Here is a 57,671-nt window from a genome sequence, read left to right as displayed (position 1 = left end):
CCTGCGCGCCTCGGCCTCGTTGCCGTTGACCGGGAAGGTGTCGTAGCTGCGGCCGCCGGGATGGGCGACATGGTAGACGCAGCCGCCCAGCGGCTTGCCAGACCAGGTGTCGAAGATGTCGAAGGTCAGCGGCGCATTGACCGGCAGCACCGGATGCAGGGCCAAGGCGGGCTGCCAGGCCTTGTAACGCACGGCACCCACGGACGCGCCGGCCTGTCCCGCGGCCGCCATCGGTACCGGGCGGCCGTTGCAGGCCACCATGTAGCGCGTCGGGTCTGCGCTCTCGAGCTTGACCTGCAGGCGCTCGACGGAACTGTCGGTGTAGCGGACGGTGCCGCCGATGGCGCCGGTCTCGCCCAGCACATGCCAGGGCTCGAGCGCCTGCCTGAGTTCGAGCCGGACGCCCTCATAGGTGACCTCGCCGCAGAACGGAAAGCGGAACTCGGCCTGGGCCTCGTACCATTCCGAGCGCAGGTCGAAGCCGTGGTCGCGCAGGTCGCGCAGCACGTCGAGAAAGTCCTGCCAGATGAAATGCGGCAGCATGAAGCGGTCGTTGAGCGTCGTTCCCCAGCGGGTGAAGCGCCCGGTGGCGGGGCTTTGCCAGAAGCGGGCGATGAGCGCGCGGATCAGCACCTGCTGGGCGAGGCTCATGCGCGGCTCGGGCGGCATCTCGAAGCCGCGGAACTCGACCAGGCCGAGGCGGCCGGTCGGGCCGTCGGGCGAATAGAGCTTGTCGATGCAGATTTCGGCGCGGTGGGTGTTGCCGGTCACGTCGGTCAAGAGGTTGCGCAGCAGCCGGTCGACCAGCCACGGCAGGGGCGGCGTGCCCGCATTGGGATGCGGGATCTGTTCGAGCGCCATCTCGAGCTCATAGAGGCTGTCGTGGCGGGCCTCGTCGATGCGCGGCGCCTGGCTGGTCGGGCCGATGAACAGGCCCGAGAACAGGTAGGAGAGGCTCGGGTGCCGCTGCCAGTGCAGGATCAGGCTCGCCAGCAGGTCCGGGCGCCTGAGGAACGGGCTGTCGAGCGGCGTGGCGCCGCCGACCACCACATGGTTGCCGCCGCCGGTGCCGGTGTGGCGGCCGTCGATCATGAACTTGTCGGCGCCGAGCCGTGTCTGGCGGGCCTCCTCGTAGACGCCTTCGGTGATCGCCTTGCAGTCTTCCCAATCGGTCGCCGGATGGACGTTGACCTCGATCACGCCCGGATCGGGCGCCACGCGGATGACATTGAGGCGCGGGTCATGCGGCGGGCCGTAGCCCTCGATATGCACTTTCAGGCCGAGCCTGCCCGCCGCGGTTTCGGCGGCGGAGACGAGTTCGAGGTAATCCTCGACCTTCTCGACCGGCGGCATGAACACGCAGAGCCTGCCGTCGCGCGGCTCGACCGAGATCGCGGTGCGCACGGCGCCGTCGAGATCTCCGACCGTCTGTTCGACGCGGTTCTGGGTCGGCTCGGCGGCGGTGAACTGCGCCACGGGCTGGGACGCGGCTTCTGCGGCGCGCGAATCGGCCAAGGCCTCGTCAAAGGCACGCCGCGCGACATCCGGCAGGTCGCCGGAAATATGGGTGGGGTCAGCCGGATTGACATAGGGATAGGCCGCGGCCGGCACATGCGGCAGTGATCCCAGCGGCAGACGGTAGCCGACCGGGCTGTCGCCGGGCACCAGGAAGATATGGCCGCGCCGGGTCTTCCATTTTTCCGAGCGCCAGCCATGGTCGGCGGCCTTCGACTGCCAGCGCTGCACCGGCAGCACGAAGCCCGAGGGCTTGGCCAGTCCGCGCGAGAACACGGTGGCGATGCGGTGGCGTTCCTCGGGATCCTCGAGCTTGGAGTTTTCCGGCGTCACATTGTCGGGCAGGTTGCCTTCCTTGATGATCCATTCGGCCGGATCCTCATAGGCCGCGGCGACATGATCGTCGCTGATGCCGAGATTGTCGGCGATGGTGGCGAGCAGTTGCCTGGCGGTCTCGGCGGTGGCCTGGCCGGTGTCCCTGCCCTCGTCGGCGATGAGCTCGGGATCGTGCCAGATCGGCTTGCCGTCGCGCCGCCAGTAGAGCGAAAAGGTCCAGCGCGGCAGGGTCTCGCCGGGATACCACTTGCCCTGGCCGTAATGCAGGAAGCCTCCGGGCGCGAAGCGGGTGCGCAGGCGGCGGATCAGCCTGTCGGCGGCCTCGCGCTTCTGCGGGCCGACGGCCTCGGTGTTCCATTGCGGGCTTTCGAAATCGTCGATCGACACGAAGGTGGGTTCGCCGCCCATGGTCAGGCGGACATCGCCGGCCTTAAGCTTGGCGTCGATATCCCGGCCCAGCGCATCGAGCGCCGCCCAGGACTCCTCGTTGAACGGCTTGGTGATGCGCGGGTGCTCGGCCATGCGATCGACGCGCATGTCGAAGGCGAAATCGACTTCGGCATAGCTCGCCAGGCCCGAGATCGGCGCGGCGTTGCGATAATGCGGCGTGGCGGCCAGCGGGATGTGGCTCTCACCTGTGAGAAGCCCCGAGGTCGGGTCGAGCCCGATCCATCCGGCGCCCGGCAGATAGACCTCGGCCCAGGCATGCAGGTCGGTGAAATCATGATCGGTGCCGGCCGGCCCGTCGAGGGCGACCAGATCCGGCTTGAGCTGGATCAGGTAGCCCGAGACGAAGCGCGCGGCAAAACCCAGGTGCCTGAGCGCCTGGACCAGCAGCCAGCTTGTATCGCGGCACGAGCCCTTGCCGGTATGAAACGTTTCTTCCGGCGTCTGCACGCCCGGCTCCATGCGGATGACGTAACCGATCTCGTTGGCGAGCCGGGCATTGAGCCCGACGACGAAATCCACCGTTCCGGTCGTCTCCCGCGGCACGCTGTCGAGAAACGCCGCCAGCCGCGGCCCGGCGGGCTCGGGCGTGCGGTAGATCACCAGGTCCGGCTCGATGTCCTCGGGATAGGTGAACGGCCATTTCTCCGCCGATTCCTCGACGAAGAAGTCGAACGGATTGTAGACCGTCATGTCGGCGACCAGATCGACCTCGATCTTCAGCTCCATCACCGGATCGGGGAAGACATAACGCGCCATCCAGTTCCCGTAGGGATCCTGCTGGTAATTGACGAAATGCTGCTTGGGAGAGATCTTGAGCGAGTGCGACACCACCCGTGTCCGGCTGTGCGGCGCCGGCCGGAGACGTATGATCTGCGGGCCGAGCGTGACCGGGCGATCATACTTGTAATGGGTCAGGTGGTGAATGTTTGCCAGAATCGACATGAGGTGCATCCGTTGATCGGGCTGCCTTGCGGCAGCGCACACCATGCATTGCCCGCCCGGACATGTCCACAGCCGTTGGTGCGCCGCGCAGGCAATCGTCCCGGCAGCGGCGCGCTTGCGTTTGCCCCGCGCGATGATGAGCGGCCGGCTGGGCCATGGCCCTGAATGCGGAAAGGGCGGGCGCAGCCGGATGACCCGGCGCGCCCGCCCCTTCCCTCAGGACGGCCTGCGGAGAGACGATCAGGCGGCGAGTTCGCCTTCCTCGTCGAGCAGGGATTCCAGGTCGAGGTGGGAGATCATCGACTTGTCCTTGGCGATGATCGCCGTGGTCAGTCTCTGAACTTCGGTGGCGCCGACTTCCGGCACGTTCTGGATCTCGTCTTCAGTCACGGTGACCATGTCGGAGACATTGTCGACCAGGAGGCCGACAAGCTGTCCGCGGATGCTGGCGACGATGATGGCGGACCGTTCCGTCGGGCTGATGGCTTCGAGGCCGAGCCGTAGCGCCATGTCGATCACCGGGATGACGGTGCCGCGCAGGTTGATGACGCCGAGCACGTGGCGCGGTGCGTGGGCGAGCGGCGTGGCCGGCGCCCAGCCGCGAATTTCACGGACCGCCATGATGTTCACGCTGAACACCTGTTCGCCGAGGAAAAACGAAATGATTTCAAGACCTGAGGTCTTATTGCCGGTCTGCGTGTCGCTCATCGTGTCCTCGCTTCAATTTGACCGTACCCCGCGCCGAAACAATTTCGGCATCCGGTCCGGCTCGTCCGGTGATAAATCTGGAAAGAGGTGGCACGCCCAAACGCGTTCATGTGCCAAGGCCCGGACCCGGTCCGCGCATGGAAAGAGCCCCATGCCTCAAGCAAGCGCCACTTCCCATGCTTCGATCTAACCATGGGTTCGTTAAGAATGCGAAAACGGGCGACAACAGGAATCCATCACTCATCGCGGCCAAGCCCGCCCTTGTCAAATCCCTGCAGGGCGGACGGCAGGATCCGGGGCCTTTGCCGGCGCGGATCCCCGCCCTCCATATTGAACGACGCCCCAATGCAAATCGCGCCCGAGCGGGTTGCACTCGGGCGCGACAGGATCGGGGTCGAAAGCCGTGGCTTGGCGGGTCTACGCCTTCGGCTTGCGCTTCAGTCCGCCCTTGCCGCCATCGGGGCCGGTGACGCGCTTGGTCACGTCGGCGAGCGGATTCTTCGCCCCCTTGCGGTGCGGCTTGGCGGGTTTCGCGTCAGGCTTGAAATCCGCCTTGAAGGCCGGCTTGTCGCGCTTGGGCTTGTCCTTGGAGAAGGGCTTCTTGTCCTTGTCGTACGGCTTCTTGTCCTTGGCATAGGGCTTGCCGGCGTCGGCCGGAGCGGCGGCCTTGTCCTGGCGGACGGGCATTGCCGAAGCGGGGGCCGATGCGGCGGCCGGAGCGGCCCTGGCAGGCTTGGCGGCCGGCGGAGTATCATCATAGGGCCAGCCGCCCGCCTTCGCGGGCGCGTCGTCCCGCGCCGACGGCTTGCGGTCGGCATAGGCATCGGGCCGCGGCGGACGGTCGTCGCGTCGCTTGCCGCCGGTGAAGGGCCGCTTCTTGGCGTAGTCGGGCTTGGCCTTTTCCCGCGGGCGATAGTCGTCGGAGCGCTCTTCGCGCGGCGCCGGGGCGTCATCCGCATCCGCGGACCGCAGCGGCCGCTGCGTGCGCGCCGGGGCCTCCGGCACGCCGGCAAGACGGGTCACGGTGACATTCTTCTCGATCTTGCGCGTCGGACCGATGGCGGCCTCGAACTTGTCGGCCGCAGCTCCTGCGATCTCGACATGGGTTTCGAGATCATGGATGCGGATCGAGCCGATTTCGGTCTTGGTGATGTGTCCGGCGCGGCAGATCATCGGCAGCAGCCAGCGCGGCTCGGTCGATTGCTTGCGGCCCAGCGACATGGAGAACCAGACAGCGTCCTTGATCGGCACATGGTCGCGCGGGGCGCGCTCGACATAAGCGCCCGAGGGGGCGCCTGCGAAGGCCCCTTCCCTGCCGCCGCCGGGAGCCGAGACCGGACCGTCGTCGATCAGTTCCTCGGGCGAGGAGCGGCCGGCGCGATGCAGCCTGATGAGGGCGGCCGCGACCTTCTCCGGCCCGTGCTGCTCCAGCAGCGCCGCGACCATGGCAGCTTCGTCCTCGGCCACGTCGGCCACGAAGGAGGCGTCCGCCATCAGGCGTTCGTCGTCACGGGCGAGGATTTCGCTGGAGGACGGCGGCCGCGCCCAGGTGGCGGCGATGCGGGCGTCGGCCAGCAGCCGCTCGGTGCGGCGGCGGGCATTGTAGGGAACGATCAGCGCCGAGACGCCCTTGCGCCCGGCGCGGCCGGTGCGGCCCGAGCGGTGCAAGAGGCTTTCGGGATTCTTCGGCAGATCGGCGTGGATGACCAGTTCGAGATCGGGCAGATCGAGGCCGCGGGCGGCCACGTCGGTGGCGACGCAGACCTTGGCCCGGCCGTCGCGCAGCGCCTGCAGCGCATGCGTCCGCTCGGTCTGGCTCAACTCGCCCGACAGCGCCACGACCGAGAAGCCGCGGTTGGAGAACCGTGCGGTCAGATGGTTGACGGTGGCGCGGGTGCCGCAGAAGACGATGGCGTTCTTGGCGTCGTAGTAGCGCAGCACGTTGATGACGGCGTTCTCGCGGTCGTTGGGCGCGACCGAGAGCGCGCGGTATTCGATGTCGAGATGCTGCTTCTGATCGCCGGCGGTGGTGACGCGGACCGCCTTGTTCTGGTAGCGCTTGGCCAGATTGGCGATGCCCGCGGGCACGGTCGCCGAGAACATCAGCGTGCGGCGTCCGTCGGGGGCGGCATCGAGGATGAACTGCAGATCGTCGCGGAAGCCCAGATCGAGCATCTCGTCGGCCTCGTCGAGGACCACGGCGCGGATGGCCGAGAGATCGAGCGAACCGCGCTCGATATGGTCGCGCAGGCGGCCGGGGGTGCCCACGACGATATGCGCGCCGCGCTCGAGCGTGCGGCGCTCGGTCATCATGTTCATGCCGCCCACGCAGGTGGCGATGCGGGCGCCCGCCTCGTCATAGAGCCAGGCCAGTTCGCGCTCGACCTGCATGGCGAGTTCGCGTGTGGGCGCGATGCAGATGGCGAGCGGCGCGGCGGCGCGCGGCAAGGTCTCTTCCTCGCCCATCAGGGTCGGCGCCAGCGATATGCCGAAGGCCACCGTCTTGCCCGAGCCGGTCTGCGCCGACACCAGCAGGTCGGCGTCACGAAGCGCGGGCGCCAGCACGGCCTCCTGAACCGGGGTGAGGTTTTCATAGCCGCGTTTTGCCAGCGCCCGGGCTATCGCCGGCTGGATGGTCGCAAGGTCTGTCATGTCGGATCTTTCGGACTTCGTGTTTGGCCCGCTCATTCGGGCGCCGTGCGCGGCGAATGTCCGGCCACGGCTTTTGCCGCTTCATAAAGCAGATTGGAGCAAGAAGAAACGGGGCCAAGCAAGAAAGTTGCTTGGCAGCACATCGTGCCAAATCCGCACGGTTGCTAGCGGGCCTTCTCAGCAACGCCAGGCGGCTGCAGAAAGAAAACCGCCAAGGCCGTCAATCCATAGGCAAAAATGCCGTAGTACAGCGCAGTGTCGAGCGCCGCGATGTAACCGGTTTTGCCGAGCGCCGCGCCGCTTGCGCCCATCAGGCTTGTGAAAAACAAATGACCGGTGATGGCCACGCCCAGGGCGCCGCCCACCTGCTGGAACGATTGCACCCCGCCCGACGCCGATCCGGCGTCGCGGTCGGGCACCTTGGCGAGCGCCAGTTGAAACAGCGGCGAGACCGCGGCGCCGAGCCCGAGCCCGGCAATCAGCAACGGCGGCAGGAACAGCATCGTGTCCAGCGCGTCGCCAAGCCCGGCGACCAGCATCTGCAGCCAGAGCATGGCGCCCGAGAGCATCACCGAGCCGATGAAGATCCGCTGGCGCTGCCAGCGCTGGCCGAGCTTGCCCGACACCATCGACGAGATGAACACGCCGAGCGAGAACGGCACCGTGGTCAGGCCCGATTGCAGCGGCGTCAGCCCGTAGCCGGTCTGGAGAAACACCGCCAGCACCAGGAAGAAGCCGGGAACGGCGGAAAAGAACAGGCTGGTGACCAGCGTGCCGCCCATGAAGCCGACATTGGTCATCAGCGAGACCGGCAGCAGTTGCGGCGCGCCCGAAGAGGCCTGGCGAAACTGCCAGCGGGCGAACAGCAGGGCGGCCGGCACGGAAGCGACCATCATCGCGAAGCTCCAGGCCGGCCAGCCCAGCTCGCGGCCCTCGATCAGCGGAAAGACCACCAGCAGCAGGGCCAGCGCCGCCAGCACGATGCCGCCGAGATCGATGCCGACATCGCGGTTGCCGTCCATGACGGGAATGAATTTGAGGCCGGCCAGGATGGCGAACAGGCCGACGGGAATATTGACCAGGAAGATCGGCCGCCAGGTGAGCCCCATCAGATCGGCATTGATCAGCAGCCCGCCAATCAGCGGTCCGGTGACGGCGGCCAGGCCAGCCGTGACGCCGAACAGGGCGAAGGCCGCGGCGCGTTCCTTTGGCGGAAAGATCACCTGGGCGATGGCCAGCGTCTGCGGCGTCATCATCGCCCCGCCGATGCCCTGCAGCAACCTTGCGGCGATCAGCGTGTTGATGTCGGGCGCCAGACCGCACAGGGTGGAGGCGAGCGTGAAGGCGCCGACGCCCAGCAGGAAGATCCGGCGGCGGCCCATCATGTCGCCCAGGCGACCGAGCGGCAGCAGGCCGATGGCGAAGGCCAGGATATAGGCCGCAACCACCCATTCGATCTGTGAACTGGTGGCGCCCAGGCCCGACTGCAGGCTCGGCAGCGCCACATTGACGATGGTGACGTCGATCAGGTTCATGAAGCCCGCGATCAACAGCACCGCCATGGCGATCCAGCGCCGTTCGTGCTGCTGGTGGTGGCCATCGGCCCTCGTGATCGTGGCTTTCATGCGGGGTCCGGCTCCGGTGTGGCTGGATCGAGACCTAGTCTCTCCGCATCGCGGCGGCAAGGCCGGGACGAACAATCTTTGATCGCCCCTTCGGCCGCGCGCGGCCGCTTCCTTCAGGGTGCCGCGCCGGAGCAAAGAGTGTCGGCGGGGTGCCGGAAACGCCTTTCTTTAAGTTCAGCTAATAAAGCGCACGAAGATGGGAACCAAGGCGAAAGTGCGGCGTTGAGGAGGCATGAAAAAGATCGCTCTCATATCCTTCGCTTCTGTCCTCGCTTTGGGTGCGGCCGCCATCGCCGCCGACGAGGACGTAAGCCTCCGCTTCGCGTCGCTGAACGAGTTCGTCTCGACGCCGGCGGCTTCCTCCGTGGTCGTCTCCAAGGGCGACCGCCTTCGCAGCCAGACCGCAGGGATGAGCCGGATCCGGATCATCTCGCCCACCGTGGTGATCGCGGACACATGCCGGGCGGCCAACTGGCCCTATTACCCGCAGGAATGTCTCGAGACGGCGGAAACCGCCGAACTCTAGCGCCCTCGTGCGGCGGGCGGGAAAACCGGCGCGCCCGATTGTCAACCGCGGGGAATGCTGCTTGGTTGCGGCATGGCTTTCACGCTCCGCCAATTGCAGTATTTCGTGGCTGTCGCCGCCCAGGGCACCGTCTCGGGGGCGGCGCAGAACCTGTCGATCTCGCAATCGGCGGTGACCGAGGCGATCAAGGAGCTCGAGGGCGATCTCGGCGTCGAACTGTTCGAGCGCCATTCCCGCGGCCTGGCGATCACCCACAAGGGCCACCAGTTCCTGCGCCACGCCACCAAGATCCTGTCCGATGTCTCCGACGCCCGCCGCACCTTTTCGGGCGACAAGGAAAACCTCACCGGAACCCTCAATCTCGGCGTGACCTCGCTGGTGGCGGGCTATGTGCTGTCGGACCTGCTCGCGCGCTACCGCCGCGCCTTTCCCGGCGTCACCGTGTCGGCCATCGAGGACAATGGCGACTATCTCGAACATCTGCTGATCGGCGGCGAACTCGACGTCGCCGTCATCGTGATCTCGAACCTGCGCAACCGCATGGCGCTGCAGACCGAGATTCTCGAAGTCTCGCCCTACCGGCTGTGGCTGCCGCTCGGCCACCGGCTGGCGTCGGCGGAAATCATCACCGTCGCCGACGTGGCGGAGGAGCCGGTGATCATGCTCACCATCGACGAAATCGAGGAAAGCACCGCCAAGCTCCTGAGCGCCATCGGCTCGCGGCCGAAGATCGCCTTCCGGACCCGCTCGGTCGAGGCGGTGCGCAGCCTGGTCGCCACCGGCGCCGGCGTGGCGCTGCTGCCCGATCTCGTCTACCGGCCCTGGTCGCTCGAAGGCGACCGGATCGAAAGCCGGGACGTGTCGGGCAGCCTGCCGATGGTCCAGGTCGGCGTCGCCTGGCGGCGGGGCAGCGAACTCACGCAGGCCGCACGCGACTTCATCGGCCTGTCGCAGGCGCAGCGGGCGATCCGGCAGCGCTGAAGTCCCTTCGCGAGCGCGCGTCTTGCGCTGTCACATAATTCGAATATTCTTGATATATTGATGCAAAAGCGGGCGCAGGCCGAACGGCGACGCCATGGCGCGATATCGAGGACAAGCGAGACACTCATGACCGACAAGATCTACAACGTGCTGTTCCTGTGCACGGGCAATTCGGCCCGATCGATCCTGGCGGAAGCCATCATGAACCGGGTCGGCCAGGGCCGGTTCAAGGCCTATTCGGCCGGATCCCAGCCGAAGGGCGAGGTCCATCCCTACACGCTCGACCTGCTGCGGCAGTTGAATTTCGACACCGGCTTCGCCCGCTCGAAGGATTGGGACGAGTTCGCCCAGCCCGGCGCGCCCGAGCTCGATTTCGTCTTCACCGTCTGCGACAACGCCGCCAACGAAAGCTGCCCGGTGTGGCCGGGCCAGCCGATGACCGCCCATTGGGGCGTGCCCGACCCGGCCGCCGCAGAAGGCACAGAGGCGGAACGGCGGCTTGCGTTTTCGGACGCCTACCGGATGCTCAATTCGCGGATCTCGATCTTCACCAGCCTGCCGCTTTCGAGCATCGACCGGCTGGCGCTGCAAAAGCGGCTCGACGCCATCGGCCGGACCTCCGACATGGACGGCGCTGCCTAAGCGCAGGCAGCGCGCGCCTGAGCCCGCCTCCCCGTCGGGCGGCGGCTCCTGCATCGGTGCGGTCGCGACCGGGGATTTGCTATCGGATATTCCGATAATGCCAATCTGATAAAAGTATTTGTGTCCTCAAAGGGTCCGTATCACTCTTGGCTTCCGACGCTGTCCGCTATTTCGGCGGCCGCCTACAGGGGAGCTCAATCACATGAAAAAAATATTGAACACATGCACGGCGATGGCATTGGCGCTTTCGGTGATGGCGCCTGGACTGGCATCGGCGGAGATGATGACGGAAGTCGGGCCCGGCGAGGGCCAAGTCAACATCGTTGCCTGGGCCGGCTATATCGAGCGCGGCGAAACCGACAAGACCTTCGACTGGGTCACCAAGTTCGAGGAAGCCTCGGGCTGCAAGGTCAACGTCAAGACCGCCAACACGTCGGACGAGATGGTGGCGCTGATGAACGAAGGCGGCTTCGACCTGGTCACCGCATCGGGTGACGCCTCGCTCCGGCTGATCGCCGGCAAGCGCGTGCAGCCGATCAACATCGATCTCATCCCCTCCTGGTCGACGGTCGACGACCGGCTCAAGGACGCCCCCTGGCACACGGTCGACGGCGTGCATTACGGCACGCCCTACATGTGGGGCCCGAACGTGCTGATGTACAACACGGAAGTGTTCAAGGAAGCGCCCACCTCCTGGAACGTGGTGTTCGAGGAAATGGACCTGCCCGACGGCAAGACCAACAAGGGCCGCGTCCAGGCCTATGACGGCCCGATCCACATCGCCGACGCCGCCCAGTACCTGATGTTCCACAAGCCCGAACTCGGCATCAAGAGCCCCTACGAGCTCAACGAGGCGCAGTACAAGGAAGCGCTCGACCTGCTGCGCGTCCAGCGCACACTGGTGGGCCGCTACTGGCACGACGCCTTCATCCAGATCGACGACTTCAAGAACGAAGGCGTGGTGGCCTCCGGTTCCTGGCCGTTCCAGGTCAACCTGTTGAAAGCCGACAAGCAGCCCATCGCGTCGACCATCCCGCAGGAAGGCGCCACCGGCTGGGCCGACACCACCATGATGCATGTCGACGCCGCCAATCCGAACTGCGCCTATCTGTGGATGGAGCATTCGCTGGCCTCGAACCTGCAGTCCGACCTCTCGGTCTGGTTCGGCGCCAACCCGTCCGTCCCCGCCGCCTGCACCGATGGCCGCGGCATGCAGACCGCCGAGGGCTGCACCGCAAACGGCCTTGATGATTTCGACAAGATCCGGTTCTGGACCACGCCGGTCACCCAGTGCGAAAGCCAGGGCGAGTGCGTGCCCTACTACCGCTGGGTCTCGGACTATATCGGCGTCATCGGCGGCCGCTGATTCCGCTGGTACCCGCCATCACCTCCCTCCCCTGCCCGGGGAGGGAGACAGGCGCTCCGCACGACGATTGCCCCATGCTCTGCGCTCCCGCGGACCGGTTCCCTTTGCGGGACCCTCAGGACTGATCTGGATTTCCCATGCCGCACGCTGTCACATTCCAGAAGGTTTCCCGCCATTTCGGCAGCGTTCGCGCCGTCGACGCGGTCGATCTTGAGGTCGAGGCGGGCGAGTTCTTCGCCATGCTCGGCCCGTCGGGCTCGGGCAAGACCACCTGCCTGCGGCTGATCGCCGGCTTCGAGCAGCCGACCTCCGGACATATCGAGATTTTCGGCGAGACCGCGGAAGGCGTGCCGCCCTACCGCCGCAACGTCAACACCGTGTTCCAGGACTACGCGCTGTTTCCGCATTTGAATGTCGCCGACAACGTGGCCTACGGGCAGATGATCCGCGGCGTGGGCAAGGCCGAGCGCCTGCGCGACGCCGAGGCCGCGCTCGAAATGGTCAAGCTGCCGGGCTACGGCGCGCGCAAGCCGGGCGAACTCTCGGGCGGACAGCGGCAGCGCGTCGCGCTGGCGCGCGCGCTGGTCAACAAGCCCAAGGTGCTGCTGCTCGACGAGCCGCTCGGCGCGCTCGATCTCAAGCTGCGCGAACAGATGCAGGAAGAACTGAAAACGTTGCAGAAGGCGCTCGGCATCACCTTTGTCTTCGTCACCCATGACCAGGGCGAGGCCCTGTCGATGGCCGACCGGATCGCGGTGTTCAATCACGGCAAGATCATGCAGACCGGCACGCCCGAGGAGATCTACCGCCGCCCGAAGACGCGCTTCGTGGCCGATTTCGTCGGCTCCTCCAATGTGCTCTCGCCCGCCTTCACCCGGCGCCTGGGCGGCCCGGCCGAATGGGCGAGCCTGAGGCCCGAGGACATCCGGATCGGCGCCGAAGGTGGCCACGAGGCCCGGGTGACGGGCTCGAGCTTTCTCGGCAACGCCACGCGGCTGACGCTCGACATGGCAGGCGAGAAACTGACCGTGCTGCTGCCCGCGGGCTCCGCGGTGCCCGCCCCGGGAGCGAGCGTCCGCTTCTCCTGGGAGCCCTCGGCGCTGCACCTGATGGGAACGGAGACATGACCGCGGCCGCCGCACCCGGCGCGATCCTGCCCGGACGCGGCGGGCTGGGCGGCGCGCTGTCGGATGCGTTCTGGCGCAATCCGAAGCTGTTGCTGTTCGTGATGCTGACGCCGCCGCTGCTGTGGCTCGGCATCATCTATCTGGGCAGCCTGTTCGCGCTCCTGATCCAGAGCTTCTTCTCGATCGACGAATTCTCGGGCCTCGTGGTGCGCGAGTTCACGCTCAAGACCTATGGCGAGCTGCTGCGTCCCTCCAATCTCGACATCATCGTGCGCACCGTCACCATGGCGGGGCTGGTGACCATCGCCTCGGCGATCATCGCCTTTCCGATCGCCTATTACGCGGCGCGCTATGCGAAGGGACGCTGGAAGGCTATCTTCTATCTCGGTGTGATGCTGCCGCTGTGGTCGAGCTATCTGGTCAAGGTCTATGCCTGGAAGCTGATCCTCGCCAAGGAAGGCATCCTCTCCTGGATCTTCGCCAAGCTGCATCTCACGCCCCTCATCGACGGCTGGTTGGCGCTGCCGGTGGTGGGCGGCAATTCGCTGTCGGTGAGCCCCACCGGCACTTTCCTGGTGTTCGTCTATGTCTGGCTACCCTTCATGATCCTGCCGGTGCAGGCGGCGCTCGAGCGGGTGCCGACAAACCTGCTCGAAGCCTCCGCCGATCTCGGCGCCTCACCGCGGCAGACCTTCAGCCACGTGCTGCTGCCGCTCGCGCTGCCCGGCGTCATCGCCGGCTCGATCTTCACCTTCTCGCTGACGCTCGGCGACTACATCATCCCGCAGATCATCGGCACCTCGCACCTCTTCATCGGCATGGCGGTCTATGCGCACCAGGGCACGGCGGGCAACATTCCGCTCGCCGCCGCCTTCACCGTGGTTCCGGTGGTGATCATGGGCATCTATCTGTGGCTCGCCAAACGCGCGGGGGCCTTCAATGCGCTCTGACAAGCAAAGTCGCACGCCGATGGGGCTGAAGATCGCCGCGGGCCTGGGCCTCGCCTTCCTGCACCTGCCGCTGCTGCTGATCTTCCTCTACGCGTTTACCACCGAGGACAAGAGCTACCAGTTCCCGCCTCCCGGGCTCACGCTCAAATGGTTCGCGGTGACCTGGAACCGGCCGGATGTCTGGGAGGCGCTGGGGCTCTCCGTCCGCGTCGCCTCGATCTCGACCGTGGTGGCGCTGGTGCTCGGCACGCTCTGCGCGGCCGCGGTGTCGCAGACACGGTTCTTCGGCCGCGAGACGATCTCGCTCCTGGTGATCCTGCCGATCGCTCTGCCCGGCATCATCACCGGCATCTCGCTCCGCTCCGCCTTCAACCTGGCCGAGATCCCGTTTTCGTTCTGGACCATCGTGCTCGGCCACGCCACCTTCTGCGTGGTGGTGGTCTACAACAACGCCGTGGCGCGGTTCCGGCGGGTGTCGGGCTCGCTGATCGAGGCCTCGATGGATCTCGGCGCCGACGGGTTCCAGACCTTCCGCCACGTGATCCTGCCCAATATCGGCACCGCGCTTCTGGCAGGCGGCATGCTCGCCTTCGCGCTTTCCTTCGACGAGGTGATCGTCACCACATTCACCGCCGGCCAGCAGGCGACGCTGCCGATCTGGATGCTCGAGGAACTGGTGCGGCCGCGCCAGCGCCCGGTCACCAATGTGGTGGCGATGGTGGTGGTGCTGGTCACCTTCCTGCCCATCCTTGCCGCCTATTACCTCACCCGGGACGGAGACCAGATCTCCGGACAGGGCAAATGAACAACGGGAGACCCACCATGGACACTGAAATGCTGATCGGCAAAAGCTTCGAGGCCGGGACGGAAGCGGAGGAGAAGATCTTCAACCCGCGCACCGGCGAGACCATCCTCAACCTGCCCGAGGCGTCCTCGGCCCAGATCGAGGCGGCGGTCAATGCTGCGGAGAAGGCGTTCGCCACCTGGTCGCGCACCACCCCGGCTCAGCGCTCGGCCTATCTGTTGAAGATCGCCGACCGGATCGAGGCCGAGGCCGACGGCTTCGCCGCACTCGAGGCGCTCAACTGCGGCAAGCCGATCAATTCGGTCAAGAACGACGAGATCCCGGCGATCGTTGACTGCTACCGCTTCTTCGCCGGCGCCGTGCGCTGCATGCCCGGCAATGCCGCGGGCGAATACATGGAAGGCCACACCTCGATGATCCGCCGCGATCCCGTCGGCATCATCGCCTCGATCGCGCCGTGGAACTATCCGCTGATGATGATGGCCTGGAAGCTGGCGCCGGCGATCGGCGGCGGCAACACGGTGGTGTTCAAACCCTCCGAGCAGACGCCGCTGACCGCGCTGAAGCTCGCAAAGATCATGGCGGAGATCCTGCCCGAGGGCGTGGTCAACGTCATTCTCGGCCGCGGCGAAAGCGTCGGCAACGCGCTGATCAACCACCCCAAGATCAACATGATCTCGATCACCGGCGACGTCGCCACCGGCAAGAAGGTGCTGCAGGCGGCGGCCAAGTCGGTCAAGCGCACCCATCTCGAACTCGGCGGCAAGGCGCCGGTGATCGTCTTCGACGACGCCGACCTCGACGCGGTGGTGAACGGGCTGCGCGCCTTCGGCTACTACAATGCCGGCCAGGACTGCACCGCCGCCTGCCGCATCTATGCCGGTCCGAAGATCTACGACAAGCTCGTGGCCGAACTGACGGGCGCGGTCTCCAGCATCCGCTACGACCAGGCTGACGACGGCCAGAACGAGATCGGCCCGCTGATCTCCAAGCGGCAGCGCGACCGGGTGGCGAGCTTCGTCGAGCGCGCCTCCGAGATGAAGCACATGGAGATCACCACCGGCGGCAAGCCGGGCGCCGGAAGCGGCTTCTACTACCAGCCGACGCTGATCGCCGGCGCGCTGCAGAGCGACGAGATCGTCCAGCGCGAGGTGTTCGGTCCCGTCGTGTCGGTCACCCGCTTCACGGAGGCGGAGGAAGCGGTGCGCTGGGCCAATGATTCCGAATATGGCCTCGCCTCCTCGGTCTGGACCAAGGATGTCTCCAAGGCGATGCAATGCGCGGCGCGGCTTCAATATGGCTGCACCTGGATCAACACGCATTTCATGCTGGTCAACGAGATGCCGCATGGCGGCATCAAGCAGTCGGGCTATGGCAAGGACATGTCGCTTTACGCCCTTGAGGATTATACCGCAGTGCGGCATGTAATGATCGCCCACGGCTGAGACGCCATTGACCCCATCCCCGGGGCGGGCTTGACCGTCCCGGGCGGATGCTGCAAAGCCGCTCGGGAGTGGCCCGCAAGGGCCATCAACAACCGGAGACTTTCATGGCGCGTCCGCATTTCGTCATTACCATCGCCTGCGCAGACCAGCCCGGCATCGTTGCGGCAATCACCACCGAGCTTGCCTCGATCGGCGCCAATATCGCCGAATCCAGCCAGTTCTGGGACCGCCAGACCAACCGGTTCTTCATGCGCATCGCCATCGAGACGCCCGACGGCGTGGACGCCGAGGCGGTCAAGCGGGCGCTCAAGGCGCCGGTGGCGCGGTTCGATATGCGCATCGACATCAACGATCTCGCCAAGCGGCCGAAGATCATCATCATGGTGTCGAAATTCGACCATGCGCTGTTGCACCTGATCTACCAGATCCGGGTCGGCTGGCTCGACGCCGAAGTGGTGGGCATCGTCTCCAACCACGAGGACAGCCGCAGGAGCGCGGAGAACGAGGGCATTCCCTTCCACTACTGGCCGGTCACCAAGGACACCAAGGTCGAGCAGGAAGAGAAGGTGCTCGAGCTCGCCACCAAGAGCGGCGCGGACCTGGTCATCCTGGCGCGCTACATGCAGGTCCTGTCCGACAGCCTGTCGCGCCGCCTGTTCGGCAAGGTGATCAACATCCACCACTCGTTCCTGCCGAGCTTCAAGGGCGCCAAGCCCTATCACCAGGCGCATGAGCGCGGCGTCAAGCTGATCGGCGCCACCGCGCATTACGTCACCGCCGATCTCGACGAAGGCCCGATCATCGAGCAGGAGACCGAGCGCGTGACCCATGCCATGACCGCCGACGATTTCGTCGCCGCCGGCCGCGACATCGAGGCGCGGGTGCTGGCGCGGGCGGTGAAGATGCATCTGGAATCGCGCGTCATGCTCAACGGCCACAAGACGGTGGTGTTTGGATAGGGTTTCGTGAACTGGGACGACATCAGGGTCTTTCTGGCTGTCGCCCGCGCCGGGCAGATCCTGGCGGCTGCCAAGCGGCTGGGAATCAACCACGCCACAGCCGCCCGCCGCATCACCTCGCTCGAGACCGCGCTCGGCGCGCAGCTCGTGGTCCGCCGCACCAATGGCTGCGGGCTGACCGGCGAAGGCGAGGCCTTCCTCGCCCACGCCGAGCGCATGGAGGCCGAGATGCTGGCGGCGCAGGCGGTCCTGGGACGCACCGACAGCGCCATTTCGGGCACCGTCCGGATCGGCGCACCGGACGGGTTCGGGGTCTCGTTCCTGGCGCCGCGGCTCGGCGCGCTCATCGCCCGGCATCCCGATCTCCGGCTGCAACTGGTGCCGGTGCCGCGCAGCTTCTCGCTGCCGCAGCGCGAGGCCGACATCGCCATCACGGTGGAACGGCCGGCGGAAGGACGGCTGGTAGCGCGCAAGCTGGTGGACTATTCGCTGTCGCTCTACGCCTCGCGGGCCTATCTGGCGCAGCACGGGACGCCGACGCGCACGGACGAGCTCAAGGACCACCGGCTGATCAGCTATGTGGAAGACCTGATCTTCTCGCCGTCGCTGCATTTCACCCGCGAGATCCTGCGCAACTGGACGGCGCAGTTCGAGATCTCGAGCGCCACCGGACAGACGGAAGCGGTGCGCTCGGGCGCGGGCATTGCGGTCCTGCATGATTACATCGCGGGGCTCGATCCGGACCTGGTCCGGCTGCTGCCCGAGCACCGCATCGAGCGCGCCTACTACATGGTCTATCATGAATCGGCGCGCGATCTCGCGCGGGTGCGCACCGTGGCCGACCACATCTCGACGGTGGCGCAGGCGCACAAGGCGCATTTCTTTCCGGTCGACAGATAGGCCCTCTCCCCCACGGCCTTCGGGAGACGTCGCCATCCCGCCGGCGCGACGGTCGCGATGAAAAACAAAACGCCTGCCGGGTCAGACCCGACAGGCGCTTGTACTTCGTCGCGACGTCCAGACCGGTGCTTGGGAGGAGGATCCCGGCGCTGACCGTTGCGACTACTGCCATGCCGAACTGGGAGGAGGAGGTGTTCGACGTGGCGTTGACACAGATATGGTACAGTTCATGCTGCATTGCAATAGGGTTTTTCAAGATTCTTTATCTTTTGGTAAACTTGCGCAAGCCTCTGTTACCTTACGTGTTTTGGGCAGAAAGCAACTCGGGGAGATCGTCCGCTTCGGGCGCATTTGCGGCAACGCAACAAAAAAACCGGGGCTTTGCAGCCCCGGCTTCAATGGGATCGGTAATGGGAGGCGCTGTGATCAGGCGGTCTGGACGGCGCCCGGTCCAGGCGTGGCGTTTGGCGGGCATTTGCCGGCGATAATCATGCCCAGCAGATCGTCCTCGGAGACCTCATCGACCTTCACGGTGCCGACGAGCTGGCCGTTCTTCATGACATTGGCCCGGTCGCACAGCATCTTCACCTGGTGAATGTCGTGGTCGATCAGCAGGATGCCAATTCCCTCTGACTTGAGCTGGTCGATCAGCTCCGCCACCATGCGGGTTTCCTGCACGCCGAGCGCCGCGGTGGGCTCGTCCATGATCAGGATCTTGGCGTTGAAATAGACCGCGCGGGCGATGGCGACCGACTGCCGCTGGCCGCCCGAGAGCCCCGACACCGGCGTGTGGAAGCGCCGGAAGTTCGGGTTGAGACGCTTCATGATCTTGCGCGTCTCCGCCTCCATCAAGGCGTCGTCGACAAAGCCCAGGGGCGTTGTCAGCTCGCGTCCGAGAAACAGGTTCGACGCCGCGTCCAGATTGTCGGCAAGTGCGAGATACTGGTAGATCGTCTCGATCTGGAGATTGCGGGCGTCGCGCGGATTGTTGATCGTGGCCTTCTGGCCGTTGATGAAGATCTCGCCGCCGTCGCGCGGCAGGGCGCCCGAGAGCATCTTCATCAGCACGGACTTGCCGGCGCCGTTGTGACCCAGGACGCCGACGACCTCGCCGGGGTAGAGATCGATGGTGACGTGATCGACGGCCTTGATGCCGCCGAACGACTTCTGCATGTCGCGCATTTCAACGAGAGGCGTGGTCATGTTTTGTCTCCCGTCCTGCGGCGATAGAGAATGTCGATGAAGACGGCGAGAACCAGCACGGTGCCCACCACCATGTTCTGGTAGGGCGCGTCGACGCCGACCATGGCCATGCCCGACTGCAGGCTCTGCATGATCAGCGCGCCGAGGATGGCGCCGTAGATGGTGCCCATGCCGCCCGACAGCGCCGTGCCGCCGATCACCGCCGCGGCAATCACGCGCAACTCGTCGAGCGTGCCGATGTCGTTGGAATGGAAGGTCTGCCGCGACGAGGCGACAACCGCCGAGATGGCGCATAGCACGCCCATGATGGCGAAGATCTTGACGGTGAGCAGCCGCGTGTTGATGCCCGCCAGTTCAGCGGCCTCCGGATTGCCGCCGGTGGCGAAGATGTAGCGGCCGAGCCGGGTGCGCCTGGCGACGATGGTCATGATGAAGGCGATCAGGATCAGCAGCAGCACCGAGATCGGCAGGCCGTAGCCCAGGACCAGGCCTTCGGGCATGGTCTCGCCGCGCGCCTCGAAGATGCGCACGAGCCGGGCGGTCGGGATCTCATAGGCGTTGAGCACCGCCACCAGGCCGACGATCGCGGCGGTGGCGATGGCGCCCATGAAGAACTCCGCCCAAAGCGGCTTGACCGGGAACTCGTGCAGGACCCGGTTCCGGCGCGACTGGAAGATCGCATAGAAGGCGCCGAGCACCGCGAGCGCGGCCACGACCCAGCTCCAGGTCTCGCCGAGCGTGCCGTTGATGCCGCCAAAAAGCTGGAAATTCTCGTCGAGCGGGCCGATGGTCTGGCCGTCGGTCAGGTGCCAGGCGACGTTGCGCCAGACCAGGAACCCGCCGAGCGTGACGATGAAGGCCGGAATGGACAGATAGCCGATCAGCCAGCCGTGGAAGGCGCCGATCACAAGGCCCGCCAGCATGCCGACCAGGATGGCGATCGGCATCGTCAGCGGATGATTGAGCCCCAGGCCCAGCCATTCCGGCGTGACCACGGTCTGCATCATCGCCATGATCGCCGAACAGGTCGCCAGAAGCGATCCGACCGACAGGTCGATATGGCGGGTGACGATGACGAACACCATCCCCGTCGCCATGATCGCCACCGACGCGGTCTGGATCGTCAGGTTGAAGATGTTGCGCGGCGTCATGAAACGGCCGTCGGTGAGAAGATTGAAGATCAGGCAGATGACGACGAATGCGCCGATCATTCCGATAAGTCGTGTGTCGAACTCGAGCGCGGCGAAGAAGCTGCGTGGCTTCGCCTGCGGACTCGTGGCTGGGGAGGTCTCGGTCATGGGCCGTAATCCGGATAATGGGCGTCAAGCGTCCCCACCCCGAAGGATGAGGACGCAGTTGACGCGATTTATAACTGAGCCTGAAGCTTAGTTACAGGGAGCCGGGCCGCCGGAGACGCCCTGGCAGAGGTCTTCCTTGCTGATCCAGCCGGCATCGACGACCGTGGCCAGATTGTCCTTGGTGATCGGAACCGGAGCAAGGAACAGGGCGGTCATCTTGGTGCCGCCGGGCGAGGTCCACTCGATCGTGCCCTCGATGTCGGACATCGCCGTGCCGCCAGCGAGCTTGGCGGCGATTTCGCCGGCATTCTTGCCGAGTTCACGGGCGTCCTTCCAGACGCTGACGGTCTGGGTGCCATTGGCGACGCGGTTGAGGGCGGCATGGTCGCCGTCCTGACCGGAGACCGGAATGCCCTGCATGCCCTGCGCGGTGAGCGCAGCGACAGCGCCGCCGGCGGTGCCGTCGTTGGAAGCGACCACGGCATCGACCTTGTTGTCGTTGGCGGTCAGGATCTGCTCCATGTTGCGCTGGGCGTTGGCGGGAAGCCAGCCGTCGGTATAGGCCTCGTCGACAATCTTGATGTCGCCGGCGTCGATGGCCGCCTGCAGGACTTCCTGCTGGCCGCCGCGAAGGAAGTCGGCGTTCGGATCGGTGGGCGAACCCTTGATCATCACATAGTTGCCCTTGGGCGCTGCGGCGAGAACGGCGCGGGCCTGCATGCGGCCGACTTCGACGTTGTCGAAGGTCAGGTAGAAGGCGCGGCTGTCTTCGATCAGGCGGTCATAGGCGATGACCGGAATGCCTTCGTCGGCAGCGGCGGTCACGGCCGGAATGATCGCCTGGGTGTCCTGCGCCAGGATGATCAGCGCGTTGACGCCCTGCGACATCAGGCTTTCCACATCGGAGAGCTGCTTGGCTGCGGACGACTGCGCGTCGGTCGACACATAGGTGTCCCCGGCGGCCTCGATGGCGGCCTTCATCGCGGCTTCGTCGGTCTTCCAGCGTTCTTCCTGGAAATTCGACCAGGACACGCCGATCTTCTTGCCGTCCGCCAGGGCGACGCCGGCCATTGCGGCTGTCATGACGACGCCAGCAACAAGAGTGCTCACTAACTTTCTCATCTAAACCTCCCGGGTGCATCAGGATGCACAATTACAAACATGCCCGGCAATCAGGCGCCAGGTACGCCTCTGAAGCTTTTTAATTCGAGCCTCGAAAAAAATCGTGACTCAAAAGCGCTTGCATGTCAACATGAAACACAATTGTGACAAGTTGTTGCAATGCAACGTAAATATTGCATTGCACCCGGATTGTGAGGAGGCATACCGGGACAATGACGATGGTTCTTCGTTCCGACGACATGCGGCGACGCAATCGCCTGCGCATCATCGAGATCGTGCGGCGCGGGGGCACGGTGAGCCGTGGCGAAATCGCCCAGGCCGCCTCGCTCAGTCCGGCGACGGTGTCGACGATCTCGAGCGAACTGATCGCCGAGGGCGTGCTCATTGGTCGCAGCGCCGAAACCGGTGCCAGCGTGGGCCGAGGCCGCCCGAGCGTCGGCCTGTCGGTCAACCCGCAGTTCCGCCACGCGGTGCTGATCATTCTCAAGATCGGCGCGGTGAATGTCGCCATCGTCGACTATTCGGGCAAGGTGATCGCGCGGGAGCATTTCCATCTCGACATGGCCAATGTCTCCATGGAGGATTTCCGCCGGACCCTGATCACCGAGATCCGCCAGACCTGGGACGCCTCAGGGCTCCCAGCCAGCCAGCTCGGCGGCATCTCGATCGGCGTGCAGGGCACGACCGACATCGCCGGGCTCAAGCTGCTGCGCTCGCCGATGACGCCGCTCACCGACATTCCGATGGCCTTCTGGCTGGAACAGGAATTCGGCGCGCCGACGCGGCTCGCAAACGACTGCGACCTGATCGCCCGCGCCCTCAACTGGCGCTATCCGGAGCGCTACAGCGACAATTTCGCGGCCATACTGCTCGCCCACGGCGTCGGCATGGGGCTGTTCCTGCGCGGCCGGATCATCAACGGCACACAGTCGTCGGGCACGGAATTCGGCCACATGCTGCACCAGACCGACGGCGCGCTGTGCCGGTGCGGGTCGCGCGGCTGCATCGAGGCCGACGCCGGCGACTATGCGATCCTGCGCCGCTACCGCGGCAAGCGGCCCGACGTGAAGCCGGACAGCCATGTCGAACCGGCGGAGATCTTCCGCATCGCCGAAGCCGCCCGCAAGGGCGACGCGCTGGCGGCCGCGGCTTTCGCTTCGGCCGGGCGTGCGCTGGGATCGGGCCTGGCGGGCATCTTCGCGCTGGTCGATCCGTTCCGGGTGGCCTTTGTCGGCCATGGCGCGGCGGCTTTCGACCTGATGGAGCCGGCGCTGCGGGAAGTTCTCAGGAACTCGAACGCCTCGGCGGCGAGCGATATCCCGGTCGATCTCTATGTCGACGAAATGCCGCTGGTGCTGGACGGCTGCGGCATCGGCGCGCTCTCGGACATCGACGCCACCCATGCCGACCGGGTGTGGGACGCGATGAGGAACGGATGATGGCCGGGCGGACCAGGAACCGGACAGGCCGGATCCCGACTGTCCCCGACTCAAGGAGAAGCAGAAGCATGGTCTCGATCACCACGATGTCCCGGGCAGCCGGCCTCGCCCTAGTCGTCGCACTGCAGACGGGATGGACGCCGGCAGCCTTGGCCGACGAGCCCTGGGCGGAGCGCACGCGGGCCCTGGGCGCCGTGACGGAGATGCCCACCGGGGTCTTGTCGAAAGCGGATCTCGCGCGCCTGACCGCGACCGGACAGGCGCTGTTTGAAGCCAACTTCACCACCCTGGACGGGGTCGGCCGGCCGCAGGCGACGCAGGCGATCGATCCGACCCGGCGCAAGCACCCGCGCGCGCAGGTGTTCTTCCGCACCGCCGGCCCCGATGCGGGATCGTGCGCTGCCTGCCACAACCAGCCCGCCACCGGCGGCGCCGGCGACTTTGTCGCCAATGTGTTTGCCTCGGAAGGGTTCGAAAGCGCGGATTTCGATTCGCTCGATCCGCAATTCTCCAGCGAACGGGGCACCAACCACCTGTTCGGCGCGGGCCTGGTCGAACTGCTGGCGCGCGAAATGAGCCACGAATTGCAATCGATCCGCACCGAGACGCTGCGCCAGGCGCGCACCGAGGGCGCGCCCGTGCGGCGCAAGCTCGAGACCAAGGGCGTGGAATTCGGCTTCATTGCCGCCGAACCCGACGGCTCGGTCAATCTCGACGAGCTCGATGGCGTCGACACCGATCTGGTCATCCGCCCCTTCAGCCAGAAGGGCGTGATGACGTCGCTGAGGCAGTTCACCGTCAACGCCATGAACCAGCACCACGGCATGCAGCCCGACGAGCGATTCGGCGCGCGCTGGACCGGGTCGGATGATCATGACGGTGACGGCGCCTTGAACGAGATGTCCGCGGCCGACGTCTCGGCGCTGGTGGCCTGGCAGGCGACGCTTCCGGCGCCGGTGAGGCAGGTTCCGGAGGTCGACGGCTGGGCCGAAGCGGCGGCGCGCGGCGAAGCCGGTTTCTCGGCTTTGGGCTGCACCACCTGTCATCGCCCTGCCCTGCCGCTCGACAGCCTGTCCTTTGCCGATCCCGGCCCGTTCGACCAGGCCGGCACGCTCAATGACCGGCAGGTCGCGCAAACGGCGATCTACGATTTCACGGTGCTGGACTGGGCGGCGGCGCTGCCCCGCGACGATCGGGGCCGGGTATTGGTGCCGCTGTTCGGCGACCTCAAGCGGCATGTGATGACCGACAACCAGATCAATGCGCTCGGCAACGAACTGCTGTCGCAGCGCTTTGTCGAACGCAACATTTTCCAGACGGCGGAATTGTGGGGTATCGGCTCGACCGGACCCTATGGCCACCGCAACGACTTCACCACGCTCGACGAAATCATCCTCGCCCATGGCGGCGACGGACGCCAGGCCCGCGACGCCTATGCCGCGGCCCCGGACGCGGACAAGTCGGCATTGATCGCATTTCTCAAGACCCTGGTGATCCTGCCATGAAGCCCATGCGTTCCCTGTTTTTCGCCCTGCCGGCTCTCGGCGGTCTCCTTCTCGCCCCGCTCAGCACACCTGCCGCGGCGGGGGCTGATTTCAGCTCCGACGTGCCGATCCTGCACGAGGAAGCGCTCGAAGCCGGCATCGACCACAGCTACACCGGCGGCTGGGAGTTCTTCGTCGGCGGAGGCGTGGCGAGCTTCGACTGCAATGGCGACCGCCGTCCCGACCTGGTGCTTGCCGGGGGCGCCTCGCCGGCCGAATTCTTCGTCAATGAAAGCCAGACCGGCGGAGCGCTCGCCTTCAAGCCGCTCGAGACCGGGCTTGACCCGGAGGACCTCACCGGCGTGCTCGGCGCCTATCCGCTCGACATCGACAATGACCGGCACATGGACCTGGTGCTGCTCAGACTCGGCCGCAACCTGGTGCTCAAGGGCGGCGCCGATTGCCGGTTCCAGAAGGCCAACAGGGAATTCGCCATTGATGGCGGCCGGGCCTGGTCGACCGGGCTCTCGGCGATCTGGGAGAAGGGCAACCGGTTCCCGACCATGGCGATCGGCAATTATGTCGACCGCTCGGCGCCCGGAACGCCGTTCGGGACCTGCGAGCCCAACCAGTTGCTGAGGCCGCGCCCGGGCGACGCGCCCGATTATTCCGAGCCGCTGACGCTGGAGCCCGGCTACTGTGCGCTGTCGGTGCTGTTTACCGACTGGAACCGGTCGGGCCGGCCGGATCTCCGGATCACCAATGACCGGCAGTACTACCGCGACGGAGAGGAACAGCTCTGGCAGATGGCGGAGGGCCGCCCGCCGCGGCTCTATTCGAAATCGCAAGGGTGGCAGCGGCTTACCATCTGGGGCATGGGAATCGCCGAAACCGATTTCGACGCCGACGGTCTGCCCGAATACGCGCTGACCTCGATGGGCGACACCAAGATCCAGAAGCTCGACGAGGAGGCGGGCGAAGACCGGCCGACCTACCGCGACATCGCCTTCGAACGCGGCGCCACGGCGCAGCGGCCCTATACCGGCGGCGACCACAAGCCCTCGACAGGCTGGCACAGCCAGTTCGCCGACATCAACAACGACACGCTCACCGACCTGTTCATCGCCAAGGGCAATGTCCAGGCCATGCCCGATTTCGCAAGCTTCGACCCCGACAACCTGCTGCTGGGCGGCTTCGACCAGGCCTTCCACGAAAAGGGCGGGGAAGCCGGGATCGCGCTGCGCACGCGCGGCCGCGGCGCGGTGGTCGAGGATTTCAACATGGACGGCATGCTCGACCTGCTGGTGGTCAACCGCGAGCACCCGGCGAGCCTGTTCCGCAATCTCGGCGCGGAAACGGACTGGGGACACCGGCCGATGGGCAACTGGGTGAAGATCGAGCTCGACAACGGCAAGATCAATCCGGACGCGGTCGGATCGCTGATCTCGGTGCGCACCGGCACCCGCACCCAGACCCGCAGGATCCAGATCGGCGGCGGCCATGCCTCGGGCCGGGCGGGCTTCGTCCATGTCGGCCTGGGCGTGTCCGAGCGCGCCACCATCCGCGTGCAGTGGCCCGACGGAGAATGGAGCCACCCCTACCGGGTGTTCGCCAACCAGCATGTGCGGATCATCCGCGGTGAAGCCAATGCGCGCTACTGGTACCCGGCGACGCCGTGAGCCGGCACCGGCCGCGTGAGCCGAGCCGCAAACGCGGCCGCTGCCCTCAGTCGATGTAGCCGTTGCGCATGGCGTAGGCCACGGCCTGGGTGCGGTTGACCGCGCCCACCTTGCGGGCAACATTGTTCAGGTAGTGGTTGACGGTGTGCTCCGACAGTTCGAGTATCTGGCCGATTTCAACCGATGTCTTGCCGGCGGCGGTCCAGAGCAGGCATTCCCGTTCGCGATCGCTCAAGGGAGACGCGGACTTGGCCGGCTTGGCGGACACCTCCCGCAACTTATTGTGCAGCAGATGCCCGTAGAGGGTCATTTCCGCGGTTTCGCCGAAGCTCATCGGCGGGCGGTCGCCCAGGAAGCAGACCGCCGCAGCGCCATGGTCGGGGTCGTAGACCGGAACGACGAACCAGCAACCGAGATCGGGTTCGTTTCTCACCGCGGCAGCGAGCGCCTGATACCGGGCCGGGTGATGCATACCGCATTCCTGAAGCCGGTACTCGAATGGCAATATGGTCTCGCGGATGATCACGGCGAGCGGATTGACCGCCGTGGTGGCGATGTCCTCGCATTTCTGGATCAGGTCGGAGGGCGCGGAGGTGATGACGATCGCCTCGGAAAACGGCCCGCTCGCGGAGCCCGGCTTGTTCGCCACCAGGAAGAACTTGAACCCGAACAGTGACGTGACTTCCCGGAGAAACCGGAAAATATCGAACTGGGAAACGCATTGCTCCAATCGCTGGCGCACCAACTGCATTTCCTGCTCCCGGGAGATCTGCCCGCTCAGTGCCGCTGCAGCCTCAAGCGCTCTCTCTGCTTCATGTTTTGGCATAACTGAGCTTTGACCCAAACAGACCCGATTGTATTCCCCTAGGCAAGAGTCGCTCCCACCCCCCGAACTGCGTTTTCCCGCTTATACTTGTAAGCGCTTACGCCACACCGACAGAACTGAACATCACGCGAATCTTATGGACAACCCTAATTAAGAATCGTCTAAATTTAAAGAGATGCAAAACCATACTCCCCAGATACTTTCGTATTGTCCCCCACGGCGCATCGGTCATACTGTCGGGCTTAGGATGAGGAAAATGCAAAAGGGAACAATATGCTTGGGATGATGCAAGAATGGCCGCTGCTTTGCCACAAGGTGATTGACCACGCGGCCATCTATCACGGACGGCGGGAGGTGGTTTCGCGGTCCGTCGAGGGACCATTTCACACCACGACTTACGGCGACATTCGCGCCCGCGCGCTCAAGCTCGCCCAGCGGCTCGACCGCGATGGCTGCGGGATCGGCGACCGGATTGCGACGATGGCCTGGAACACCTGGCGGCACCTGGAGAGCTGGTACGGGATCCTGGGCATCGGCGCGGTGTATCACACGCTCAATCCGCGGCTGTTTCCCGACCAGATCGCCTGGATCATGAACGACGCCGAAGACAGGATGCTGTTCGTCGATCTCACCTTCGTCAAGCTGGCCGAGATGATCACGCCGAAGGTGCCGAGCCTCGAGCGGATCGTCATCCTGACCGACGACGCGCACATGCCCGAGACCTCGCTCAGGAACGCGGTGTCCTACGAGAGCTACATCGCCGAGGGCGACGGCGATTTCACCTGGCGCGAATTCGACGAGAGAACGGCCGCCGGTATGTGCTACACCTCGGGCACCACGGGCGACCCCAAGGGCGTGGTCTATTCGCACCGCTCCAACGTGCTGCACGCCATGGCGGCGATCCAGCCGGACATGCTCAATCTCTCCTCGCGCGACCGGCTGATGCCGGTGGTGCCGCTGTTCCACGCCAATGGCTGGTCGACGGCCTTCTCCGGGCCGATGTCGGGCTGCGCGATGGTGATGCCCGGCCCGGGCATGGACGGCGCGTCGATCTATGAAATCCTCACAAGGGAAAAAGTCACCATCACCGCGGCGGTGCCGACCGTCTGGCTGATGCTGCTCCAGCACATGGAAAAGCACGGCGGCGAGTTGCCGAACCTCAGCCGCGTCGTGATCGGCGGCTCGGCCTGCCCGCGCGCGATCACCAAGGCGTTCCAGGACGATTACGGCGTCGAGGTGATCCATGCCTGGGGAATGACGGAGATGAGCCCGCTCGGCACGCTCTGCTCGCTCAAGCCGGAATACAGCCATCTCGAGGGCGAGGCCAGGCTCGACATCCAGGCCAAACAGGGCCATCCGCCGTTCACGGTCGAGATGAAGGTGACCAACGACGAGAACGAGGAGCTTCCGTGGGACGGCAAGACCTTCGGCCGGCTCAAGGTCCGCGGCCCGGCGGTCTCGTCCTCCTATTACAAGGGCCGCGGCGCCGAGCAGTTCGATGCGGAAGGCTGGTTCGACACCGGCGACGTCGCCCATGTCGACCCTCATGGCTACATGCAGATCACCGACCGGGCCAAGGACGTGATCAAGTCCGGCGGAGAATGGATTTCCACGATCGAGATCGAGAACCTGGCCGTCGGCCATCCCGACGTCGCCGAGGCCGCGGTGATCGGCGTCGCGCATCCCAAATGGGACGAGCGTCCGCTGCTGGTGGTGGTGGTCAAGGAAGGCCGGTCGCCCAGCAAGCAATCGCTGTTCGACTTTCTCGAAGGCAAGATCGCCAAATGGTGGATGCCCGACGACGTGGTGTTCATCGACGAGATCCCGCACACCGCCACCGGCAAGATCCAGAAGACCGTGTTGCGCGACCGGATGAAGGATTATCACCTGCCGACGGCCTGACACCCGACCGGATGCAGGCACGTCCGGGATCCGCCGCGCATGGGTATGTGCGGCGGGTTCGTCTTGGTTTCAGCGCAGACGCAGACCTGTCTTGGCGTCGAACAGGAACGCCCGTGCCGGATCGAAGCCGGTCTTGAGCACGTCGCCTTCGCGCGCCTCGCGGTTGCCGCGCAACTCGATGGTGAGCGGCAGTTCGTCCTCGGAGCGCGAATAGGCGAAGGACGAGCCGCCGAGGTTCTCGATGACGTCCACCGGCGTCTCGATCCTGACCGACCCCGCCGGATCGAAATGCTCCGGGCGAATGCCGAGCGACAGCTCCGCGCCCTTCGGCGGATGGCCGGACCTGATGGCGACCGGGACGGTGACGGCGCCCATGTCGGGGAGCCGCACCGTCAGGATCTCGCCGTCGGAAGCGTCGACGACCGCCCTCAGGAAGTTCATCCGCGGGGAGCCGATGAAGCCGGCGACGAAGCTGTTGTCGGGATCATCATACAGGTGCAGCGGCGAGCCCACCTGCTCCACCCTGCCCCCGCGCAGCACCACGATCTTGTCGGCCAGCGTCATGGCCTCGACCTGGTCATGCGTCACATAGATCATGGTGGCGCCAAGCTCCTTGTGCAGCTTGGCGATTTCCAACCGCATCTGCACGCGCAGTTCGGCGTCGAGGTTGGACAACGGCTCGTCGAACAGGAACACCTTGGGCTGGCGGACGATCGCCCGGCCGATGGCGACCCGCTGGCGCTGGCCGCCGGAGAGCTGCTTGGGCTTGCGGTCGAGCAGCGGTTCGAGATGCAGGATGGCCGCGGCGCGGGCGACGCGCGCCTTGATGTCGTCCCTGGGATGGCCGGTCATCCGCAGGCCAAAACCCATGTTCTCCTCCACCGTCATGTGCGGATAGAGCGCATAGGACTGGAACACCATGGCGACGCCGCGATCGGCCGGCTCGACATGGGTGACGTCGGTTCCGCCGATCTCGAGCGTGCCGCCGGTGGCGTCCTCCAGCCCCGCGACGAGCCGCAGGAGCGTGGATTTGCCGCAGCCCGAGGGGCCGACAAACACGGTGAATTCGCCGTCCTCGACGCTGAGGTCGACGCCGTGGATGACATCCACCGACCCAAAGGATTTCTTGACCTTGCGGAGTTCAAGCCCTGCCATGTTCTCTCCCTTTCCTCCACCCCGCATCCTTCGGGGTCAATTGGTCGCGCCGGCTGGCCGGCGCGGCGTCAGGTGCGCGGCCCGAGCCGGGGCGCCATGTCGTCCATGATGGCGTTCGCCGCTTCCCGGACCAGCCCTGCCCAGGACTGCAGCGCCTCCATCGAGACCCGGTAGGCGGGCCCGGTGACCGAAATCCCGGCGACGAAGCTGCGGTCGGCCGAATGGACCGGCGCTGCCACGCAGCGAATGCCGATCTCGTGCTCCTCCCGGTCATAGGCATTGCCGGTGGCGCGGATTTCGGCGATCTCGGCCCTGAGATCCGCGGCGGTGACGATGGTGTGTTCGGTGAAGCGGCGGAAGGCGATCTGCGCGATGACCGTGTCGAGAACGGCGTCCGGCAACGCCGACAGCGCCGCCTTGCCGACGCCGGTGCAGAACACCGGCGAGGCATTGCCGATCTGGGAATACATCCGCACCGCCTGGCGGCTTTCGACCTTGTCGAGATAGATCACCTCGGTGCCGCGCAGCACGCCCAGATGCACGGTCTCGCCGGTCCGGTCATGCAGGGTCCTCAGATGCGGCTCGGCGATGGTGCGGAACTGGTTTCCGGCCCAGGCCTTGGCGGCGAACTTGAGCAGCCTCAGACCCAGCGAATAGGAATGGTCGCGGTTGAGGCTCAACAGTCCCTCCTCGACCAGATTGCTCAATTGCCGGTGCAGCGTGCCGCGCGGCTGGTCGCAGCGGTCGAGGATTTCGGTGAAGCGCATCGGCGCCTCGGCGGAGGCGACGATGTCGAGCACGGCGATCGCCTTGCCGAGCGTTCCGGTGTCAGTCGGCGGCCGGGATCGCGCCGTCGGGCCGGCTGTTTCCGGCGCGGCGGGCACGGGCGCGCCGGTGTCGTTGCTGCGTCTGTCGTCCACATTCCCTCCCCCGGCGCCACAAATGCGATCCTGTTTTGCCGCTTGACATTCACTACACCATAGTTCGATAATTCTGAATAGTCAAATTGTGTTCCAAATAGTGGAATTTTTGGAATGCCATCTGGCTTAACGCGAGGATCCTGGGAGGGCGTCCTCCAGTCCAGACCGGAATGCCGGCGCGGCCGGACAATTTGCCTCTGGACGGGATTCTCGGAAGTCAACCATTGGGAGGATGACCCGAATGAAACTCTTGAAAACGGCGCTGCTCGGATCAGCGGCGGCTGCCATCATGGCCAGCACCGCCCTGGCCCAGGCGCGCGAGGTGAAATATTACGCCGACTTCGATCCGGCGCCGCTGGCGGCCTTCGAAGCGGTGATCGCCGATTTCGAAGCCGCCAACCCCGACATCGACATCGTGCTGCAGAACTTCGACCACGAAGGCTACAAGACCTCGATCCGCAACTTCCTGTCGGCGGATTCGCCCGACCTCGCCAACTGGTACGCCGGCAACCGCATGGCGCCCTTCGTCAATGCGGGCCAGTTCCAGGACGTCTCCGACGTCTGGACCGACAACAATCTCGGCGAGACGCTGGCGTCCGCCAAGGGCTCGATGACCATCGACGGCAAGCAGTGGGGCGTGCCCTACACCTATTACCAGTGGGGCATTTACTACAACAAGGACGCCTACAAGCAGGTCGGCGTCGAGGTGCCCACGACCTGGGCCGAGTTCATCGACAATTGCGCCAAGTTCAAGGAAGCCGGCATCGACTGCGTGACCACCGGCACCAAGGCGCTGTGGCCCGGGGCCGGCATCTTCGACTACATGAACCTGCGCACCAACGGCTACGACTTCCACATGGAGCTCACCGCCGGCAAGGTGGCCTGGACCGACGAGCGGGTGAAGAACACGTTCGCCGAATGGGCGAAGCTGGTCGAACCCGGCTATCTCACCGCCAACCACGCGGCGCTCGACTGGCAGGATGCCGCGGCCCTTCTGGTGCAGGGCAAGGCCGCCAATTATGTCATGGGCAACTTCGCCGTCGCCGTGTTCAAGGATGGCGGCATGACCAACGACACGCTGGGCTTCATGGTGTTCCCGGAAATCACCGCCGGGATCCCGCGCGGCGAGGAAGCGCCCACCGACACGATCCACATCCCGGCCGGCGCCAAGAATGTCGAGGACGCCAAGACGTTCCTCGCCTATATCGCCACGGCCGACGTGCAGACCAAGCTCAACGAGGCGCTCGGCCAGTTGCCCGTCAACAACCAGTCCAAGGTCGGCGACGACCCGTTCCTGCAGGCAGGCTTCGAGATGCTCTCGACCGCCGACGGCGGCATCGCCCAGTTCTTCGACCGGGACGCGCCGGCCGAAATGGCCAAGATCGGCATGGAGGGCTTCCAGGAATTCATGGTCAAGCCCGGCAATGTCGACCAGATCCTCGACCGGCTGGAAAAGGCGCGCCAGCGCATCTACAAATAAACGAGACGGCCGGGCGGCGAAATCCGCCCGGCCGCACTTTCATGACCTGACAGGACCGGCGGCGGACGGACAGCGGACGCAAGGCCGGGGCACAGTGGGAGGCAGCCATGACGGGATCAGCGACGACGGCCATCGCCGGAACCGGGCGCGGCAGGACCACATTCTGGAAGAAGAACCAGCGCGCGCTTGCGCCGTGGATCTTCCTGGCGCCCGGCGTGGCGATGTTCTCGCTCTATGTCATCTACCCGATCATCGCCTCGATGTGGCTCAGTTTCTACGACTGGGACGGGCTCGGCGAGAAGGTCTGGCTCGGCACCCAGAACTATATCGAGCTGTTCGACGACGAGGCGTTCTACACCTCGCTCAAGAACAACATCATCTGGCTCGCGCTCTACATGCTGGCGGTTCCCGCCGGGCTGTTCATCGCGCTGTTTTTGAACCAGACGGTGACCGGCATCCGCATCTACAAGTCGCTGTTCTTCTTTCCCTTCGTCATCAGCCAGGTGGTCGTGGGGCTGATCTTCTCCTGGTTCTACGCGCCCAATTTCGGGCTGTTCTACAATCTGATCGAGTGGATCACCGGCACCGGCGTGGCCGTGCTGGCTGACGACCGCTACGTCACCTACGGCATCATCGCCGCCGGCCTGTGGCCGCAGATCGCCTATTGCATGATCCTCTATCTCACCGGCCTCAACAATGTCTCGCCCGACCAGATCGAGGCGGCGCGGCTCGACGGCGCGCGCGGATGGCGGATGCTCTGGCACGTGATCCTGCCCCAGCTCCGGCCCGCCACCTTCATCGCCGTGGTCGTCACCGTCATCGGCGCGCTCCGCTCCTTCGACCTGGTCTCGATCATGACCGATGGCGGACCCTATGGCTCGAGCCGCGTGCTCTCGTTCTACATGTTCGAGCAGGCACTGTCGGAATACGGCTTCCGCATGGGCTATGGCGCGGCGATCGCGGTGATCCTGTTTGCCATCATGATGGTGTTCATCTCCGGCTTCATCTGGAAGATGATCCGCGACGAAAGGGGCATGTGATGTTTCCCTTAGCCATTCAGAAGACCTCCGCCACCACCCAGATCCTCTACAGGATCGCGCTGCCGGTGGCGCTCGTCCTCTGGCTGCTGCCGCTCTTGGGCGTCGCCATGACCTCGCTCAAACCCTCGAGCGATCTCGCGGCGGGCAACATCTTCGGGCTGCCGAGCTATCTCGCCTTCTCGAACTATGCCGACGTGTTCCGCAATTCGCCGATCGCCGGCTATATCCTTAATTCCTTCAAGGTGACGATCCCGACCGTGATCGGCGCCGTCGCCATCGCCTGCCTGTCGGGGTTTGCGCTCGCGGTCTACCGCTTCCGCTTCAACCTCCTGATCTTCTTCCTGTTCGTGGCGGGCAATTTCGTGCCGTTCCAGATCCTGATGGTGCCGGTGCGCGACCTCACGGTCTCGACCGGGCTCTACAACACCATCACCGGGCTGGCGCTGTTCCACATCGCCTTCCAGTCGGGCTTCTGCACGCTGTTCATGCGCAACTTCATCAAGGGTCTGCCGTTCGAGCTCATTGAATCGGCCCGCGTCGAGGGCGTCTCGGAATTCCGCATCTTCTGGTTCATCGTGCTGCCGCTGATGCGGCCGGCGATCGCCGCATTGTCGGTGCTGGTCTTCACCTTCATCTGGAACGACTATTTCTGGGCCACGGTGCTGACCACCAGCGCCGAGACCCAGCCGGTGACCGCCGGACTCTATTCGCTCAACGGACAATGGATCGCCCAGTGGCAACTGGTCTCCGCGGGCTCCATCATCGCCGCGATGCCGCCGGTGCTGATGTTCTTCCTGATGCAGAGACATTTCATCGCCGGGCTGACGCTCGGGGCAACAAAGGGCTGACATGACACTTCAGGACTCGCCGGACTTCGCCGTCACTCATGTGTTCCGGCTGGATGGAGGAGGCCGCACGGCCGCCTTCGCCAGTTTCGACCGGGGCGTGCCGGGCCTGGTGCATTTCGGCGCGAGCCTGCCGATGGAGGAGGCTCTCTCCGACCTGGCGATTGCCACCATCCCCAATGTCGGCGCCGGGCAGATCGACCCGTTCCAGCCGCTGACGCTCTGCCCGCTGGCGATCACCGGGTGGCAGGGCCATCCCGGCATGATCCTCCAGGACGCCGATGGGCGCGACTATCTGGCCAACCCGAAACTCGCCGGCGTCGAGGCCAACGGCCCGGACGGAGTCCGCTTCACGCTCCACGACCGCGGCGATGCCGAGGGCGTCCGGCTGATCATCTCCGCCCGGCTCGATCCTGCCACCGGAATCCTGCATCTCACGCAGAGCCTGACGCTGCCCCGGGGCATGAGCAGCAGTTGGCTTGCGGCGCCGGCCGTTCCCGCTCCCACCGGAATGAGCCGCATCATCGACCATTCCGGCCGCTGGTGCGGCGAGTTCCGCCGCCAGGAGACGGAATTCCGCACCGGCGCGCATATGCGCGAAAGCCGCGAGGGGCGCACCGGGCACGCGCATTTCCCGGGCGTGACGCTCGCCTCCGCATCGACCGGGGAGCATGCGGGCACATGTCTCGCCGCCACGCTCGCCTGGAGCGGCGGGCACCGAATGCTGGCCGAGGAGCTGCCCGACGGGCGGCGGCAATTGCAATTCGGAGTTTTGGATGACGGAGTGGCGCGGGGCGAGATCGCCTCGCCGACGCTGATGCTGGCCTGGTCTGATGCCGGGTTGAACGGTGTGAGCCAGGCCTTCCACGGCCATCTCCGCGCGTTGCAGGCGCCGGTCAACGCAAGGCGCGGACGCGAGCCGCATCCGGTGCACTACAATTGCTGGGAAGCGGTCTATTTCCGCCATGACTTCGACGAGCTCAAGACCATCGCCACAAGAGCGGCCGGTCTCGGCGCCGAGCGCTTCGTGCTCGACGACGGTTGGTTCCGCGGCCGCAACGACGACACGTCAAGCCTCGGCGACTGGGTGATCGACGCCGCCAAGTTCCCCGACGGGCTCACGCCGCTGATCGAGCATGTGCATGCGCAAGGCATGCGCTTCGGGCTGTGGTTCGAGCCGGAGATGGTCAATCGCGACAGCGAGCTATACCGCGCCCATCCGGACTATCTGCTGGGTCCGGAGGACCAGCCGAGCGGCCGCAACCAGCATGTGCTCGACATGGCGCGCAAGGACGTGCGCGACCATCTGTTTGCCCAGATCAGCGCGATCCTGTCGGCGCATGCCATCGACTATGTCAAATGGGACCACAACCGGCCGCTCACCGGCGGCAGTCCCGACCAGGCGCGCGGCTTTCTCGCGCTGCTGGGCGATCTGGTGCGCGCCCATCCGGATGTCGATTTCGAAAGCTGCTCCTCGGGCGGCGGCCGCATCGATTTTGCCGTGCTGGAGCTTGCGAGCCGGGTGTGGCTGTCGGATTCCAACGACGCGCTGGAGCGGCTGAGGATGCAGCACGAGGCGAGCCGCTGGATCGCGCCCGAAGTCCAGGGCTCCCATGTCGGCCCGCGCCACTGCCACACGTCGGGGCGGGTGCTGTCGATGGCGTTCCGCGCCTGGGTGGCGGCGCAGCGGCACATGGGGTTCGAGATGGATCCGCGCGAACTTGACGCCGAGGAGGCCGCGACGCTGACCCGGGTCACCGCCTGGTGGAAACAGAACCGGGGATTCCTGTTTTCGGGTTCCCTCTACCGGCTTGAGCCGGACGACAGCGAGGTGTTTGCCGAGATGACGGTGGACATGGACAGAAACCGGTTCATCCTGTTTGCCGGCCAGGCCGGCGCGTCAGCGCAGATTTTCCCGCGGCCGCTGCGGGCGGCGGGTCTCGATCCCGACGCGATCTACGAGATCCGGCTCGTCAATCCCGAGGATGTCAGCCGCCGCGCCAACCGGAGGATCGTCAATGCCCTGGCCGACGGCGGAACCATGCGCCTGTCGGGCGCATTGCTGATGGGCACGGGCATGCGCTTGCCGAATGCCGCGCCGGCGTCCATGACGGTGGTCGAAGGAACCAGGATAGGTGCAGGAGCCAGCCATGCCTGAACAGACGACGATTTTTCCAGATCTCAAGAATGCCTCGGTGCTGATCACCGGCGGCGGCTCCGGCATCGGCGCGGCACTGACCGAGGGCTTCGCTCGCCAAGGGTCTCGCGTCGCCTTCATCGACATCGCGGTCGAGGCCAGCGTGGCACTGGTGGACCGGCTGACGGGCGAGGTCGACCATCCGCCGCTGTTCATCGAGGCCGACCTCAGCGATCTCCACCAGGTGCGCAACGCCTGCGCGCGCGCCGACGAGGCGCATGGCGCGGTGACCGTGCTCGTCAACAATGCGGCGCTCGACGACCGGCATGAGTTTCTGGAGATGAGCGGCGACTACTGGGACGAGAACCAGGCCGTCAATGTGAGGCCGGTGGCGTTCACCGCCCAGGCGGTGGCCCCGGGTATGATCGCGGCGGGCAGTGGCGCGATCGTCAATTTCACCTCGACCTCCTACATGCTCAACATCGGGTCGATGCCCGCCTACACCGCCGCCAAGGCCGGCATCGTGGGGCTGACCAAGGGGCTTGCCGGCCGGCTCGGCCCGCACGGAATCCGCGTCAACGCAATCGCTCCGGGCTGGGTGATGACCGAGCGGCAGAAGCGGCTCTGGGTCACGGAAGAAAGCCTGGCCGCGATGATCGACCGGCAGTGCATCAAGCGGCCGATCGAGCCCGAGGACATGGTCGGACCCTGCCTATTCCTGGCCTCGACGGCATCGGCGATGATTTCCGCCCAGGTGCTGATCGCCGATGGAGGCATGATGTGAGCACCTCCCCCGCCCTCATCGCGGTCGACTGGGGAACGTCGAGTTTCCGGCTGTGGCTGATGTCGAGCGACGGCACGGTGATTGCCGAACACCGCAGCCACGAGGGCATGAGCGAAGTCGCCCGCCGCGGTTTCGGCACGGTTCTGGAAAGCCATCTGGCCGCGCTGTCGATCCCCGACAGCCTGCCGGTGGTGATCTGCGGCATGGCGGGCTCGCGGCAGGGATGGGTGGAGGCCGGCTATCTCGAGACACCCGCCGATGTCACCACCATCGGCGCGAACGCCACGGTCGTCTCCGGCGCCGCGCGCCCGATCATCATCATTCCGGGCCTGGCAGTGCGCTCGATCAGCGAGCCCGACGTGATGCGCGGCGAGGAGACGCAACTGCTCGGCGCGCATCTGGAAATGCCGGGCGGCGAGCTTTACTGCATGCCCGGAACCCACTCGAAATGGGTGCGCATGGACGGCGCCGTCGTCACCGGCTTCGAAACCTTCATGACAGGCGAGCTGTTCGCCACGATCAACGCCGGGACCATCCTCAAGCATTCGACCGGCGGCGAAGGCCCGGTCGACGCCCAGGACCCCGCCTTCCTGACCGGCGTCCGCGACGGCTGGACCCGGCCCGAGAAGACCACGCATCACCTGTTCTCGATCCGCGCCGGGCACCTGCTGCACGATCGCGGGGCCGACGAGAACCGGGCGCGGCTTTCCGGCCTGCTGATCGGCGCCGAATTCGCCGGCGCCGGCATCCAGGGAGGCGAGCAGATCGGGCTGGTGGCGAGCGGCGCCCTGCAGCGGCTGTACCATGCGGCGCTGTCGGAATGCGGTGTGCGGGTGCGCGACATCGACGCCGATGCGGCGGTCCGGCGCGGCCTTGTGGAAGCCTGGCAGGGCTATGAAAACAGGAACGGGGATCGAAAGCGCGCATGATACGGATCAGATTTCCTTCCCTGAAACGCAGCCTGGTGGCGATCCTGCGCGGCATCCGGCCCGACGAGACCGCGGCGATTATCGACGGGTTGATCGAGGCCGGGTTCACCGCGATCGAAATCCCGCTCAATTCGCCCGATCCGTTCAAGTCGATCGACATCGCCGCCAGGCGCGCGCCGAACGGCGTGCTGATCGGGGCCGGCACGGTGCTCACGCCCGATGATGTCGACCGGCTCAACGATGTCGGCGGGCGGCTGATGGTCAGCCCCAATGTCGACGCCGAGGTAATCGCCCGGGCCGCCTCGCACGGCATGGTGACGATGCCCGGCGTATTCACGGCGACCGAGGCGCTGGCGGCCTGTGCTGCGGGCGCCTCCGCGCTCAAGTTCTTCCCCGCAAGCGTCCTGGGGCCCACCGGCATCAGCGCCATCCACGCGGTGCTGCCCAAGGACGTTCCGGTAGGCGCGGTCGGCGGCGTGTCCAACGGAGATTTCGCGGCCTACGCCAAGGTCGGCATCCGCACCTTCGGGCTCGGATCAAGCTTGTACGCCGCCGGCATCGAGGCCGCCGAAGTCAGGCGCCGCGGCGAGGCCGCGATCGCGGCCTATGATTCGCTTGGGGAGGACGCAGCGTGAGCCACGACCAGATCGCGTTTTCCGGGACGATCCTCAATGCGCCCGCCTGCATGCTGGGCGAAGGGCCGACCTATGACCGCCACACCGATACGGCCTGGTGGTTCGACATCGTCGGCCGGAAGCTCATCGAATATGCTTTTGCCGACAACACCGCCACAAGCCATGACCTGCCGGCGATGGGCAGCGTGCTGGCGCGGGTCGATGCCGAGCGGCAGGTAGTCGCCACCGAGACCGGGCTCTATCTGCGCCATCGCGCCACCGGCCGGCTCGAGCTGATCACCCCGATCGAGGCGGACAACCCGGTCACCCGTTCCAATGACGGACGGGTGCATGCCTGCGGCGCCCTCTGGCTCGGCACCATGGGCAAGAATGCCGAGGCGCAGGCCGGCGCGATCTACCACGTGGCGCGCGGCGTGGTGACGAAGCTCTTTCCCGATATCACCATCCCCAATGCGATCTGCTTTTCGCCCGACGGAAGCATCGCCTATTTCGCCGACACCGACACCAACCGGATGATGCGGGTGGAGATCGATCCGGCGACCGCCCTTCCCATCGACGAACCGCAGCTCTTCCTCGACTATCGCGGCGCAGGCGGGCTCGATGGCGCGGTCTGCGATGCGGAGGGGACCATCTGGAACGCGCGATGGGGCGGCGGCTCGGTCGACGCCTATTCGCCCAAGGGCAAGCGGCTGATGTCGCTCTCGCTTCCCGCCGGCCAGACCACCTGCCCGGCCTTCGTCGGCGCGGACGCAGGCCGCCTGCTGGTGACATCGGCACGGCAGGGCCTCACGGCGGAGCAACTGGCCGATGACCCGCATGCCGGATCGACCTTCCTGCTCGATCACAAGGTCAAGGGCCGGTTCGAGCCCGATTACAGTCTCTGATCCTTCATGAAAGAGTGCGACGATGAACCGGACGCTCGGTGTTTGCTACTATCCCGAACATTGGCCTGAAGACCGCTGGGCCGAGGACGCACGCCGCATGGCCGGGCTCGGGCTCACCCATGTCCGCATCGGCGAATTCGCCTGGTCGCGGCTCGAGCCCCGCCGAGGGCATTACGAGTTCGACTGGATGGCCCGTGCCATCGACACGCTGCATGCCGAAGGTCTCAAGGTGGTGCTCGGCACGCCGACGGCGACGCCGCCGAAATGGCTGGTGGACGAGATGCCGGACATGCTGCCGGTCGGCGCGGATGGGACGGTGCGCGGCTTCGGCTCGCGCCGGCACTATGATTTTTCCCACGAGGGCTATCTCGAGGAAAGCAGGCGCATCACGCTCGCGCTGGGCCGCGCCTTTGGCGCGCATCCGGGCGTTGTCGCCTGGCAGACCGACAACGAGTATGACTGCCACAATACGACGCTGTCCTATTCGTCGGCCGCGCGCGCGGGCTTCCAGGCCTGGCTGCAGCGCAAATACCAGTCGCCCGAGGCCCTCAACCGCGCCTGGGGCACCGTGTTCTGGTCGATGGAGATCTCCGATTTCGGCAAGATCGAACTGCCGAACCTGACCGTGACCGAACCCAATCCGGCGCAGGTGATGGATTTCCGCCGCTATGCGTCCGAGATGGTGGTGCGCTTCAACCGGGCGCAGGCCGAGATCATCCGGGCGCATTCGCCCGGCCGCGACGTGATCCACAATTTCATGGGCCGGACGCTGGCCTTCGATCATTTCGACGTGGGCGCCGATCTCGACATCTCGAGCTGGGATTCCTACCCGCTCGGCTTTCTCGAGGACCGCTCGGACCAGGGCGACGAGTGGAAGCGGCGGTTCGTGCGCGCCGGCGACCCGGATTTCCAGGCGTTCCACCACGATCTTTACCGCGCCACCTCGAAGGGCCGCTGGTGGGTGATGGAGCAGCAGCCGGGTCAGGTGAACTGGGCGCCGCACAACCCGGCACCGCGCGACGGTATGGTGCGGCTGTGGAGCTGGGAGGCCTTCGCCCATGGCGCGGAGACGGTGAGCTATTTCCGCTGGCGCCAGGCGCCGTTCGCCCAGGAGCAGATGCATGCCGGCCTGTTGAGGCCCGATTCAACCGAGGCCGAAGGCTTCGCCGAGGCGGCGCAGGTGGCGCGCGAACTTGGTGCTCTCGGCGAAACGCTCGACGCCAAGCCCGGCCGCGCCGACGTGGCGATTGTCTTCGACTACCCCTCCGCCTGGGCCTGGGAGATCCAGCCGCAGGGCCGCGAGTTCGACTATTTCCGGCTGGTGTTCGACTTTTACCGCTCGCTCAGGCAGCTGGGCCTGTCGGTGGACATTGTTCCCGCCAGCGCGCCGGAACTCGATGGCTACCACCTCGCGCTGATCCCCGGCCTGTTCGCCTGGACGCCGGAGTTGATCGCGGCCATCCGCGGCTTTGACGGAAAGGTGCTGATCGGACCGCGGTCCGGCTCGAAGACGAAAGACTTCGCCATACCGGACACGCTGCCCCCTGCCCTCCCGAAAGAGCTTCTCGATCTCCGCGTGAGCCGGGTTGAATCACTTCGAGGGGATACCCCGGTGCGGATCGCGGGCGGCGGGACGTTCCAGTTCTGGCGAGAGTTTCTGGAGCCTGGCGCAGAGGTCGAGACCCTGCTCACATCCGAGGACGGCGTGGCGGCGCTCGTCAGACAAGGCAGCCTCCATTATCTCGGCGGCTGGCCCGATCAGGAACTGATGCGCACGCTCATGCAGCGCCTGGCTGCCGAGGCGGGCGTGGCGACCAAGGATCTTCCCGACGGCGTGCGGCTCAGGCGGCATGGCGGGCATGTGTTCGCGTTCAACTACGGCGAGACCAGATTTGATCTGGCGGAATTGGGCTGGACAGGGGAGCCGGTGCTGGGCGTACTTGTGCTGGAGCCGTCGGGAGTCGCAGTCATGGCGGTTGCGGGGGCTGGGTATCTGATCCGGACCTAAGATATAGCCCCGACCGGCAAATGGCGGGCCGGGGTCTGGCCCGAAACCGCAGACCAGATTCAAGCCGCGTAGGGCTCGATCTGCTTCAACTCGTCGCCGATCACCCGGCGGCGCTCCATCATGTCGAAATCGGCCTGCAGCCCGAGAAAGAAGCCCTCGGACAGGCCGAAAAACCGGGCAAGCCTCAAATCTGTGTCTGCAGACACGGCACGCTTGCCCAGGACGATCTCGTTGATCCGCCGCGGTGGAACATACACCGCGCGCGCAAGTGCATTCTGGCTAATTCCCATCGGCTTGAGGAAATCCTCCATCAGGATTTCGCCAGGGTGCGGGTTGGGCAGCAGATCAGTCGTGGTAGTCGACGATTTTGACATCCGCAGGTCCTCTCTTGTCCCATCTAAAGCAAATGCGCCATTGGCTGTTGATCCGGATGCTGTACCAACCCAACCAGTTTGCCTTCAAGGCTTCGAGGCGGTTCCCCGGAGGAATTCGAAGATCCGTCAGAACCACTGCCTGGTTGAGCAAACGCATCTTCCGCAAAGCAGTGGCCTGGATATCGTAGGAAGGCGGCGGCTGCGATGGCCCGCCCAAATCAATTCAGCTTCCGGATCATCAAAGCCAAGGATCATGGGAGGTTACAACGCCCTGCGTTACATAACGCAACGCGTTATAGATCACATATCCTTCACCAGCCGCAGCGCATCATAGATCGCCGCGTGCGTGTTCCTTGCCGCCACTGCGTCGCCGATGCGGAAGAGCTGGAAGCCGCTTGCGCCTTCCGGCGAGGCCGACGGGCCGCCGTTCAGCGTCTGCGGTTGGCCGGCGATGAAGGCCGCGTAGTCGACCTGGCCGAGATTTGACGAATGCGGCCTGAGGGCGAAATAGAGCTCGTCCAGCGGCAGCGTGCCGTGGTTGATGACGACCTGGTCGAAATGGCGGGTCTTGGCGAGCGCCATGTAATCGCTGCCGATGACGGCCTTCAGGCGGTTTCCCTCGCGTTCGACGGCGGTCAGCCGGTAGGTGACGGTGAAGGTCACATCCTTGTCCTGCAGCGAACGCATATAGGGCACGAGGTTCATCGCCATCACGTCGGGCGCGAAGCTGCGGTCGGGGGTCATGATCTCGACGCTGGCGCCGGCGGCGGCGGCCACTTCCGCTGCCTGCAGCCCGGCATGGTCGCCGGCGTCGTCATAGATGAGCACCGACTTGCCCGGCTTGACGTCGCCCGAGATCAGGTCCCAGCTCGAGACTACCAGATCATTGCCGTGCTCGAGCACCTCGGTGTGCGGCAGGCCGCCGGTGGCGACGATCACCACGTCGGGTTTCTCGGCGAGGACGTCGGCGGCTTCCACCCAGGTGTTGAAGCGGAACTCGACGTCACGGGCGGCGCACTGGGCCATGCGCCAGTCGATGATGCCGATCATCTCCTTGCGCCGCTGGTTCTGCGCGGTGAGCCGGATCTGGCCGCCCGCCTCGGGCTGGGCCTCGAACACGGTGACCTTGTGGCCGCGCTCGGCCGCCACGCGGGCGGCCTCGAGGCCTGCGGGTCCCGCGCCGATGATCACCACGCGCTTTTTCACCGGCGCGGGCGCGATCGTGTGCGGCATGGTGAGTTCGCGGCCGGTGGCGGGATTGTGGATGCAGAGCGCGTCGCCTGCCTGGTAGATCCGGTCGAGGCAATAGGTGGCGCCGACGCAGGGGCGGATGTCGTGCTCGCGGCCCTCGACGATCTTTTTCACCAGATGCGGATCGGCCATGTGGGCGCGGGTCATGCCGACCATGTCGAGCTTGCCGCTGGCGATCGCATGCCGCGCGGTGGCCACGTCCGGGATGCGGGCGGCATGGAAGGTCGGCAGGCCGACCTCGGCGCGGATGCGGCCGGCGAAATCAAGATGCGGCGCCGACTTCATGCCCTGCACCGGGATCACGTCGGTCATGGCCGGATCGGTGTGGATCTGGCCGCGGATGACATTGAGGAAATCGACATTGCCACTGTCCTTGAACATGTGGCCGATGGCGACGCCCTCCTCCTCGGTGATCCCGCCCCTGGCGGTCTCGTCGGCGGTGTAGCGGACGCCCACCAGCAGCCTCTCACCAACCCGCGCCTTGATCGCGGCCACGACTTCGAGCGCGAAGCGGGCGCGGTTCTCGAGACTACCGCCATAGGGCGCGTCGAGCTCGTTGGTCAGCGGCGACATGAACTGGTCCATCAGATGGCCGTAGCATTCGAGCTCGACGCCATCGAGGCCGGCCTCGGCCATGCGCTCGGCGGCGTCGGCATAGTCGGCGATCACCCGGGCGATGTCCCAGTCTTCCATCTTCTTGGGGAAGGCCCGGTGCGCCGGTTCGCGCTGGTGGCTGGTCGACAATGCGGGCAGCCAGTCGCCCTTGTTCCAGTGGGTGCGGCGGCCGAGATGGGTGAGCTGGATCATCACCGCACAGCCATGGCCGTGGCACTCGTCGGTGAGCTTCTTCATCCAGCCGACGACCTCGTCCTTGTAGGCGAGCACATTGTTGAACACCGGAGGGCTGTCCCTGGACACCGCCGCCGAGCCCGCCGTCATGGTCATGGCGACGCCTGCCCTGGCGCGTTCGACATGATAGGCCCGGTAGCGGTCCTTGGGCATGCCGTCCTCGGGATAGGCCGGCTCATGACTGGTGGTCATGATCCGGTTCTTCAGCGTCAGGTGCTTGAGGCGGTAGGGCTGCAGCAGCGGATCGTTGACTTGCACCATCGGTGACGGCTCCTCGGAATTGGGGTCCGGAGAGGGCGCTTCCGTCTCCGGATGATCATCGGTTCATTCACAACTCATCTGAGAGACGCGCCAGTCATTGGCGAGCGACGCAATATCGGAGACGAGCCAGCCATTGCCGGAATTCTGCAGCGTCCATTGGACCTGCGTGGGCTGGCCGAAATTGACGAAACTCGCCGTCACCGTTGCGGTGTCGCCCGAGACCGCCTCGTCAAGCTTCAGGGTCGAGGCGAGTTCCACCTCGTCGAAATCCTGGCCGTCCACCGCAAAACTGAAGCTGATGCAGTTGGTTTCATCGCGCTCCCAGGCGGCGTCGGCGGCGGTGAGGTAGTCCAGCGCCGGACCGGTGTAGAGGTGGCGGTGGCCGGGGGCGAATTCGCCGCCAAGGTTGTCGTAGAAATATTTCACCGCATCGGCCGCTTCGCCGGCTAAGACGGGCGTTGCGGCGGTGGTCAGAAGCAGGGACAAAACGGCAAGGGATTTCAGCATCGCGCGACTCCGGATGGGACAATCCCTCTCAATACCACGCGTCGGCCATCTGCGCCTTTGTCCGCTCGACAAAATCCACAAGCGCCTCGTCGATCGCTACATCCATCGGCGGGGCCTGGTACTCGGCGAGCGTCCGCTTCCAGCGCGCGTTGGCGCGTGTGGCGGCATCGGTGCGCCCGGCGATGTCCCATTTCTCGAAGGGCTCGTTGTCGGCGATCTCGGAATCCCAGAACGCGGTCTGGTAGTTCTCCATGGTGTGGGCGCAGCCCAGGAAATGTTTGCCGACGCCGACTTCGCGGAAGGCGTCGAGGGCGAGCGTGTTGTCGTCGACCACGACGCCGGCGAGATAGGAATGCAGCGCGCCGCAGAAATCGGCGTCCATCATGAACTTCTCGTAGGACATCGACAAAAGCCCGTCGAGGAAGCCGGCCGAATGCAGGATGAAGTTCGCCCCGCAATGCACCGCCGAGAGCATCGACATGGTGCCCTCGTTCATCGCCTGCGCATCGGGTAGTTTCGAATTGGAAAAATTGCCGGCGCAACGCAGAGGCAGATTGAGCCTTCGCGCCAGTTGCCCGATCACCATCGAGCCGATGGCGGGCTCCGGCGTGCCGAAGGTGGGCGAGCCGGACCTCAGCGACATCGATGAGAGGAAATTGCCGAAGATCACCGGCGCGCCCTTGCGCTCGAGCTGGGTGAGCGCGCAGCCGGCCATGGTTTCGGCGAGCGACTGGGCGATGGCGCCGGCATTGGTGACCGGGCCCATGGCGCCGCCGAGGATGAAGGGGACGATGACGGCGGCCTGGTTGGCGCGGGCATAGGCGCGCAGCGCATTGGTCATGGTGCCGTCCCAGACCAGCGGCGAGTTGACGTTGACATTGCCCAGGATCACGCAGTTCTGGTCGACGAAGTCGCGGCCGAAGACGATGCGCGCCATTTCGATATTGTCCTCGGCGCGGCTTTCCGCCGTCACCGAGCCCATGAAGCAGCGGTCGGAATATTTGAGGTGGCTGTAGACCATGTCGAGATGGCGCTTGTTGACGGGCACGTCGACCGGCTCGCAGATGGTGCCGCCGGAATGGTGCAGCCAGGGGCTCGATTGCGCGAGCTTGATGAAATTGCGGAAGTCCTCGATGGTGCCGTAGCGGCGGCCCTTGTCGAGATCCATGACGAAGGGCGAGCCGTAGGCCGGCGCGAAGACCACGCTCCTGCCGCCGATCTCGACATTGTTGGCCGGATTGCGCGCATGCTGGGTGAAGCTCGCCGGCGCCGATTTGAGGATCTCGCGCAGCATGCCCGGCTCGAATTTCACCAGCAGACTGTCGACCGTCGCGCCCGCGGCCTTCCACAGCGCGAGCGCCACCGGATCGTCGCGGAACTCGATGCCGACCTCGGCCAGGATGCGGTCGGCCGCCGCCTCGATCTTGACCAGGTTCTCCTCGCCCAGGATGTCATAGGTCGGGATGTTGCGGATGATGTAGGGCGCCGCGCGATGCGGCGGCGTCGCGCCCTGGCCGGACCTGCGTCCGTCGCGGCCGCCTGCCCGTTCGCGCCTGCGCGGCGCCGCGGCGGCGGGATCGATGATGTCTGCAGTGTCCATGGCACATCCTCCGGACCGGCTCCCGGCCGGCAGTTCGTGAAAGCCAGTCTAGGAGCGGAAAACCTCCATGTAACGCTGGAAAATTTCAGGGCTTTGAATAAGGTGGCCTTATGGATAACCTTCGCCACCTGTTGCCGTCCGCGGGCAATCTCATCGTCTTTGAAGCCGCCGGCCGGCATCTGAGCTTCACCCGCGCCGCCCACGAGCTGGGGATGACCCAGGCCGCGGTCAGCTATGCCGTCCGCGCGCTGGAGCGCCAGCTCGACACCGCGCTGTTCCATCGCGCCCACCGCGCGGTGTCGCTCACCGAGGCCGGCCGGCGGTTCCATGCCGACGTGACGCTGGGATTGAGCCATATCCGCAAATCGGCGGAGGACATCCGCGCCCGCGGCCGCGCCAACAGCGTGACGCTGGCCGCCTCCACGGCATTCGCCTCGCTGTGGATGCTGCCGCGGCTGCACCGGCTGCGCGACGACCTGCCCGACATCGACCTGAGGATCCAGACGTCGGACCGGGACCTCGACATCCGCAACGAGCCGATCGAACTCAGCGTCCGCGGCGGCCGTGCGGAGGACTGGCCCGACTACAACAGTGCATTGATTGCGCATGAGGTGATCGAGGCGGTGGCGAGCGCCGCCTATCTCGACAAGCACGGCATGCCGGAAACCGTCGCCCACCTCACCCAGCACAGGCTCATCCATCTGGAGGAGCCGTTCCGCACCGCCTGCGACTGGCAGCAATGGTTCCTGAGCGCGGGCGTCAACGGGGCGACGGCCAATCGCGGGCTGGCGATCAACGACTATGTGCTGGTGATCCAGGCGGTGATGGAAGGGCAAGGCATCGCGCTGAGCTGGCGGCATCTGACCGGGCGGCTGATCGAGACGGGGCTGCTGCGCAAGGTGACCGGGCACCGGTTGGAAACGGGGGCCGCGTTTCATGTGATCTGGCCCAAGGCGCGGCCGCTGTCGCCTCAGACCGAAGAGGTGCTGAACTGGCTCGCGAAGGAAGGACGGGAAATCAGCGGATGACGCCGAAGGCCCTTGCGCCGGCCTTGACGGCCTGGGTTCCGGCCATTTCCTGGGCCTCGATCAGGGTGAAGGTCGCGGCGGCTTCGACCGCCTTGCCGTAGAGCCAGCCCTGTCCGGACTTGCATCCAAGCGCTTTCAGCTTTTCAGCCTGTTCCTCGGTTTCGATGCCTTCGGCGATGACCTTGAGGTTGAGACCCTCGCACATGGTCAGGATGGCGCGCACGATGTGCTCGGCGGATTTGTCGACATTGATCGCGCTGACAAAGCTGCGGTCGATCTTGACCTTGTTGAAGGCAAAGTCGCGCAACCGGCCCAGGCTGGACTGGCCGGTGCCGAAATCGTCGAGCGACACCCGAATTCCCACGCTGTGCAGCTCGTTGACCACCTTGGCCGCAACCTCGGGATCGCTCATCATCGCGGTCTCGGTGATTTCGAGTTCCAGCCGGCGCGGATCGAGGCCGACGCGGTTGATCACGCCCAGGACATTGAACGCGGTGGCGGGGTCGATCAATTGCGCGGAGGAGAGATTGAACGACAGGAACAGGTCCGCGGGCCAGTGTTTGGCGGTCTCGGCGGCCTTCTTGAGAAGCGTCTCGGTCAGGCTGTCGATGAAGCCGCGCTCTTCGGCGAGCGGAATGAAGACGCTCGGAGAAATGAAGCCCAGCTCGCGGTCGGTCCACCGCGCCAGCGCCTCGAACCCCTGGATGGAGCCGTCGGCGAGATTGACGATCGGCTGGAAGTGGCAGGCCACCTCATCGGCGATGATGGCCCTGCGCAGCGCCTGCTCGATCTGGGTTCCGCGCCGCATCTCCTCGGCGATTTCCTCGGAATAGACGGTGATCTGGCCCCGGCCGCGGCGCTTGGAGCGGTAGAGCGCGGTATCGGCGCTTTTCAAAAGTTCGGCGAACTGCTCGCCCGCAAACGGATAGACGGCGAAGCCGAAGGAGGCCGACAGGCGCACGTTGCGGTCGCCCAGGTCATAGGGCGCGGACAGGACATCCTTGAACATGCGGCCGATCTTCTCGGCGCCCTTCTTTTCGAACACCAGCGGCAGGATGAAGGCGAACTCGTCGCTCTCGATGCGGGCGACGAAGCCGCCATCGGGCAGGCAGGCGCGCAGCCGGTGCGCCACCTGGCAGAGGATCTCGTCTCCCGCCGCGTGGCCGAACAGGTCGTTGATCGGCTTGAAGCCGTCGATATTGGCGATGCCGATGGTAAAGGGCGCGGGATCATCGGCCCGCTCGGAGGCGAGCTTCCTGATCTTGTCCATCAGCCGTCTGCGGTTGCCGAGACCCGTCAGGGGATCCGTGTAAGCCACCGCTTTCGGATTGGGGGACAAAGCGTCCATGGTTTCATCATCAGGTGTCATAAAAATCAAAGGGTCCGGACGCAGGAATACAGGTCCAAACATGGGGGATATATCTTAAGATTGTCCTATAATGGCACCCGTGAGAAACCATCGGTGCGTTTCAAGCAACCCCCGGATTATCCGGTCGCCAACAGTCTGCCGGGGCGATCGATCCATTTCCTGATAATGGTTTCGAGCTTCTCCGGGCTCACCGGTTTCGACAGGTAATCATCCATTCCGGCCGCGAAACAGCGTTCCCTGTCACCGCTCATGGCATGGGCGGTCACCGCGATGATCGGGACATGCGCGAGGTCGCCGGCGCCGGCGAGCTCGGCGTCGCGAATGGCCTGGGCGGCCTGCAGCCCGTTCATCACCGGCATGGAGACGTCCATCAGGATAAGGTCGGGCACCGCTGAGCGCCAGGCGGCAACGGCTTCCTGACCATTGGAGACAATGCGGAAATCCACGCCGATCCCTTCGAGGATCTGTTCGAAGACGATCTGGTTGACGTCGTTGTCCTCGGCGACGAGCACCCGGATCCGGTCGTGCCTGGAGCCGGCGCCGTTGCCCTGATCCGGCGCGTCGGCGGCTGTCGGAAATATGGCTGGCGATGCGGGCAATGCTGCGGCCCCAGCTTTCGCCGTATCGACGCTTGGCAACTCCTGGCGGACCGTCGCTGCAACCGCACCGGACCGGGCCTTCGATGGGGCCTCCATCGCCAGGCAACCCTCGATCGCCTGTCGGAGCGCGGCGTGATGCAAGGCCGGCGCGACTTTGGCCAGCCGTCCGGCCATGTCCGGGGTGATTTCAATCCTGCCGATCGTGAGCCCCATTGCCTTCAGCGCTTCGAGAAAGGCCACGACCTCGTCGGCGCTGGCGATGGCGACGGCGTCCACGCCCTGCTTTGTCAGCTCGGCGACCCGGATCGCCGAACGCTCCTGGTCCTGGTCGAGGATCAGGATGCGGTCGGGCGGTCCGGAGGGCGATGCGGCCGTTTCCGCCGTTGCAGCCGCGCTGCCCGTCGCCGTCGGATCCACGCCATATCGGGAGGTGAGTTCGGGATTGTAGTCGGCGATGTCGGCTAGGGCGCTGACATCGTCGAACGAGACGGTCACGTAGTAGTTTCCCGGCGTGCCGGACCTCCGCGCATGGGTGATGGCGTGCATCACGGTACCGTCGGCCCGGAAGATATCCTCGATCGCGTCGAACGGCTCCCCGGTTTCCAGCACACGCCGTTCGACTTGTTCGAACCGCGCGGCCAGATCCGGCTCGACCAGCTCCCTGGCGGTCCGCCCGAGCATCTGCTTGCGCTGTAAGCCCGGTATCCTGCAGAACGCGTCGTTGACGATGACGTAGCGAAGCTCGCTATCCTTGACGATGACCGGCGTGACCAGATTGTCGAGAATGTGCTGCGCAAGTTCGGCCTGCTGGCGGATCCTCGACAGCTCCGCATCCCTGCGCTTCTGCTCGGACACATCCTGGATCGTCGCGATCAGGACACCGTCGGGCAGTCTCCGCTTGCACTGGCGGATCCAGCGGCCGTCGGCGAGCTGCTCGACGCTCTCGTAGCGTTCGCGCCAGTGAATGGCGATGCGCTCGGCGACCCAGTCCTCGCGCGAGATGGAGCGCGCCTGCCCGTTCAGGGAACCCAGCACCCGCGCGCCGGCGTCATAGGTGGCGTTCAGGAGATCGCGCAGCCGGGCGCCGGGCACGAGGATGTCGGGGGAAATGTTGAAAAAGCTCAGAAACTGGGGGCTGACGGCGATCAGGGTGTCGTTGCGATCATAGATCATGATGGCGATGTCGAGGGCCGAGGCCAGTCCCTCGATGGTCCTGGCTTCGCAGCAATTCCTGTGGGTCTCGGTGTCGCTCAAAATCATTTTATTTCAAATCCGATTCCGGAACAGATGGCCGGTCCTCCGGTTGGCGCGCATGCGCCGGTCTTGCAATGTCATCACCAATCCCGGCCGGCGCCCGGACAAAGGCGCCTCGGGATACGCAGTCGGAAGGCAATGGGCAGATTATCCCACAGGAGTATTAAGCCACGATTAACCACGAGGCGTCGCGCGCCGACCGTCGCCTCAGGACGCGGCGTCGTGGCCGCGCTGCCGGCGGCAGGCCCCGGTCCTGCCGATTTATCCACGTCAAAGAACAGCAAATCATTGCGCTCGGGTCCGAATCCGCCAACATGGCGGCATGCGCATCCACCAACTGCCCGAGACCCTGATCAACCAGATTGCCGCCGGTGAAGTCATCGAGCGGCCGGCGAGCGTCGTCAAGGAACTGGTCGAGAACGCCATCGACGCCGGCGCGCGGCGAATCGAGATCGCCACCGCGGCGGGCGGCAAGGCGCTGGTGCGGGTGATCGACGACGGCGCCGGCATGGACGCCGAGGACCTGGCGCTCGCCGTGCGCCGCCACTGCACCTCCAAGCTCGACCAGCGGCTCGACGACATCCGGACGCTGGGGTTTCGCGGCGAGGCCCTGCCCTCGATCGGCTCCGTGGCGCGGCTGACGCTCAGGTCGCGCCCCAAGGACGCGCCGCACGCCAACGAGGTGGCGCTGGCCGGCGGCGTGCCGACGCCGCTCAGGCCGGCCGCCGCCAACCAGGGGACCACGGTCGAGGTGCGCGACCTGTTCTTCGCCACCCCGGCGCGGCTCAAGTTCCTCAAATCCGACCGCGCGGAAACCGCGGCGATCACCGAGGTGGTGAAGCGCATCGCCATCGCCTTCCCGTCGGTCCGGTTCACGCTGTCGGGGCCGGACCGCTCGACGCTCGACCTGCCGGCGACCGGCGAGGACAGGCTGGCGCGGATCGCCCAGGTGCTGGGCGACGAGTTCGCCGCCAACACGATCGCCCTCGACGCGATGCGGGAGGATGTGGGCCTTGCCGGCCATGTCGGGCTGCCCACCTGGAACAAGGCCAATTCGCTGGCGCAATACGCCTTCGTCAATGGCCGGCCGGTGCAGGACAAGCAGATCCTGTCGGCCATCCGCGCCGCCTATTCCGACACCCTGCCGCGCGGCCGCTATCCGGTGGCGGTCCTGTGGATCACGCTCGATCCGGCGCTGGTCGACGTCAATGTGCATCCGGCGAAAGCCGATGTCCGGTTCCGGGATCCGGGACTGGTCCGGGGCCTGATCGTCGGCGCCATCCGCCAGGCGCTGACCGAGGGCGGCGACCGTGCCTCGCCCTCGGCCAGCATCGGCCTCGCCGGCGCCTTCAGGGCGCCCGGGGGGTTCAACGAGGTCGTCCCCACCGGCATTGCCCAGCGGGGGCCGTTCGGCGCGGTGCCGGGACCCGGTCAGCGCGGCGCCTGGCAGGCCGCGCAGTCGCCCTCCCGCCCGTTGAGCTTTTCGAGGTCAGGCTTCTCCGAATCCGTGCAGCCGGAGATCGCCGGCGCGGTTATGCCCTCGGCACGAATAGGGGCAATTGATGCCGATCCCTCCGACGAAACGCATCCGCTCGGGGCGGCGCGAACGCAGATCCACGAGAACTACATTCTCGCCCAGACCCGGGACGGGCTGGTGATCGTCGACCAGCACGCGGCCCATGAACGGCTGGTGTTCGAGAGGCTGAAGACGGCGCTGCGCGCCGGGCGGGTGCCCTCGCAGATCCTGCTGCTGCCGGAGATCATCGACCTGCCGGAGGAAGATTGCGAACGGCTGGCCGAACGGGCGGCGGACCTGGCCGAGTTCGGCCTGGTGCTCGAGCGGTTCGGCCCCGGCGCGATCGCGGTCAGGGAAACGCCGTCCATGCTGGGCGAGACCGACGTGACCGGCCTGGTGCGCGATCTCGCCGACGAGATCGCCGAATGGGACAGCGCCGCACGCCTCAGCGACCGGCTGGAGGCCGTGGCCTCGACCATGGCCTGCCACGGCTCTGTGCGGTCGGGACGGCGGATGGTGCCCGAGGAAATGAACGCGTTGCTGCGCGAAATGGAGCGCACGCCGGGGTCGGGGCAATGCAATCACGGCCGTCCGACCTATATTGAACTCAAGCTCACCGACATCGAGAAGCTGTTTTCGCGACGGTGACAGGAACCAGCCGATGGCGTGCGGCCGTGGCCCGCGCGGAATCTTGCATTTTGGGCGGCGAGGCGGCATACAACACTCTTGCAAACGGGAACAGGTCGACATGAATCGCTTTGAGGGCCCCGGCGCGCGACCGGCCAAGATCCGCTACCTCGACGGGGACTTCCAGATCCTGATGCCGGGAAACCATGTCGTCTGCGCGGTCACCGGCGAGATCATCCCGATCGAGGAGCTCAAATACTGGAGCGTGGCTCGGCAGGAACCCTATGTCGACATCAAGGCTTCGGTGACCGCCGAGCAGCGCGCCGGCACCCTGCCGGACAAGTAGTCCTCGGCAAGACCCGCCATCCGCCCTGCGACGACGTCCCCGGGATCGCCCATGAAAAAAGCCCGCCGAAGCGGGCCTCTCTTGATTTGATGCAGGCGGCGCGCGCCTGCGGGATCCGGACAGTCGGTCGATGGGACGACCGATCCGTCAGCTCGACCGGCAGCGGCCGGTCTTGGTCTTTTCCTTGGACCCGTCGTCATAGACAACGCCGATCTTCTCGCCCGCCAGGGAGGTGATCTTTGCGGAATACCAGTCGCCGGCTCCCTTGAAATCGCATTCCACCGTCATGCCGATCATCCAGTCATAGGGGCGGACGGCCCGCTTGCCGAGGGTTTCGCGTTCGCCGTCGTCGTAACGGATGGTCACGGTTCCCTTTGCGATGCTTTCAATCACGCCGGGAAACCAGTAGGCGCCGCCCTGGTATTTGCCGAGCACCCAGTCTCCTACCGTCTGCGCACCAGCCGATGCTACCAGCGAGGCAAGAATGCCGGCCGTCACTAAAATAACCTTCGAATTCATGAGATGAAACCCGTGGGAGCAAGCCTCCCCTGCCTTCACCATATGGTTCTGGCTCATCACGATATCTCAGCCGGCAGGGGCCGACAATGCCTTTAATTACAGCGTATTGGACAGCATTCAGGCGGATTTTGCCGATGGTTCGTCATCGAACATTCAAGCGCGCCGTCACACAGACCTTTGCAGAAGGACCCGGGTTCAGGACGCCGTGTGGCGCCGCTTGAAGGCGGCGACCGCTGCGGCGATGATCGCGGCGGGAACATGCGGGCTGTCGAAGGCCAGATCGATCTCCAGCACCGCGGCTTTCCCCGCCAGCTCCAGCGCCCGGCCGTGGCCGGAGAGCAGGCGGACATGGTCCTTGGACGTGGTGATCAGATCGAGGCCGTAGAGTTCGGACTGCGCCAGCAGGTCCTCGATCTCGTCATCGGTGAAATGGTGATGATCGGGAAAGCCGCGGCGTTGCGCCAGCCGGACGCCGGCGTCTTCCAGCGTCGCGAAGAACTTCTCCGGATCACCGATGGCGGCGAAGGCCAGGCAGTTGCGGTCCTTGAACCGGGCGGCGTTGCGGGGATGGACGCGGGCCAGATGGATCGGCTTGGCGGCGCGCGCCGCCAGCCTTATCATCGGGTCGGCGCCGTCGCCGTCGCCCACGACGATCAGGGCATCGGCGTGCCGCACCTGGTCGATCACCGGCGCCCGCACGGGACCGGCGGGAAACACGGAGCCATTGCCGATGCCGCGCCGCGCGTCGACCACCAGCAGGGCCTGATCGAACACCAGCCGCGCGCTCTGGAAGCCGTCATCCATGATGATGAGGTCGGCGCCCTCGCGCAGCAATAGCTCCGCGCCTTCGACGCGGTTGGCCGACACCACGGTCAACGCCCGCGCCGCCAGGAGCATCGGCTCATCGCCCACCAGGCGCGCGGTGTCCCTTACGGGATCAACGACGGTCGCATGGCGCACGCCGCCGCCATAGCCGCGCGAGAGATATCCGGGCTTGAACCCCAGCGCGATCGCGGCCTGGCCCAGCGCGAGCGCGGTCGGGGTCTTGCCGGAGCCGCCGACGGTGAAATTGCCGACGCAGATCACCGGCACCGGCATCGCCTTGCGCACGCGCTTGTCGAGGATGCGCCGGGCCACCCGGCCATAGACCCAGGCGAAGGGAGACAACAATGCGGACTGGACGCCTGCGGACTGCCACCAGAACGGCGGCGCTTCGCTCACCATTGGCCGCCTGCCCGGTTCTCCGTATTCTCGTTCTCGCGCGGCAGCAGCCGGGCCTTCACGGTCAATGGGTTGATGTAGGGCTCGAGCGCGCGAATGGTGGATTTGAGCGCGCCGCGCATGTCGCGCAGGGTCTTCTCGCCGCCCTCCGCCATGGCCTGGCACGCTTGCGGATTGGACAGGAGGTAATGCACGCCCTTGGCCAGCATCTCGCCGTCGCGGACGAAGCGGGCGCCGCCGTTCTTGAGCAGCTTGGCGTAGCTTTCGCGGAAGTTCTCGACATTGCTGCCCGACAGCACCGCGCAGCCCAGCATGGCCGGCTCCAGCGGGTTCTGCCCGCCGCCGCCCTTGAGCGACTTGCCGACGAAGGCGATCCGGGTGAGGTTGAGGTAGAGCCCCATCTCGCCGATCGTGTCGCCGAGATAGATGTCGGTCGACGGCTCGATCCGGTCGCCGCGCGACCGCCGCGCCACCGTCAGACCCCTCTCCGTCAGCATCGCCTCGATGGCGTCGGCGCGATCGGGGTGCCTCGGCACCAGAATGGTCAGTTGCTTGTGGCGCGGCTTGAGCGCGCGATGGACGGCCGCGGCGATCTCGTCCTCGCCCTCGAAGGTGGAAATCGCCGCCCAGGTCGGGCGGTTGCCGACCTGGATCTGCAGCTTGACCAGTTCCTCCTCGTCCCAGGGCGGCGCGGAGGTGTCCACCTTGAGGTTGCCCGACACCGAGACCGGCCGCGCGCCCAGCGCCAGGAACCGTTCCGCGTCGAGATCGGACTGGGCGATCACGTGCGAGAGATTTTCGAACAATGCGTCGGCGAGGCTCGGGCGCTTGCTCCAGCGGGCAAAGGAGCGGTCCGACAGCCGTCCGTTGACCAGCACCTGCGGCGTCCGCCGGGCGCCGAGCTCAAGGATGGTCATCGGCCAGATTTCGGATTCGGCGATGATCGCCAGGTCGGGCTTCCAGTGATCGAGAAAGCGAGAAACCGCAGGCTTGAGATCCAGCGGCACATATTGGTGGATGACATTGTCGCCGAGCCGTTCGCGCGCCACGCCGGCCGAGGTGACCGTGCCGGTGGTCAGCACCACCGAGATGCCGCGGCGCCGGACTTCCCGGATCAGCGGAACGACCGCCGTGGTTTCGCCGACGCTGGCGGCGTGGAACCAGACCATGGGACCATCGGGACGCTCGATGTTGGAGCGGCCGTAGCGCTCGTTGCGGCGGGAGCGCTCTTCCTTGCCCTTGGCTGCGCGGATCGCGAGATACGGTCCGAGCAAGGGATAGAGCCCGGCGCCGAACCAGCGGTACCCGACAAGCGCCCAGCGTGCCCAGCCGCGGCTCATTTGCGCGTCTCGACAGCGCGCAACGCTTCTTCGGTGACGCGATTGAGTTCGGCGGTCACCCTTGCTCGCGCCGCGGCCATCTCCTCCTTGTCCGCCTTGGGCGAGACATAGATGGCCGGCGCAAGCCGGGCGCTGCGGACGCCGAAGGGCAGGTTGATGGTGGTCTTGTCCCAGGTCTTCTCGAGCACGATGCGGCGGCTGGTGGCCAGCGCCACCGGAATGACCGGGCGGCCGGAGATCCGCGCCAGGGTGACGACGCCCTCGCCCGCCTGGCGGGCCTCGCCCTTCGAAATATCGGCGATCATGACGACGCTGACGCCGCGCTTCAATGCATCGCGCATGGCAATCAGCGCCCTGACGCCGCCCTTGCCCGCCACCATCACGGCCTCGCGCCCGCCCGAGCCGCGAATCACCTCATAGCCTGCCCGTTCGATCACGCGGGCGTTGATCTCCGCATCGGTGCTGCGCGAGACCAAGGTGACGAACTTGCGGTTGCGCGGCCCGCCATAGGGAATGAGCAGGTGCTGGCCATGCCACAGCGTGAAGATCGCCGGCCATTCCTGATCGATCAGGGTCTCCCAGTCGCTGGATGTGCCGTTGTCGCGGTTGGTGCGCCAGATCGCGCCCAGCATCCAGTGGATCAGCAGCGAGCCCACGCGCTGCACCGATTCGGACTGCAACAGTCTCTTGCCCAGACGGCGCCGGCTCATCTTGTCGCTAAGCCTTTGGGGCCTTGGCGCGTGTTCGGCGTCCGGTTGGGTCATCTTGTCTTTCGTCCGGGTCTTAAGACGCGGTTTTGCTGTCGTTGTGCGGATCAAGCATCCGGTGCAGATGAACGATGAAATAGCGCATATGGGCATTGTCCACGGTCATCTGCGCCTTGGACTTCCATGCCTGGTGGGCCGATGCATAGTCGGGGAAGATGCCGACGATGTCGAGCGCATCGAGATCGCGGAAATCCATCGCGGTCAGGCTCTTGAGCTCGCCGCCAAACACGAGGTGTAAAAGTTGCTTCTTATCGCCATCGGCCATGGTGTCGCTCCACGAATAAACGGTGCCGCCAATCCAAGCGCGGTTTGCGGCAATTCCAATGAAAGGTCAATGCCCGTCGACCGGCTGCAACAGCGCCAGCAATCCCGGCGCCTGCTCGCGCGAAGCCGCCAGCAGAAGCCCGCGCGAGGGATCGGGATCGTTGTAGACCATGGGCGCACCTGCCCTGTCGACAAGGATATGCCCGGTTTCGGCCAGCATCGTGTCCGCGGCGGCAAGGTCCCACTCGCTGGCTCGGGGCCGGATGAACACCCCGTCGAG

Annotated in this window: 48 protein-coding genes and 1 pseudogene (1 of these 49 running past the window's edge); 26 read left to right on the top strand and 23 right to left on the bottom strand. The window is 65.7% G+C overall.

From position 1 onward, the window contains the following. The 4 genes from LL06_RS17335 to LL06_RS17320 all read right to left on the bottom strand — a co-directional run. Positions 1-3,243, bottom strand: partial view of a transglutaminase family protein gene (locus tag LL06_RS17335; protein WP_035529683.1) — the 5' portion only. Its footprint begins 114 nt before the window's first position; 3,243 of the gene's 3,357 nt are visible here — the first part of the coding sequence; it begins with the start codon at positions 3,241-3,243; its stop codon lies beyond the left edge, outside the window. A 240-nt stretch (positions 3,244-3,483) separates the two neighbouring features. Next, positions 3,484-3,951, bottom strand: a complete 468-nt coding sequence (locus LL06_RS17330; protein ID WP_035529681.1) for a chemotaxis protein CheW — start codon at positions 3,949-3,951, stop codon at positions 3,484-3,486. Between the two features lie 417 nt (positions 3,952-4,368). After that, positions 4,369-6,603: a DEAD/DEAH box helicase gene (locus tag LL06_RS17325; RefSeq protein ID WP_035529679.1), complete on the bottom strand. Its 2,235-nt coding sequence runs from the start codon at positions 6,601-6,603 to the stop codon at positions 4,369-4,371. A 164-nt stretch (positions 6,604-6,767) separates the two neighbouring features. Next, a complete protein-coding gene (locus LL06_RS17320; protein ID WP_035529677.1) occupies positions 6,768-8,228 on the bottom strand; it encodes an MFS transporter in 1,461 nt (486 codons plus the stop codon). A gap of 232 nt (positions 8,229-8,460) precedes the next feature. Here LL06_RS17320 and LL06_RS17315 point away from each other — a divergent pair, with 232 nt between their 5' ends. The 10 genes from LL06_RS17315 (at position 8,461) to LL06_RS17270 (ending at position 17,929) form a co-directional block, all read left to right on the top strand. Further along, positions 8,461-8,754, top strand: coding sequence for a hypothetical protein (locus LL06_RS17315; RefSeq protein WP_035529675.1), 294 nt, complete (start codon positions 8,461-8,463; stop codon positions 8,752-8,754). A 72-nt stretch (positions 8,755-8,826) separates the two neighbouring features. Beyond that, positions 8,827-9,735, top strand: coding sequence for a LysR substrate-binding domain-containing protein (locus LL06_RS17310; protein ID WP_035529710.1), 909 nt, complete (start codon positions 8,827-8,829; stop codon positions 9,733-9,735). A 126-nt stretch (positions 9,736-9,861) separates the two neighbouring features. Beyond that, on the top strand, positions 9,862-10,377 hold the full coding sequence (locus LL06_RS17305; protein WP_035529673.1) for an arsenate reductase ArsC: 516 nt from the start codon (positions 9,862-9,864) through the stop codon (positions 10,375-10,377). Between the two features lie 202 nt (positions 10,378-10,579). Further along, a complete protein-coding gene (locus LL06_RS17300) occupies positions 10,580-11,743 on the top strand; it encodes an ABC transporter substrate-binding protein (protein ID WP_035529671.1) in 1,164 nt (387 codons plus the stop codon). A 137-nt stretch (positions 11,744-11,880) separates the two neighbouring features. After that, complete coding sequence (locus LL06_RS17295) at positions 11,881-12,870, top strand: ABC transporter ATP-binding protein (protein ID WP_035529669.1); 990 nt, start codon at positions 11,881-11,883, stop codon at positions 12,868-12,870. After that, positions 12,867-13,820, top strand: coding sequence for an ABC transporter permease (locus tag LL06_RS17290; RefSeq protein ID WP_035529667.1), 954 nt, complete (start codon positions 12,867-12,869; stop codon positions 13,818-13,820). The genes LL06_RS17295 and LL06_RS17290 overlap by 4 nt, the downstream gene beginning before the upstream one ends. After that, a complete protein-coding gene (locus LL06_RS17285) occupies positions 13,810-14,625 on the top strand; it encodes an ABC transporter permease (protein WP_035529665.1) in 816 nt (271 codons plus the stop codon). The genes LL06_RS17290 and LL06_RS17285 overlap by 11 nt, the downstream gene beginning before the upstream one ends. Before the next feature lie 17 nt (positions 14,626-14,642). Beyond that, complete coding sequence (locus LL06_RS17280) at positions 14,643-16,070, top strand: gamma-aminobutyraldehyde dehydrogenase (RefSeq protein WP_035529663.1); 1,428 nt, start codon at positions 14,643-14,645, stop codon at positions 16,068-16,070. 104 nt (positions 16,071-16,174) lie between these two features. Further along, positions 16,175-17,029 (top strand): formyltetrahydrofolate deformylase, encoded by an 855-nt coding sequence (gene purU, locus LL06_RS17275; protein ID WP_035529661.1) that lies wholly within the window; start codon positions 16,175-16,177, stop codon positions 17,027-17,029. 6 nt (positions 17,030-17,035) lie between these two features. Further along, a complete protein-coding gene (locus LL06_RS17270; protein ID WP_035529659.1) occupies positions 17,036-17,929 on the top strand; it encodes a LysR family transcriptional regulator in 894 nt (297 codons plus the stop codon). A 426-nt stretch (positions 17,930-18,355) separates the two neighbouring features. On the opposite strand, the gene LL06_RS17265 is transcribed toward LL06_RS17270, so the two are convergent. From LL06_RS17265 to xylF, 3 genes are all read right to left on the bottom strand, one after another. Continuing rightward, positions 18,356-19,132: an ATP-binding cassette domain-containing protein gene (locus tag LL06_RS17265; protein WP_201772352.1), complete on the bottom strand. Its 777-nt coding sequence runs from the start codon at positions 19,130-19,132 to the stop codon at positions 18,356-18,358. Beyond that, positions 19,129-20,430 carry a sugar ABC transporter permease gene (locus tag LL06_RS17260; RefSeq protein WP_035529658.1) on the bottom strand — a complete coding sequence of 434 codons (1,302 nt, stop codon included), beginning with the start codon at positions 20,428-20,430 and terminating at the stop codon, positions 19,129-19,131. The genes LL06_RS17265 and LL06_RS17260 overlap by 4 nt, the downstream gene beginning before the upstream one ends. 87 nt (positions 20,431-20,517) lie before the next feature. After that, positions 20,518-21,552 carry a D-xylose ABC transporter substrate-binding protein gene (gene xylF / locus LL06_RS17255; protein WP_035529657.1) on the bottom strand — a complete coding sequence of 345 codons (1,035 nt, stop codon included), beginning with the start codon at positions 21,550-21,552 and terminating at the stop codon, positions 20,518-20,520. Between the two features lie 218 nt (positions 21,553-21,770). On the opposite strand from xylF, the gene LL06_RS17250 reads away from it, so the two are divergent. From LL06_RS17250 to LL06_RS17240, 3 genes are all read left to right on the top strand, one after another. Continuing rightward, positions 21,771-22,991, top strand: coding sequence for an ROK family transcriptional regulator (locus LL06_RS17250; RefSeq protein ID WP_161784989.1), 1,221 nt, complete (start codon positions 21,771-21,773; stop codon positions 22,989-22,991). 68 nt (positions 22,992-23,059) lie between these two features. Further along, positions 23,060-24,496 carry a di-heme oxidoredictase family protein gene (locus LL06_RS17245; protein WP_035529655.1) on the top strand — a complete coding sequence of 479 codons (1,437 nt, stop codon included), beginning with the start codon at positions 23,060-23,062 and terminating at the stop codon, positions 24,494-24,496. Then, positions 24,493-26,154, top strand: coding sequence for an ASPIC/UnbV domain-containing protein (locus LL06_RS17240; protein ID WP_052161677.1), 1,662 nt, complete (start codon positions 24,493-24,495; stop codon positions 26,152-26,154). The genes LL06_RS17245 and LL06_RS17240 overlap by 4 nt, the downstream gene beginning before the upstream one ends. Before the next feature lie 46 nt (positions 26,155-26,200). Here LL06_RS17240 and LL06_RS17235 read toward each other — a convergent pair whose 3' ends face one another. Then, entirely contained in the window at positions 26,201-26,896 is a 696-nt protein-coding gene (locus LL06_RS17235) for a helix-turn-helix transcriptional regulator (RefSeq protein WP_161784988.1), read from the bottom strand. Positions 26,897-27,253: 357 nt separating this feature from the next. On the opposite strand from LL06_RS17235, the gene LL06_RS17230 reads away from it, so the two are divergent. Then, positions 27,254-28,882 carry a long-chain-fatty-acid--CoA ligase gene (locus tag LL06_RS17230; RefSeq protein WP_035529652.1) on the top strand — a complete coding sequence of 543 codons (1,629 nt, stop codon included), beginning with the start codon at positions 27,254-27,256 and terminating at the stop codon, positions 28,880-28,882. Positions 28,883-28,951: 69 nt separating this feature from the next. On the opposite strand, the gene ugpC is transcribed toward LL06_RS17230, so the two are convergent. Beyond that, positions 28,952-30,037 carry a sn-glycerol-3-phosphate ABC transporter ATP-binding protein UgpC gene (gene ugpC / locus LL06_RS17225; protein ID WP_035529650.1) on the bottom strand — a complete coding sequence of 362 codons (1,086 nt, stop codon included), beginning with the start codon at positions 30,035-30,037 and terminating at the stop codon, positions 28,952-28,954. A gap of 68 nt (positions 30,038-30,105) precedes the next feature. Beyond that, positions 30,106-30,921, bottom strand: coding sequence for an IclR family transcriptional regulator (locus tag LL06_RS17220; RefSeq protein ID WP_035529706.1), 816 nt, complete (start codon positions 30,919-30,921; stop codon positions 30,106-30,108). 277 nt (positions 30,922-31,198) lie between these two features. On the opposite strand from LL06_RS17220, the gene LL06_RS17215 reads away from it, so the two are divergent. The 9 genes from LL06_RS17215 (at position 31,199) to LL06_RS17175 (ending at position 41,699) form a co-directional block, all read left to right on the top strand. Beyond that, positions 31,199-32,437 carry an extracellular solute-binding protein gene (locus LL06_RS17215; RefSeq protein WP_035529648.1) on the top strand — a complete coding sequence of 413 codons (1,239 nt, stop codon included), beginning with the start codon at positions 31,199-31,201 and terminating at the stop codon, positions 32,435-32,437. Positions 32,438-32,544: 107 nt separating this feature from the next. Beyond that, complete coding sequence (locus LL06_RS17210) at positions 32,545-33,477, top strand: sugar ABC transporter permease (RefSeq protein WP_173426127.1); 933 nt, start codon at positions 32,545-32,547, stop codon at positions 33,475-33,477. Then, complete coding sequence (locus LL06_RS17205) at positions 33,477-34,325, top strand: carbohydrate ABC transporter permease (protein ID WP_035529646.1); 849 nt, start codon at positions 33,477-33,479, stop codon at positions 34,323-34,325. Before LL06_RS17210 ends, LL06_RS17205 begins: the two co-directional genes overlap by 1 nt. 1 nt (position 34,326) lies before the next feature. Continuing rightward, a complete protein-coding gene (locus tag LL06_RS17200) occupies positions 34,327-36,480 on the top strand; it encodes an alpha-galactosidase (protein WP_035529643.1) in 2,154 nt (717 codons plus the stop codon). Beyond that, complete coding sequence (locus LL06_RS17195; RefSeq protein ID WP_035529641.1) at positions 36,473-37,243, top strand: SDR family oxidoreductase; 771 nt, start codon at positions 36,473-36,475, stop codon at positions 37,241-37,243. Before LL06_RS17200 ends, LL06_RS17195 begins: the two co-directional genes overlap by 8 nt. Continuing rightward, positions 37,240-38,172: a 2-dehydro-3-deoxygalactonokinase gene (locus LL06_RS17190; RefSeq protein WP_035529639.1), complete on the top strand. Its 933-nt coding sequence runs from the start codon at positions 37,240-37,242 to the stop codon at positions 38,170-38,172. Before LL06_RS17195 ends, LL06_RS17190 begins: the two co-directional genes overlap by 4 nt. After that, positions 38,169-38,807, top strand: a complete 639-nt coding sequence (locus tag LL06_RS17185) for a 2-dehydro-3-deoxy-6-phosphogalactonate aldolase (RefSeq protein WP_035529635.1) — start codon at positions 38,169-38,171, stop codon at positions 38,805-38,807. The genes LL06_RS17190 and LL06_RS17185 overlap by 4 nt, the downstream gene beginning before the upstream one ends. A gap of 50 nt (positions 38,808-38,857) precedes the next feature. Then, positions 38,858-39,691 (top strand): SMP-30/gluconolactonase/LRE family protein, encoded by an 834-nt coding sequence (locus LL06_RS17180; protein ID WP_052161678.1) that lies wholly within the window; start codon positions 38,858-38,860, stop codon positions 39,689-39,691. 22 nt (positions 39,692-39,713) lie between these two features. Further along, the gene (locus tag LL06_RS17175) at positions 39,714-41,699 is read left to right on the top strand and encodes a beta-galactosidase (protein ID WP_035529631.1); all 1,986 of its coding nucleotides are present in this window, start codon (positions 39,714-39,716) and stop codon (positions 41,697-41,699) included. Positions 41,700-41,758: 59 nt separating this feature from the next. Here the strand turns inward: LL06_RS17175 and LL06_RS17170 are convergent, their stop codons facing one another. The 5 genes from LL06_RS17170 to LL06_RS17155 all read right to left on the bottom strand — a co-directional run bounded on the left by LL06_RS17170 (position 41,759) and on the right by LL06_RS17155 (position 46,541). Continuing rightward, positions 41,759-42,073 (bottom strand): HigA family addiction module antitoxin, encoded by a 315-nt coding sequence (locus LL06_RS17170; RefSeq protein ID WP_035529628.1) that lies wholly within the window; start codon positions 42,071-42,073, stop codon positions 41,759-41,761. Continuing rightward, positions 42,045-42,230 carry a type II toxin-antitoxin system RelE/ParE family toxin gene (locus tag LL06_RS26935; RefSeq protein WP_345775687.1) on the bottom strand — a complete coding sequence of 62 codons (186 nt, stop codon included), beginning with the start codon at positions 42,228-42,230 and terminating at the stop codon, positions 42,045-42,047. The genes LL06_RS17170 and LL06_RS26935 overlap by 29 nt, the downstream gene beginning before the upstream one ends. Positions 42,231-42,373: 143 nt before the next feature. Continuing rightward, positions 42,374-44,434 (bottom strand): NADH:flavin oxidoreductase, encoded by a 2,061-nt coding sequence (locus LL06_RS17165; RefSeq protein WP_035529626.1) that lies wholly within the window; start codon positions 44,432-44,434, stop codon positions 42,374-42,376. A gap of 63 nt (positions 44,435-44,497) precedes the next feature. Then, entirely contained in the window at positions 44,498-44,941 is a 444-nt protein-coding gene (locus LL06_RS26470) for a hypothetical protein (protein WP_052161676.1), read from the bottom strand. A 28-nt stretch (positions 44,942-44,969) separates the two neighbouring features. Next, positions 44,970-46,541 carry a trimethylamine methyltransferase family protein gene (locus LL06_RS17155; RefSeq protein ID WP_035529624.1) on the bottom strand — a complete coding sequence of 524 codons (1,572 nt, stop codon included), beginning with the start codon at positions 46,539-46,541 and terminating at the stop codon, positions 44,970-44,972. Between the two features lie 110 nt (positions 46,542-46,651). Between LL06_RS17155 and LL06_RS17150 the strand changes: the two genes are divergently transcribed. After that, complete coding sequence (locus tag LL06_RS17150; RefSeq protein ID WP_035529622.1) at positions 46,652-47,569, top strand: LysR substrate-binding domain-containing protein; 918 nt, start codon at positions 46,652-46,654, stop codon at positions 47,567-47,569. Here LL06_RS17150 and LL06_RS17145 read toward each other — a convergent pair. Further along, positions 47,559-48,917, bottom strand: a complete 1,359-nt coding sequence (locus LL06_RS17145; RefSeq protein ID WP_244447168.1) for an EAL domain-containing protein — start codon at positions 48,915-48,917, stop codon at positions 47,559-47,561. The genes LL06_RS17150 and LL06_RS17145 overlap by 11 nt on opposite strands. A 137-nt stretch (positions 48,918-49,054) precedes the next feature. After that, a complete protein-coding gene (locus LL06_RS17140; RefSeq protein WP_035529620.1) occupies positions 49,055-50,797 on the bottom strand; it encodes a response regulator in 1,743 nt (580 codons plus the stop codon). Positions 50,798-51,113: 316 nt separating this feature from the next. Here LL06_RS17140 and mutL point away from each other — a divergent pair, with 316 nt between their 5' ends. Further along, the gene (mutL, locus tag LL06_RS17135; RefSeq protein WP_035529618.1) at positions 51,114-52,955 is read left to right on the top strand and encodes a DNA mismatch repair endonuclease MutL; all 1,842 of its coding nucleotides are present in this window, start codon (positions 51,114-51,116) and stop codon (positions 52,953-52,955) included. A 100-nt stretch (positions 52,956-53,055) separates the two neighbouring features. After that, positions 53,056-53,280: a DUF2093 domain-containing protein gene (locus LL06_RS17130; RefSeq protein WP_035529615.1), complete on the top strand. Its 225-nt coding sequence runs from the start codon at positions 53,056-53,058 to the stop codon at positions 53,278-53,280. Positions 53,281-53,427: 147 nt separating this feature from the next. Here LL06_RS17130 and LL06_RS17125 read toward each other — a convergent pair whose 3' ends face one another. From LL06_RS17125 to LL06_RS27695, 6 genes and pseudogenes are all read right to left on the bottom strand, one after another. Next, positions 53,428-53,799, bottom strand: coding sequence for a tudor domain-containing protein (locus tag LL06_RS17125; protein WP_035529614.1), 372 nt, complete (start codon positions 53,797-53,799; stop codon positions 53,428-53,430). Positions 53,800-53,994: 195 nt separating this feature from the next. Beyond that, the gene (lpxK, locus tag LL06_RS17120; RefSeq protein WP_035529612.1) at positions 53,995-55,023 is read right to left on the bottom strand and encodes a tetraacyldisaccharide 4'-kinase; all 1,029 of its coding nucleotides are present in this window, start codon (positions 55,021-55,023) and stop codon (positions 53,995-53,997) included. Continuing rightward, positions 55,017-56,360, bottom strand: a complete 1,344-nt coding sequence (gene waaA, locus LL06_RS17115; protein ID WP_035529609.1) for a lipid IV(A) 3-deoxy-D-manno-octulosonic acid transferase — start codon at positions 56,358-56,360, stop codon at positions 55,017-55,019. The genes lpxK and waaA overlap by 7 nt, the downstream gene beginning before the upstream one ends. Then, positions 56,357-57,070 carry a lysophospholipid acyltransferase family protein gene (locus LL06_RS17110; protein WP_244447167.1) on the bottom strand — a complete coding sequence of 238 codons (714 nt, stop codon included), beginning with the start codon at positions 57,068-57,070 and terminating at the stop codon, positions 56,357-56,359. Before LL06_RS17110 ends, waaA begins: the two co-directional genes overlap by 4 nt. A gap of 73 nt (positions 57,071-57,143) precedes the next feature. Then, a complete protein-coding gene (locus LL06_RS17105; RefSeq protein WP_035529605.1) occupies positions 57,144-57,392 on the bottom strand; it encodes a DUF4170 domain-containing protein in 249 nt (82 codons plus the stop codon). Positions 57,393-57,458: 66 nt separating this feature from the next. Next, positions 57,459-57,671, bottom strand: a pseudogene (locus tag LL06_RS27695) (3'(2'),5'-bisphosphate nucleotidase CysQ); the annotation flags it as partial.

Origin of the sequence: Hoeflea sp. BAL378, assembly GCF_000759435.1 — a bacterium.
In the GTDB taxonomy this organism is placed as follows: domain Bacteria; phylum Pseudomonadota; class Alphaproteobacteria; order Rhizobiales; family Rhizobiaceae; genus Hoeflea.
The sequence above is the reverse complement of the archived record's forward strand: the minus strand, read 5'-3'. Positions and strand labels throughout refer to the sequence as shown.

Excerpts from the sequence above, each read along its gene's own strand:
- LL06_RS17330 (WP_035529681.1), bottom strand. The coding sequence starts at position 3,951 with ATGAGCGACACGCAGACCGGCAATAAGACCTCAGGTCTTGAAATCATT.
- LL06_RS17325 (WP_035529679.1), bottom strand. The coding sequence starts at position 6,603 with ATGACAGACCTTGCGACCATCCAGCCGGCGATAGCCCGGGCGCTGGCA.
- LL06_RS17320 (WP_035529677.1), bottom strand. The coding sequence starts at position 8,228 with ATGAAAGCCACGATCACGAGGGCCGATGGCCACCACCAGCAGCACGAA.
- LL06_RS17315 (WP_035529675.1), top strand. The coding sequence starts at position 8,461 with ATGAAAAAGATCGCTCTCATATCCTTCGCTTCTGTCCTCGCTTTGGGT.
- LL06_RS17310 (WP_035529710.1), top strand. The coding sequence starts at position 8,827 with ATGGCTTTCACGCTCCGCCAATTGCAGTATTTCGTGGCTGTCGCCGCC.
- LL06_RS17305 (WP_035529673.1), top strand. The coding sequence starts at position 9,862 with ATGACCGACAAGATCTACAACGTGCTGTTCCTGTGCACGGGCAATTCG.
- LL06_RS17300 (WP_035529671.1), top strand. The coding sequence starts at position 10,580 with ATGAAAAAAATATTGAACACATGCACGGCGATGGCATTGGCGCTTTCG.
- LL06_RS17295 (WP_035529669.1), top strand. The coding sequence starts at position 11,881 with ATGCCGCACGCTGTCACATTCCAGAAGGTTTCCCGCCATTTCGGCAGC.
- LL06_RS17290 (WP_035529667.1), top strand. The coding sequence starts at position 12,867 with ATGACCGCGGCCGCCGCACCCGGCGCGATCCTGCCCGGACGCGGCGGG.
- LL06_RS17285 (WP_035529665.1), top strand. The coding sequence starts at position 13,810 with ATGCGCTCTGACAAGCAAAGTCGCACGCCGATGGGGCTGAAGATCGCC.
- LL06_RS17280 (WP_035529663.1), top strand. The coding sequence starts at position 14,643 with ATGGACACTGAAATGCTGATCGGCAAAAGCTTCGAGGCCGGGACGGAA.
- purU (WP_035529661.1), top strand. The coding sequence starts at position 16,175 with ATGGCGCGTCCGCATTTCGTCATTACCATCGCCTGCGCAGACCAGCCC.
- LL06_RS17265 (WP_201772352.1), bottom strand. The coding sequence starts at position 19,132 with ATGACCACGCCTCTCGTTGAAATGCGCGACATGCAGAAGTCGTTCGGC.
- LL06_RS17260 (WP_035529658.1), bottom strand. The coding sequence starts at position 20,430 with ATGACCGAGACCTCCCCAGCCACGAGTCCGCAGGCGAAGCCACGCAGC.
- xylF (WP_035529657.1), bottom strand. The coding sequence starts at position 21,552 with ATGAGAAAGTTAGTGAGCACTCTTGTTGCTGGCGTCGTCATGACAGCC.
- LL06_RS17250 (WP_161784989.1), top strand. The coding sequence starts at position 21,771 with ATGGTTCTTCGTTCCGACGACATGCGGCGACGCAATCGCCTGCGCATC.
- LL06_RS17245 (WP_035529655.1), top strand. The coding sequence starts at position 23,060 with ATGGTCTCGATCACCACGATGTCCCGGGCAGCCGGCCTCGCCCTAGTC.
- LL06_RS17240 (WP_052161677.1), top strand. The coding sequence starts at position 24,493 with ATGAAGCCCATGCGTTCCCTGTTTTTCGCCCTGCCGGCTCTCGGCGGT.
- LL06_RS17230 (WP_035529652.1), top strand. The coding sequence starts at position 27,254 with ATGCTTGGGATGATGCAAGAATGGCCGCTGCTTTGCCACAAGGTGATT.
- ugpC (WP_035529650.1), bottom strand. The coding sequence starts at position 30,037 with ATGGCAGGGCTTGAACTCCGCAAGGTCAAGAAATCCTTTGGGTCGGTG.
- LL06_RS17215 (WP_035529648.1), top strand. The coding sequence starts at position 31,199 with ATGAAACTCTTGAAAACGGCGCTGCTCGGATCAGCGGCGGCTGCCATC.
- LL06_RS17210 (WP_173426127.1), top strand. The coding sequence starts at position 32,545 with ATGACGGGATCAGCGACGACGGCCATCGCCGGAACCGGGCGCGGCAGG.
- LL06_RS17205 (WP_035529646.1), top strand. The coding sequence starts at position 33,477 with ATGTTTCCCTTAGCCATTCAGAAGACCTCCGCCACCACCCAGATCCTC.
- LL06_RS17200 (WP_035529643.1), top strand. The coding sequence starts at position 34,327 with ATGACACTTCAGGACTCGCCGGACTTCGCCGTCACTCATGTGTTCCGG.
- LL06_RS17195 (WP_035529641.1), top strand. The coding sequence starts at position 36,473 with ATGCCTGAACAGACGACGATTTTTCCAGATCTCAAGAATGCCTCGGTG.
- LL06_RS17185 (WP_035529635.1), top strand. The coding sequence starts at position 38,169 with ATGATACGGATCAGATTTCCTTCCCTGAAACGCAGCCTGGTGGCGATC.
- LL06_RS17180 (WP_052161678.1), top strand. The coding sequence starts at position 38,858 with ATGCTGGGCGAAGGGCCGACCTATGACCGCCACACCGATACGGCCTGG.
- LL06_RS17175 (WP_035529631.1), top strand. The coding sequence starts at position 39,714 with ATGAACCGGACGCTCGGTGTTTGCTACTATCCCGAACATTGGCCTGAA.
- LL06_RS17170 (WP_035529628.1), bottom strand. The coding sequence starts at position 42,073 with ATGTCAAAATCGTCGACTACCACGACTGATCTGCTGCCCAACCCGCAC.
- LL06_RS26935 (WP_345775687.1), bottom strand. The coding sequence starts at position 42,230 with ATGCGTTTGCTCAACCAGGCAGTGGTTCTGACGGATCTTCGAATTCCT.
- LL06_RS17165 (WP_035529626.1), bottom strand. The coding sequence starts at position 44,434 with ATGGTGCAAGTCAACGATCCGCTGCTGCAGCCCTACCGCCTCAAGCAC.
- LL06_RS26470 (WP_052161676.1), bottom strand. The coding sequence starts at position 44,941 with ATGCTGAAATCCCTTGCCGTTTTGTCCCTGCTTCTGACCACCGCCGCA.
- LL06_RS17155 (WP_035529624.1), bottom strand. The coding sequence starts at position 46,541 with ATGGACACTGCAGACATCATCGATCCCGCCGCCGCGGCGCCGCGCAGG.
- LL06_RS17150 (WP_035529622.1), top strand. The coding sequence starts at position 46,652 with ATGGATAACCTTCGCCACCTGTTGCCGTCCGCGGGCAATCTCATCGTC.
- LL06_RS17145 (WP_244447168.1), bottom strand. The coding sequence starts at position 48,917 with ATGGACGCTTTGTCCCCCAATCCGAAAGCGGTGGCTTACACGGATCCC.
- LL06_RS17140 (WP_035529620.1), bottom strand. The coding sequence starts at position 50,797 with ATGATTTTGAGCGACACCGAGACCCACAGGAATTGCTGCGAAGCCAGG.
- mutL (WP_035529618.1), top strand. The coding sequence starts at position 51,114 with ATGCGCATCCACCAACTGCCCGAGACCCTGATCAACCAGATTGCCGCC.
- LL06_RS17130 (WP_035529615.1), top strand. The coding sequence starts at position 53,056 with ATGAATCGCTTTGAGGGCCCCGGCGCGCGACCGGCCAAGATCCGCTAC.
- LL06_RS17125 (WP_035529614.1), bottom strand. The coding sequence starts at position 53,799 with ATGAATTCGAAGGTTATTTTAGTGACGGCCGGCATTCTTGCCTCGCTG.
- lpxK (WP_035529612.1), bottom strand. The coding sequence starts at position 55,023 with ATGGTGAGCGAAGCGCCGCCGTTCTGGTGGCAGTCCGCAGGCGTCCAG.
- waaA (WP_035529609.1), bottom strand. The coding sequence starts at position 56,360 with ATGAGCCGCGGCTGGGCACGCTGGGCGCTTGTCGGGTACCGCTGGTTC.
- LL06_RS17110 (WP_244447167.1), bottom strand. The coding sequence starts at position 57,070 with ATGAGCCGGCGCCGTCTGGGCAAGAGACTGTTGCAGTCCGAATCGGTG.
- LL06_RS17105 (WP_035529605.1), bottom strand. The coding sequence starts at position 57,392 with ATGGCCGATGGCGATAAGAAGCAACTTTTACACCTCGTGTTTGGCGGC.